The 57,671-nt window shown below is 46.3% G+C and carries 54 protein-coding genes (2 of these 54 cut by a window edge); 40 read left to right on the plus strand and 14 right to left on the minus strand.

What is annotated here, in order from left to right; translation table 11 throughout:
• A protein-coding gene (locus HMPREF9380_RS08940; protein ID WP_002932160.1) for a hypothetical protein crosses the window boundary here: on the plus strand, positions 1-386 show its 3' portion. 127 nt of this gene lie to the left of the window's left edge; only the last 386 of its 513 coding nucleotides appear in the window; its start codon lies off the left edge, out of view; its stop codon occupies positions 384-386.
• 65 nt (positions 387-451) lie between these two features.
• Here the strand turns inward: HMPREF9380_RS08940 and HMPREF9380_RS08935 are convergent, their stop codons facing one another.
• A complete protein-coding gene (locus HMPREF9380_RS08935; protein WP_002932163.1) occupies positions 452-1,273 on the minus strand; it encodes a PrsW family intramembrane metalloprotease in 822 nt (273 codons plus the stop codon).
• A 161-nt stretch (positions 1,274-1,434) separates the two neighbouring features.
• Here HMPREF9380_RS08935 and HMPREF9380_RS08930 point away from each other — a divergent pair, with 161 nt between their 5' ends.
• A complete protein-coding gene (locus HMPREF9380_RS08930) occupies positions 1,435-4,491 on the plus strand; it encodes an AAA family ATPase (RefSeq protein WP_002932167.1) in 3,057 nt (1,018 codons plus the stop codon).
• Positions 4,492-4,552: 61 nt separating this feature from the next.
• Here HMPREF9380_RS08930 and HMPREF9380_RS08925 read toward each other — a convergent pair whose 3' ends face one another.
• Together HMPREF9380_RS08925 and HMPREF9380_RS08920 are read right to left on the minus strand one after the other, a co-directional pair.
• Complete coding sequence (locus HMPREF9380_RS08925; protein ID WP_328270548.1) at positions 4,553-5,542, minus strand: formimidoylglutamase; 990 nt, start codon at positions 5,540-5,542, stop codon at positions 4,553-4,555.
• 107 nt (positions 5,543-5,649) lie between these two features.
• Positions 5,650-6,162: a hypothetical protein gene (locus tag HMPREF9380_RS08920; protein ID WP_002932172.1), complete on the minus strand. Its 513-nt coding sequence runs from the start codon at positions 6,160-6,162 to the stop codon at positions 5,650-5,652.
• A 61-nt stretch (positions 6,163-6,223) separates the two neighbouring features.
• Between HMPREF9380_RS08920 and HMPREF9380_RS11955 the strand changes: the two genes are divergently transcribed.
• Positions 6,224-6,430, plus strand: a complete 207-nt coding sequence (locus HMPREF9380_RS11955; RefSeq protein ID WP_216725479.1) for a hypothetical protein — start codon at positions 6,224-6,226, stop codon at positions 6,428-6,430.
• Positions 6,431-6,588: 158 nt separating this feature from the next.
• Here HMPREF9380_RS11955 and hutH read toward each other — a convergent pair whose 3' ends face one another.
• The 7 genes from hutH to HMPREF9380_RS08885 all read right to left on the minus strand — a co-directional run bounded on the left by hutH (position 6,589) and on the right by HMPREF9380_RS08885 (position 15,606).
• The gene (gene hutH / locus HMPREF9380_RS08915) at positions 6,589-8,130 is read right to left on the minus strand and encodes a histidine ammonia-lyase (RefSeq protein ID WP_032907473.1); all 1,542 of its coding nucleotides are present in this window, start codon (positions 8,128-8,130) and stop codon (positions 6,589-6,591) included.
• Between the two features lie 5 nt (positions 8,131-8,135).
• Positions 8,136-9,488 (minus strand): APC family permease, encoded by a 1,353-nt coding sequence (locus HMPREF9380_RS08910; protein WP_002932180.1) that lies wholly within the window; start codon positions 9,486-9,488, stop codon positions 8,136-8,138.
• A 75-nt stretch (positions 9,489-9,563) separates the two neighbouring features.
• Positions 9,564-10,163 (minus strand): HutD/Ves family protein, encoded by a 600-nt coding sequence (locus HMPREF9380_RS08905; protein ID WP_002932182.1) that lies wholly within the window; start codon positions 10,161-10,163, stop codon positions 9,564-9,566.
• Positions 10,164-10,175: 12 nt separating this feature from the next.
• On the minus strand, positions 10,176-11,849 hold the full coding sequence (locus HMPREF9380_RS08900; protein ID WP_032907179.1) for a formate--tetrahydrofolate ligase: 1,674 nt from the start codon (positions 11,847-11,849) through the stop codon (positions 10,176-10,178).
• Positions 11,850-11,915: 66 nt separating this feature from the next.
• Positions 11,916-12,542 carry a cyclodeaminase/cyclohydrolase family protein gene (locus tag HMPREF9380_RS08895; RefSeq protein ID WP_002910576.1) on the minus strand — a complete coding sequence of 209 codons (627 nt, stop codon included), beginning with the start codon at positions 12,540-12,542 and terminating at the stop codon, positions 11,916-11,918.
• Positions 12,543-12,556: 14 nt separating this feature from the next.
• Positions 12,557-13,456 carry a glutamate formimidoyltransferase gene (ftcD, locus tag HMPREF9380_RS08890; protein WP_002932186.1) on the minus strand — a complete coding sequence of 300 codons (900 nt, stop codon included), beginning with the start codon at positions 13,454-13,456 and terminating at the stop codon, positions 12,557-12,559.
• Between the two features lie 119 nt (positions 13,457-13,575).
• Positions 13,576-15,606: a urocanate hydratase gene (locus tag HMPREF9380_RS08885; RefSeq protein ID WP_002932187.1), complete on the minus strand. Its 2,031-nt coding sequence runs from the start codon at positions 15,604-15,606 to the stop codon at positions 13,576-13,578.
• Positions 15,607-15,805: 199 nt separating this feature from the next.
• Between HMPREF9380_RS08885 and hutI the strand changes: the two genes are divergently transcribed.
• From hutI to rpsR, 4 genes are all read left to right on the plus strand, one after another.
• Complete coding sequence (gene hutI, locus HMPREF9380_RS08880) at positions 15,806-17,071, plus strand: imidazolonepropionase (RefSeq protein ID WP_002932190.1); 1,266 nt, start codon at positions 15,806-15,808, stop codon at positions 17,069-17,071.
• Positions 17,072-17,249: 178 nt separating this feature from the next.
• Entirely contained in the window at positions 17,250-17,540 is a 291-nt protein-coding gene (gene rpsF / locus HMPREF9380_RS08875) for a 30S ribosomal protein S6 (protein WP_002896497.1), read from the plus strand.
• 11 nt (positions 17,541-17,551) lie between these two features.
• On the plus strand, positions 17,552-18,046 hold the full coding sequence (locus HMPREF9380_RS08870) for a single-stranded DNA-binding protein (RefSeq protein WP_002896496.1): 495 nt from the start codon (positions 17,552-17,554) through the stop codon (positions 18,044-18,046).
• A gap of 36 nt (positions 18,047-18,082) precedes the next feature.
• A complete protein-coding gene (gene rpsR, locus HMPREF9380_RS08865) occupies positions 18,083-18,322 on the plus strand; it encodes a 30S ribosomal protein S18 (protein ID WP_000068664.1) in 240 nt (79 codons plus the stop codon).
• A gap of 109 nt (positions 18,323-18,431) precedes the next feature.
• On the opposite strand, the gene HMPREF9380_RS08860 is transcribed toward rpsR, so the two are convergent.
• Together HMPREF9380_RS08860 and HMPREF9380_RS08855 are read right to left on the minus strand one after the other, a co-directional pair.
• A complete protein-coding gene (locus HMPREF9380_RS08860; RefSeq protein ID WP_002929297.1) occupies positions 18,432-19,103 on the minus strand; it encodes a DUF1129 domain-containing protein in 672 nt (223 codons plus the stop codon).
• 18 nt (positions 19,104-19,121) lie between these two features.
• Positions 19,122-20,066 (minus strand): magnesium transporter CorA family protein, encoded by a 945-nt coding sequence (locus tag HMPREF9380_RS08855; protein WP_002896489.1) that lies wholly within the window; start codon positions 20,064-20,066, stop codon positions 19,122-19,124.
• Between the two features lie 128 nt (positions 20,067-20,194).
• On the opposite strand from HMPREF9380_RS08855, the gene uvrA reads away from it, so the two are divergent.
• The 6 genes from uvrA (at position 20,195) to HMPREF9380_RS08825 (ending at position 29,618) form a co-directional block, all read left to right on the plus strand.
• Positions 20,195-23,026, plus strand: a complete 2,832-nt coding sequence (uvrA, locus tag HMPREF9380_RS08850) for an excinuclease ABC subunit UvrA (protein ID WP_002932192.1) — start codon at positions 20,195-20,197, stop codon at positions 23,024-23,026.
• A gap of 152 nt (positions 23,027-23,178) precedes the next feature.
• Positions 23,179-24,240 carry a M24 family metallopeptidase gene (locus HMPREF9380_RS08845; protein ID WP_002932195.1) on the plus strand — a complete coding sequence of 354 codons (1,062 nt, stop codon included), beginning with the start codon at positions 23,179-23,181 and terminating at the stop codon, positions 24,238-24,240.
• A 61-nt stretch (positions 24,241-24,301) separates the two neighbouring features.
• Positions 24,302-24,862, plus strand: coding sequence for an elongation factor P (gene efp, locus HMPREF9380_RS08840; protein WP_002896485.1), 561 nt, complete (start codon positions 24,302-24,304; stop codon positions 24,860-24,862).
• Between the two features lie 19 nt (positions 24,863-24,881).
• On the plus strand, positions 24,882-25,271 hold the full coding sequence (locus tag HMPREF9380_RS08835; RefSeq protein WP_002896484.1) for an Asp23/Gls24 family envelope stress response protein: 390 nt from the start codon (positions 24,882-24,884) through the stop codon (positions 25,269-25,271).
• Complete coding sequence (nusB, locus tag HMPREF9380_RS08830) at positions 25,264-25,695, plus strand: transcription antitermination factor NusB (protein ID WP_002932196.1); 432 nt, start codon at positions 25,264-25,266, stop codon at positions 25,693-25,695. Before HMPREF9380_RS08835 ends, nusB begins: the two co-directional genes overlap by 8 nt.
• A 224-nt stretch (positions 25,696-25,919) precedes the next feature.
• The gene (locus tag HMPREF9380_RS08825; RefSeq protein ID WP_002932198.1) at positions 25,920-29,618 is read left to right on the plus strand and encodes a pullulanase; all 3,699 of its coding nucleotides are present in this window, start codon (positions 25,920-25,922) and stop codon (positions 29,616-29,618) included.
• Positions 29,619-29,709: 91 nt separating this feature from the next.
• On the opposite strand, the gene HMPREF9380_RS08820 is transcribed toward HMPREF9380_RS08825, so the two are convergent.
• Complete coding sequence (locus HMPREF9380_RS08820; protein WP_002932202.1) at positions 29,710-30,675, minus strand: LacI family DNA-binding transcriptional regulator; 966 nt, start codon at positions 30,673-30,675, stop codon at positions 29,710-29,712.
• On the minus strand, positions 30,656-32,110 hold the full coding sequence (locus HMPREF9380_RS08815) for a sucrose-6-phosphate hydrolase (protein WP_002932208.1): 1,455 nt from the start codon (positions 32,108-32,110) through the stop codon (positions 30,656-30,658). Before HMPREF9380_RS08815 ends, HMPREF9380_RS08820 begins: the two co-directional genes overlap by 20 nt.
• Positions 32,111-32,305: 195 nt before the next feature.
• On the opposite strand from HMPREF9380_RS08815, the gene HMPREF9380_RS08810 reads away from it, so the two are divergent.
• The 27 genes from HMPREF9380_RS08810 to HMPREF9380_RS08680 form a co-directional block, all read left to right on the plus strand.
• Entirely contained in the window at positions 32,306-34,318 is a 2,013-nt protein-coding gene (locus tag HMPREF9380_RS08810) for a sucrose-specific PTS transporter subunit IIBC (protein ID WP_002932211.1), read from the plus strand.
• 159 nt (positions 34,319-34,477) lie between these two features.
• Positions 34,478-35,377: a fructokinase ScrK gene (gene scrK, locus HMPREF9380_RS08805; RefSeq protein ID WP_002932212.1), complete on the plus strand. Its 900-nt coding sequence runs from the start codon at positions 34,478-34,480 to the stop codon at positions 35,375-35,377.
• A gap of 46 nt (positions 35,378-35,423) precedes the next feature.
• Positions 35,424-35,834, plus strand: coding sequence for a peptide deformylase (locus tag HMPREF9380_RS08800; RefSeq protein ID WP_002932213.1), 411 nt, complete (start codon positions 35,424-35,426; stop codon positions 35,832-35,834).
• Positions 35,835-35,913: 79 nt separating this feature from the next.
• Complete coding sequence (locus HMPREF9380_RS08795) at positions 35,914-36,249, plus strand: hypothetical protein (protein ID WP_002903845.1); 336 nt, start codon at positions 35,914-35,916, stop codon at positions 36,247-36,249.
• A gap of 175 nt (positions 36,250-36,424) precedes the next feature.
• A complete protein-coding gene (locus HMPREF9380_RS08790) occupies positions 36,425-36,883 on the plus strand; it encodes a MarR family winged helix-turn-helix transcriptional regulator (RefSeq protein WP_002932214.1) in 459 nt (152 codons plus the stop codon).
• Entirely contained in the window at positions 36,876-38,642 is a 1,767-nt protein-coding gene (locus HMPREF9380_RS08785; RefSeq protein WP_002932216.1) for an ABC transporter ATP-binding protein, read from the plus strand. Before HMPREF9380_RS08790 ends, HMPREF9380_RS08785 begins: the two co-directional genes overlap by 8 nt.
• A complete protein-coding gene (locus tag HMPREF9380_RS08780; protein WP_002932218.1) occupies positions 38,632-40,389 on the plus strand; it encodes an ABC transporter ATP-binding protein in 1,758 nt (585 codons plus the stop codon). Before HMPREF9380_RS08785 ends, HMPREF9380_RS08780 begins: the two co-directional genes overlap by 11 nt.
• Positions 40,390-40,687: 298 nt before the next feature.
• On the plus strand, positions 40,688-42,046 hold the full coding sequence (locus HMPREF9380_RS08775; RefSeq protein WP_002932219.1) for a cobyrinate a,c-diamide synthase: 1,359 nt from the start codon (positions 40,688-40,690) through the stop codon (positions 42,044-42,046).
• A 1-nt stretch (position 42,047) separates the two neighbouring features.
• Positions 42,048-42,998, plus strand: coding sequence for an adenosylcobinamide-phosphate synthase CbiB (cbiB, locus tag HMPREF9380_RS08770; RefSeq protein WP_002932221.1), 951 nt, complete (start codon positions 42,048-42,050; stop codon positions 42,996-42,998).
• Positions 42,999-43,007: 9 nt separating this feature from the next.
• Complete coding sequence (locus HMPREF9380_RS08765; protein ID WP_002932224.1) at positions 43,008-43,706, plus strand: cobalt-precorrin-8 methylmutase; 699 nt, start codon at positions 43,008-43,010, stop codon at positions 43,704-43,706.
• Positions 43,707-44,411, plus strand: coding sequence for a cobalt-precorrin-8 methylmutase (locus HMPREF9380_RS08760; RefSeq protein WP_002932225.1), 705 nt, complete (start codon positions 43,707-43,709; stop codon positions 44,409-44,411).
• Entirely contained in the window at positions 44,411-45,538 is a 1,128-nt protein-coding gene (cbiD, locus tag HMPREF9380_RS08755; protein WP_002932226.1) for a cobalt-precorrin-5B (C(1))-methyltransferase CbiD, read from the plus strand. Before HMPREF9380_RS08760 ends, cbiD begins: the two co-directional genes overlap by 1 nt.
• Entirely contained in the window at positions 45,529-46,161 is a 633-nt protein-coding gene (locus tag HMPREF9380_RS08750) for a cobalt-precorrin-7 (C(5))-methyltransferase (protein WP_002932227.1), read from the plus strand. Before cbiD ends, HMPREF9380_RS08750 begins: the two co-directional genes overlap by 10 nt.
• A complete protein-coding gene (locus HMPREF9380_RS08745; protein WP_002932229.1) occupies positions 46,133-46,702 on the plus strand; it encodes a decarboxylating cobalt-precorrin-6B (C(15))-methyltransferase in 570 nt (189 codons plus the stop codon). The genes HMPREF9380_RS08750 and HMPREF9380_RS08745 overlap by 29 nt, the downstream gene beginning before the upstream one ends.
• Positions 46,702-47,475, plus strand: a complete 774-nt coding sequence (locus tag HMPREF9380_RS08740; RefSeq protein ID WP_002896463.1) for a cobalt-precorrin-4 methyltransferase — start codon at positions 46,702-46,704, stop codon at positions 47,473-47,475. The genes HMPREF9380_RS08745 and HMPREF9380_RS08740 overlap by 1 nt, the downstream gene beginning before the upstream one ends.
• On the plus strand, positions 47,465-48,526 hold the full coding sequence (gene cbiG / locus HMPREF9380_RS08735) for a cobalt-precorrin 5A hydrolase (protein WP_032907181.1): 1,062 nt from the start codon (positions 47,465-47,467) through the stop codon (positions 48,524-48,526). Before HMPREF9380_RS08740 ends, cbiG begins: the two co-directional genes overlap by 11 nt.
• 76 nt (positions 48,527-48,602) lie before the next feature.
• On the plus strand, positions 48,603-49,328 hold the full coding sequence (gene cobJ, locus HMPREF9380_RS08730) for a precorrin-3B C(17)-methyltransferase (RefSeq protein WP_002917648.1): 726 nt from the start codon (positions 48,603-48,605) through the stop codon (positions 49,326-49,328).
• Positions 49,325-50,074 carry a precorrin-6A reductase gene (gene cobK, locus HMPREF9380_RS08725; protein WP_002932231.1) on the plus strand — a complete coding sequence of 250 codons (750 nt, stop codon included), beginning with the start codon at positions 49,325-49,327 and terminating at the stop codon, positions 50,072-50,074. The genes cobJ and cobK overlap by 4 nt, the downstream gene beginning before the upstream one ends.
• An 18-nt stretch (positions 50,075-50,092) precedes the next feature.
• A complete protein-coding gene (gene cobA, locus HMPREF9380_RS08720; protein ID WP_002932237.1) occupies positions 50,093-51,532 on the plus strand; it encodes a uroporphyrinogen-III C-methyltransferase in 1,440 nt (479 codons plus the stop codon).
• A 13-nt stretch (positions 51,533-51,545) separates the two neighbouring features.
• Positions 51,546-52,313: a sirohydrochlorin cobaltochelatase gene (locus tag HMPREF9380_RS08715; protein WP_002932240.1), complete on the plus strand. Its 768-nt coding sequence runs from the start codon at positions 51,546-51,548 to the stop codon at positions 52,311-52,313.
• A 9-nt stretch (positions 52,314-52,322) separates the two neighbouring features.
• Positions 52,323-53,024: a cobalt-factor II C(20)-methyltransferase gene (locus HMPREF9380_RS08710; protein ID WP_002932244.1), complete on the plus strand. Its 702-nt coding sequence runs from the start codon at positions 52,323-52,325 to the stop codon at positions 53,022-53,024.
• 68 nt (positions 53,025-53,092) lie between these two features.
• Positions 53,093-53,827, plus strand: a complete 735-nt coding sequence (locus tag HMPREF9380_RS08705; protein ID WP_002898257.1) for an energy-coupling factor ABC transporter permease — start codon at positions 53,093-53,095, stop codon at positions 53,825-53,827.
• On the plus strand, positions 53,824-54,129 hold the full coding sequence (locus HMPREF9380_RS08700; RefSeq protein ID WP_002901129.1) for an energy-coupling factor ABC transporter substrate-binding protein: 306 nt from the start codon (positions 53,824-53,826) through the stop codon (positions 54,127-54,129). Before HMPREF9380_RS08705 ends, HMPREF9380_RS08700 begins: the two co-directional genes overlap by 4 nt.
• Positions 54,130-54,245: 116 nt before the next feature.
• A complete protein-coding gene (locus HMPREF9380_RS08695) occupies positions 54,246-54,920 on the plus strand; it encodes a CbiQ family ECF transporter T component (RefSeq protein WP_002932250.1) in 675 nt (224 codons plus the stop codon).
• Between the two features lie 62 nt (positions 54,921-54,982).
• Entirely contained in the window at positions 54,983-55,798 is an 816-nt protein-coding gene (locus tag HMPREF9380_RS08690) for an energy-coupling factor ABC transporter ATP-binding protein (RefSeq protein WP_002896446.1), read from the plus strand.
• A complete protein-coding gene (locus HMPREF9380_RS08685) occupies positions 55,783-57,282 on the plus strand; it encodes a cobyric acid synthase (protein WP_002932252.1) in 1,500 nt (499 codons plus the stop codon). The genes HMPREF9380_RS08690 and HMPREF9380_RS08685 overlap by 16 nt, the downstream gene beginning before the upstream one ends.
• Positions 57,279-57,671 carry the 5' portion of a cob(I)yrinic acid a,c-diamide adenosyltransferase gene (locus HMPREF9380_RS08680; RefSeq protein WP_002896444.1) on the plus strand. Its footprint extends 183 nt past the window's final position, so 393 of the gene's 576 nt are visible here — the first part of the coding sequence; it begins with the start codon at positions 57,279-57,281; its stop codon lies off the right edge, out of view. Before HMPREF9380_RS08685 ends, HMPREF9380_RS08680 begins: the two co-directional genes overlap by 4 nt.

A 57,671-nucleotide genomic window follows, 5' to 3' on the forward strand; every position in this document is an offset into this window, starting at 1 on the left:
TGTCAATCTCAGATTTGAAATCAGTTAATAGTATTAATCATTCTAATCTGGACTTGCTAGTATCGATGTCATGGTCAATCTCGCTTGTTTTGGTGTTGTCATTTATTCTAAAACGTATTCTACTGCACAAGAATTTAGAATTTTTAGCATTTCTGCAAATGTTTCTTTGTATGATCTATTGCGTCGTGGCTCTCTTCTATTTTAAAAATATTTTTAAAGTATCTTTGCTGTATAACCAGACTGGTTTATTGTACGATGCTCGTCATTGCTGTTTATTAGCCATTTTAATTGTAAATTATCAAAGTTTGAGAAACTTGCATAAACAAGAGAATCAGTATACTAGTTTAATAGATAAGGCTCGTCGCATCCTATTTGCTGAAAAATAGGATTAGATAAAGATGTCTTTATAATAAGCAACCAAAAAAACGACCCTAACGGTCGTTTTTTTGCATCATTCCACTTCCAATTCTTCTTGGTCGATTTTATGGGCTGTTCGGTAGGCTTGGTAAAAGATAAAGACAGCCACAGCAGTCATAGCTGGTACGATGATTGGGATGTCCGTTTCGATAGCAGTCAGCGGTGAGTTCCAGAAGAAGTGGAGAACGAAGGCTGCTAGGAAGTAGAAGAGCCCCACTCGGAAATAGTTTTTCTGAGTCTTGGCATAGCGAAGCATGAGAGCCAGACCGAGAGTGGTCAGGGCGGTGTAGAGCCAGTGAGAGGCGACGCCGCCAGTAATGCGGCCTAGGATACCAGAGATAGTGAAGGAGAAGCCTTCGGGCAGGTCAGAGAGGATATAAGAGAAGTCCTCGCTAATCTGAAAGCCCATGCCAGCTGTAATCCCCAGCATCAAGAAAGATTTGAGCTTTTTGACTGGGACTAGATAGACAGCAAAGGCAACTGCCAACAGCTTGAGCGGTTCTTCAACCAGTGGAGCTGCGATGGCATTTTCTAGGTCACTGAGCAGAGTATTTGGGAAGCTGGTGCTGACCCACTCGTGAATATAGGTGTTGGCCAGGCCAGAGGTCCAGCCAGAAATGAAAAGGCCACCTAGCAAAGCTACCCCAAGGCTAACTGCAGGAGTTTGCCATTTTTTACCCAGTTGGCGAATCAAGAGCAGGGCGGGGATGATATAGAGTAGAGCCAAGAGGGCTGACAGTCCGACAATCCCATAGGAAGTACCTGACATACTGCCAGTGGTATAGGCTTGTGTCTCATATTCTAAGCCAATCGCGCTCAGAAGGAGAAAAATGAAAAGAACAATATTTTTTTTCATAAATAACTTTCTAAAAATTTTATTTTCATCCTAGTATAACAAAAAAATCCTAAATAAAACCAATTTAAAAACTGGAAATTAAGAGCTGGTATAATACTTTACTTGCCAAACTGTCTCTTTTTGTTTATATTAGTTCTATAAGGTTTCTTGGAGGCGTTTGCATGTCGAAAAATCTGTTGAGGTTGAAATTGCTGGGAAGTTCGAGTGTCTTTCTCAATCAAGAGGAAGTCTTTTTTCCTTTTGCTAAAATCAATGCTCTGCTTTATTATCTCCACATCAATGGTGCGGTCAATCGGGAGGAGATTGCAGGAATCCTCTGGGAAAACAAGGACAACCAGACCGCCAAAAAGAATCTGCGCAACACGATTTATCAAGCTAACAAGTTACTAGGTGGGGAATGGATTGTCGCTCCCAACAGGACTGTGCTGTCGCTTAATCCCGAGTGTGTGATTGAAAGTGATGTAGAACTTTTTATGAACCATCCTGCGGACCATCTGTCGCTCTATCAAGGGGATTTTCTGCAGGGCTTCTATCTCAAGGACAGCGAGGCTTTTGATTACTGGGTGTCCAAGATGCGGACGCGATATGAGCAGCTTTATATCAAAGCCTGCTACCAACAGCTGGAAACAGAAAAAGACCAGTTGGATTTGGAAGATGCTGAGCGGAATTTGCGCCGCTTGATCAGCATTGATGAGTTTGATGAGAAGAATTACCATCTACTCATGAAGCTCTATCAGGATCATGATCGGCCTGGCAAGGTGATAGAGACCTATTACAAATTGGTCAATATTTTGGATAAGGAACTGGGTATTAGCCCTACGGAACCTATCCAGCAACTATATCATGAGGTGCTTGCCAAGGACCGCAGCGAGCGCAAGACCAAGCAGTTTCTGCGCAATACGGACCACTTTTTCGGACGGGTCGATGAAATCAAGCGTTTGGAATCTTATTTCTCTAAGGTGATAGAGGCTCAGGAAGCGCGTGCTCTGGTCTTAGTCGGCGGTACTGGTATTGGAAAGCGGACAGTGACTCGTCAAGTACTGGCCAATCAGACCAAGTATTTCCAGATTGTCATGGCTGAGTGCTTCAAGGAAGAGATGAAGGCAGAGCTGCAGCCTTGGCGTGGCTTGCTGGACGGCCTGGGCGACTTGGTCATTCAGCACCAGATTCTTTCTATCAGCCAGTGGCAGGTCATTTTGGAGAGTTATTTTCCCATTTTGACAGGAGGCACTTCTGGTCGTCAGTTAGATGCGGACAAGCTGGCTCAGTTTGTGGTGGATATTCTGCAGAAGATTTCTAAGAAAAAGGCTTTGATTGTCTTAATTGAGGACTGTCACTGGATGGATGAGGCTAGCGTTGCTGTCTTGGAGCAAGTTATGAATCATTTGACTGGCTATCCTGTGGCCTTTGTGCTGACCAAGCATCTGAGCACCCCTTCTTATTTGGAACATTTTTTCAATCACCTGCTGGTACGCAATAAGCTAGGCTTTATTGAGCTGCAGCCGCTGAATTTTAAAGATAGTGTGGCTTACTTGCAAGCCCAGACAGGTCAGTTAGCCATACCTGAAGAACGCCTTGAGGATATTTATCGGGTCAGTCAAGGCATCCCTTTCTTCCTGTCGGAATATGCTGAGCAGCTCCTGCGAGGAGAAAAGTTTTATCCGCTGACTTCGGCCATCAAGGCCAAGCTGTCTCTGAAGTTGGATTACCTGAGCAGCCAAGAGGAAGAGTTGGTGGACTATCTGGCTTGCTTTAGGGCTCCTGCCTCGGTTTCTCTCTTAGCCAGACTGCTAGGTCTGCCGATGGAAGAGGTTGTTGAAATCACTGAGGAGTTTGGACAGAAGCAGCTATTGATGGAAGAGGAGCAGGGAGAGGACTTGGTGGTGCGGTTCAGTCAGGAGCTTTTGAGGATTTACGCTTATGAGCGTTTGTCGCTTGCTAAGAAGCGAATGCTGCATCACCAGATTGCCCAAGTCATGGAAGACCAGCTGGGAGACTCTCTCTATCATGCTCAGTTGCTCAATGAAATCGCCTATCACTACAAGATGTCCAAGCAGCCGATTAAGTCTCTGGAGTACGAGCTGCATTATCTTGAGGCTACCTTGCAGTTTCATCACGAGCTCTTTCCGATTTATTCGCGGGAGTTTGGCTTTATCGAAAAGACGGATGATAGCAATCAGTCAGCGGTTTTAGACCAGTTTGACCGTATTCGTCGGGAAATAGAGGGCTTAGAGAGAAAACACCAGAATCACAAAGATTTTCAGCTCTTGGTTCTCCGTTTCCTCTATCTAGAAGGGCGCTATGCTATCCGGACAGGGGATTACCAGCAGGGGATGGACAATATCCAGCAGGTGATTATTTCGGCTAAGGAGCTGCAGCAGATGGATTTTCTCCTAGAAGGCTATCGGCAGATGATTTACTACTGCATCCAGACGGAAAATATCCCTGAGATGCGCTACTATACGGAGCTGGCTCTGGATGCTTCGGTCCAGGCCAACAATCACGAGGCCATTGCTATCAATCTCCGACTCAAGGGGCTCTATCATCTCATGATTGGGGATGAGGAGCAGTCGCTCCACCACCTCTACCAGTCTATCGACTGTTTCAGCTTGACGGCTTCGTTGCGTTCCAAGTACTCGATTCAGATTGCGGCGGCTCTAGACTATTTGGCAGAGATTGAGCAGATTCGCGGGAATTTCACGACAGCTCTGGCTCATCAGAAGGAGGCCATTAAGTTGACGGAAAATAAAACAGCAGAGCCTTCGATTTTTGCTTTCTATATCGGCTTGGGTATGACTTACTATCAGCTGAAAGATTATGAACAGGCGGAGCGAATTTTCCTCAAGGCGAAAACAGCTCTGAAGTCCCTCAGCTTCCCTTGGAAAGAGACCCAGTTGGAAGTTTATTTGGCCTTGATTGGCTGTGAGAAGAGAGATTACCAGCCTGTGCTTGACCTGCTGCGGAAAAAGGATAGTCTCATCAGTCGCTATGGCAATCCGAGGGACAAGGGGCTGATCTACTATCTGATGGCTGTGATTAAGTATCGCCTGCTGACTGGCAGCTTGCAGCAAGCAGGCTTTGAAGTCTTGCTGGATCAGGACTTTGACACCTACTATGAAACGGCCAAAAGCCAGCTCAATCCTTACCGAGACCGGCACCAACTCAAGGAATTAGAAAACTTACGCCAAGGTCTGTATCAGGCATTAAGCACAAAATAAAAGAGGATGAAAGCAATGTTCATCCTCTTTTGATGTTTGTAATGAAGTTTTTAAATGCCTATCAGTCATGTGCTTGCGCCCAGACTTGGGTCAGGTAAAAGACAAAGCTGGCTGCCAGATTAGCCGTATGGTTGTCTATATCGTGAGGCGGAGAGACTTCGACGATATCAAAGCCGATCAGTTTGCCTGAGGCAGCGATGTGCTGGAAGACCAAAACAGCTAGATTGGGATCCACACCGAGCGACTGAATGGCACTGACACCAGGCGCCGCACCAGCTGCAAAGCAGTCAATGTCAATGGTCAAATAGACCTGCTCTTTGCCGGCCAAAAAGGCATCGACTACCTTGCAGACTTCCTTGTAACCCATTTGGTAAATATCCATTCCAGTCAGAAACTGAATGGCCTTGGATTTTGCCACAAAGTCAAAGAGAAAGAGATTGTTATTGTGCTCCTGAATCCCTAGAATGAGGTAGTTAAAGGCCTGCTTCTGAGCCAGAGTATCATCGAACATCTGGCGAAAACCGGTACCAGAGTTAGGACCAGTCTGATCATAAGGACGCAAATCAAAATGGGCATCCATATTGATAACGGCCAAGTCTTGGTCAGGTCCTAGCGACGACTTGAGACCTAGATAGTGGCCGTAGGCTGTTTCGTGGCCGCCTCCTAGGACAATAGGCCGGAGATTGAGCTCTCGCAGGCGTTTGACTGCCCGAGCCAAGCTTTGCTGCAGCTGCTCCAGAGAGCGGTTAGGCCCGTCAATATCGCCAACATCAAAGACGCAGACGTTTCTGCCAAGATGCCAAGGAAGCTTGGCCAGCTGAGTTCGGATAGCTTGTGGTCCTTCGACAGCCCCCACTCGGCCGTGGTTGATATAGACCCCTTTATCACTCTTGAAGCCAATCAAGGCAAAGTTGACGCCGTCAAAGGGTCTTAAGTTAGGATCGTTTAAGTCCAAAAATTCAATAACCATCCCCCATTTGGCAGCATATAAATCATCATCTAGTCTCTTATGATAGTAGCTGTTATCTAGCTGATAGTAATCTTCTAACATGATTTTGTCCTTTTCCATAACGATACTTGCGACTTTATTATAAGAGTTTCCGCCAAGCCTGTCAATGACTTTTGGCGGGGAAAATACTCTAACGGATAGTGGATGTTTTATAAGAAAGATAGAATAATAGCGAGAATCAGAATAGTCCATGTAGCATAACGTATCTTAGCATTGTACCGGTAGCTTTCAATAATCTTTGGTCTCTTTGAAAAGAAATAGGTAATATAGGCTGCAATTGAAAGGAAATAAGCATACGGGGTCAATTCAGGGTTAAGAATTAAGGTGTCTATAACTGTTGCAACAAGAGCGATTAAAGCTGTAAGCATACACCAAGCAGGTAAAAGAGAGTTTTCTTTGCGATTGCGAATGTGGATAATCAACTGGACTAGAAAACCCACTAAGTAAATGATAAGAATAAAAATACAAAGATAAAACCCAGGAAGAAGGAAATCTGTTGTTTCCTTAATTTCTTTTCCTGTCCAAATGCTTATCAGAATGTTTAGCAAATCAAAGAAGAAGGCTTTTACCATAAGATAAAAGAGGTGGGCCATTATCGGTAGAGTGATGCACGCAATCGGATGCATAATTGCAAAATAGTCCACTTTAAACGCTTTTTTCATTATTGCTTATCTCCTTAATTAAAGTCATTCAAGCTTCTAAGATTTTCTCTTTAGTATTGTCATGTCAATTCGGCTTCCAAACAATCGGTCAGGTCACCCATCTAGCCTCTTCTATGATGTGGAAGCACTTGGTGAGGTCTCTAGTTTGGAATCTAAAATGCCAGATTGGCGAGTACCAAAGATCTTGCTCAGTGCAGGCATCTTTATACTATTAAAAAACATCATCAAATCACATCAGCATCGCCTTTCTGTAGGCCATTGCTGTTAGCAGTTAGTTTGAGCTTGAGTATTAAGTTTTTCTTAATGCGACTTGCGACTTTATTATAAGAGTTTCCATTAAGCCTGTCAATGACTTTTGGCGGGAAAAGAAGCCCAGCTGCATGAGAGTGGGCTTCTTAGGTTAGCTTTTTTACAGAGTCATCAGCTTTAGAACTGAATGCTCAAGTCCACAGCCTTTTCAACGGCTGCTAGGAATTTTTCGTTTTCAATCAGCTCAGAAGCCTTGTTGAGCTCTTCGTAGATTTCGATGTCCTTATCAAACTCGATAAAGCGGACATGCTGACGGAAGAGGTCGTAGGCTGGCTTGGTTCCTTTACCAAGTTCATGGTTTTCTGGTTTCAGATCCAGAGCTTGGCAGGCTGCCATGATTTCTGTTGCTACGATGCGGCGAGAATTCTTGAGAATTTCAGCTGCCTTGCGTGCTGCAGTAGTTCCCATGCTGACAAAGTCTTCTTGGTTTTCACAAGATGGGATAGAGTCTACGCTGGCTGGATGAGACAAGACCTTGTTCTCAGAAGCAAGCGAAGCACAAGCATATTGGGTAATCATAAAGCCAGAGTTGAGACCGGGGTGTTTCACCAAGAAGGATGGGAGCTTACTTAGTTGGCTGTTGACCAGACGTTCTACACGACGCTCGGATACATTACCGATTTCAGAAATAGCGATGCTGAGGAAATCGAATGGCTGTGCCATTGGTTCACCGTGGAAGTTACCGCCTGAGATAACATGGCCTTCCTTGGTGATGATAGGGTTGTCTGTAACAGAGTTGATTTCAATCTCAACCTTGGTCTTGACATAAGCGATAGAGTCCTTGCTGGCACCATGAATCTGCGGAATACAACGCAGGGTATATGGGTCTTGGACCCGTTGTTGAGTGGCTACAGTTGTGTTGCCACTGCCTTCTAGAAGGTTGCGGATATTGCGGGCTGTAGCCAGCTGTCCGCTTTGAGGACGGATGGTATGTAAGTCTTCTTCGAAAGGACTGGTAATACCATTGTGGACCTCCATGGAAAGAGCACCAGCGACATCTGACAGTTTAAGTAGCTGGATGGCATCGTAGGTAGCCAGAGCTCCGATACCTGTCAGGACAGTCGTTCCGTTAATCAGCGCCAGCCCTTCCTTAGCTGCTAGAGCAATTTTCTCGATACCAGCCTTGTCCAAAGCTTCTTGTCCAGAGAGTAATTCACCCTGATAGTAAGCACGGCCCAGTCCTAGCATAGGCAGAACCATGTGAGCCAGCGGGGCCAAGTCACCAGAAGCTCCCAAAGAGCCTTTTTCTGGAATGTAAGGGACAACGCCTTTATTGAGCAATTCCAGGAGCTTTTCGACAGTAGAGAGACGGATACCAGAATAGCCCTTGACCAAGGAATTAATCCGGATTAGCATAATCGCACGGACTGCATCTTCAGGCAGGGGATCGCCGTAGCCTGAAGAGTGCGTACGGATTAGGTTTTCTTGCAGTTGAGTCGTATCTTCTGGTGAGATGCTGACATTGCAGAGAGAGCCGAATCCGGTTGTAACACCGTATACGACCCGCTTTTCGCGGACGATATCATCCACGATTTTGCGGGAAGCTTCTACAGCTTTCTTAGCTTCTTGGTCGATTTCGCAAGTGGCTCCATGACGAGCTACTGCGATGACGTCTTCTAAAGTAAGGTGTTCGCCATCCAAATTGATTACATGTGTCATAAGATTCATTCTCCTTCTTGTTCAAGAACTTTATTTTTACAAATCAGTACTATATAGATAAAGTATACTGCACTGGCGATAAGGACACCGATGAGGCCGTAAACATAGTTCATTGGGTTTTCACCCCAAATCATGACAAGGCTGACTAGAACCGCCAAAATTGGAATTACTTGACCAAATGGAACGCGGAAAACTACTTTCTTGTCTGGATATTTCTTTCTTAATACTAGTACAGCTAGAGCAGTTGGGATGTATTGGAAGAAGCGGAAGACCACGCTGAGAGCTGCTAATTCTTCAAATTTACCAGAGAAGAGCAGGACGATGGCCAGGATTCCGGAAATAATAATGGCAACTATAGGGGCATTTTTAGAGTTGGTTTCTGCAATTTTCTTAGGAAGCAGGCCTTCATTTGCGATAGCTGCACCATAACGTGGAACCATGATAGATTCCCCGATGTTAAGTCCAGCAATAGAAATCAGCGCTCCGATAGAAACAATCCATGCTCCAACAGGGCCAATCATCTCTACAAAGGCGTCTTGTACAGAAGCATCTGTTTGCAGGATACGGCTGCCTAACATGGCGATAGTTCCTGCGATAATCAGCATATAGAGAACAGAGACAATACTGATAGAGCCCAAAATAGCTCGAGGTACATTCTTTTCCGGATTGCGCATTTCACCAGCAACGATAGACATGGTTTCAAATCCGATAAATCCGTAGAAGATATAAATGGCTGTACTAGAGATAGCTTTCATGATATCTACGCCAGGTTCTAGCTGAAGAAACGGAGTGAAGTTTCCTTTGTCAATTCCTCCTTTGATGAAGAAAATCGCACATAGACTGAAAGCGACAATTGGGATGAGCTTGGCTACGGTTGCGGTCAAGGTGAACATTTTGGAAGTCTTAAGACCTGATATATTCATTAGACTGAGCAAAATAATCAGGCTCACACTGAGCAGAAGTTCATAGGGGGCAAAGGATTTAAAAGTAATAACAAAAAGTCTCGCAAATCCTGCTGCCATAGCAGACCAAGCGATGATGGTAACCGCCCAGCCTAGGAAGCCAACATTAAATCCGACAAAGTCTCCAAAGGCTGCTTTGGAATATTGGAAAGCTCCGCCGTTTTTATTAAAATAACCTGCAGTTTCTGCCAAGCAGACGGCTAGGAGAATAACGAGGAGGGCAGTTCCAAGCATGACAGCTAGAGAGGCAGGACCAAGTCCTTTATAAATCTTTTGCGGTAGGAGGAAAATCCCTGATCCGATAACGGCATTGATACCGTAGAGAGTTGCACCGGAAAAGCTGAATTTCGCTTTTTCCTGTTCTTGTTCTTGTGCAGTGAGTTTAGTTGCATCCATAATAATGTTTCTCCTTTAGAGATATGGGATCCTTTCCAAGTAAAGATAGAATGGTGACAAGGCATCATGGTATCTTTACTTAGTAGGGATGTGGGTCAAACCAGCCCATATAGCAAGGGGCGTTCCCTTTGGCTGGTTACTCGAAAACATTATATGCAGCTCAGTTTCCTGAGTCTCTTTTTCCACTATCAGAAGCTGCTCTGCCTCTAGGTTAAGCACTGGCAGGGTTGTTACCGTCACCGTCAGATCCTCTAAGGCATAGATAAATTGAATTTCGTCATCTTGGCTAAGCTCTTGCCCATTCGAGATGGCAATCATCTGTCCCTGATAATGGTCGCTGTAGATTAAGTTAAAGTCGGTACAAGTCCCACGACTTGTGATAGAATCACTCCCTTCAAAGACATAGGGAGTAAAGGGAGCTAGAACCGTTTCCTCCTGCCGGCTGGCATTGTGGAGATGAAGTGCGTGGTCCAGGCTCATGAGAATGCGGTGAAAGCCGCTGAGGTCAGAAAACTGACTTTCAGCCAACTCCACAGTCGCTGTTGAGAGTCGATAGTCAAAGTCACGCTTGCCATAGTGGCCAGTTGGCGGGGAAAGATAAAGCTGTTTTGTTTTTCCCCCCGACCAATCGGAAACTTGAAAATCATTTACTCTTAAAAGGCTTATATTTGTCATTTTTGGTATTTATTAGAACAAACCGCTGATATTGCCGTCTTTATCAACATCAATCTTTTCGCTGGCTGGTACTTTAGGCAGTCCTGGCATGGTCATGATGGCACCAGTCAGCGCAACGATAAAGCCTGCACCAGCAGAAACTTTGAGCTGGCTGATAGTCACGACAAAGTCTTTAGGTGCGCCCAGTTTCTTAGCATCGTCTGAGAAGGAGTATTGAGTCTTAGCCATACAGATAGGATAGTTGGAGAAGCCCAGCTCTTCCAGTTGTTTGAGCTCGCGTTTAGCAGCAGGAGTCAGGCGAACGCCCTTGCCTCCGTAGACCTTAGTAACAATTTTGTTCAGCTTGGTCTTAATGGAGTCCTCTTCATTATATACAAATTGGAAGTGATTGTCTCCTTCGGCCAGTTCCACGACTTTTTCAGCCAACTCTTTACCGCCGGCTCCGCCATTCGCCCAGACGTCGGAAATCACTACGTCAACGCCGCGTTTTTGGCAGGCGTCATAAACTGCTTGCAATTCTGCTTCGGTATCCAGCGGGAATTTATTGATGGCAACGACTGCTGGCAGGCCATAAACATCTTGAATGTTTTCCAGATGTTTTTCCAAGTTTGGCAGTCCATCTACAACGGATTGGACATTTTCTTCAGCCAGGTCGCTCTTAGCCACACCACCGTGCATCTTGAGAGCGCGGATGGTAGCAACTAGAACTACAGCTGCTGGACGAAGTCCAGATGTACGACACTTGATATCAATGAATTTTTCAGCACCGAGGTCAGCACCGAAACCAGCTTCTGTGACTGCATAATCGGCATATTTGAGAGCCAGCTTGGTAGCTAGGACACTGTTACAGCCATGGGCAATGTTGGCAAAAGGTCCACCGTGAATCAAGGCTGGCGTATGTTCCAGAGTTTGCACCAAGTTTGGATGGATAGCGTCTTTGAGCACAGCAGCCATAGCGCCACCAGCTTTCAGATCCTTGGCAGTTATTGGCTTACCTTCAAAGCTGTAACCAATGATTATTTTTTCCAAACGGTTCTTGAGGTCAGTGATATTTTCTGACAGACATAGAATAGCCATAACCTCAGAAGCAACTGTAATGTCAAACCCATCTTCACGTGGAACACCGTTAACCTTGCCCTGCAAGCCATCCACAATGTGGCGCAGTTGCCGGTCATTCATATCCACTGCCCGCTTCCAAGTGATGCGGCGAGAATCGATACCTAAGGCATTTCCATGATGGATGTGGTTATCAATGAGGGCTGCCAGCAGGTTGTTGGCAACACCGATGGCATGAAAGTCACCAGTGAAGTGGAGATTGATATCCTCCATGGGCACAACTTGAGCGTGCCCACCGCCAGCAGCTCCGCCCTTGATACCAAAGACAGGTCCGAGTGAAGGTTCCCGTAGAGCGATAACGGCTTTTTTACCGATAGCAGCCAAAGCATCGACTAATCCGACAGAAGTAGTGGTCTTGCCTTCTCCGGCTGGTGTTGGAGAAATAGCTGACACGAGAATCAGTTTGCCGTCTGGTTTGTCTTTTAAGGCTTCCAGTTGGCCGGCACTGATTTTTGCCTTGTAATTTCCATAAAGAGACAGGGCATCTTCAGCAATTCCTAGCTTTTCTGCTACCTCTTTGATGGGCTTCATTTGAACCGAATTCGCAATTTCAATATCTGATAAAACCATATTGTTACCTCTTGAGAAAAGAAAGTCCATTCATGGGAAAGAGTGGGTTTCTCTTCCGTTTATCTATTAGACAACTTTCAAAATTTCTTGATAAATTTCATCGGCTAGAGCGCAGCCTTTTTGCAGGAGGTCTTCACCCTTGCTGCGGTAGTCTGCGACGAATGCTTCATCCTTGACACCTGACAGATTGATGAGGACATTGAGCCAAGCCCCCTGCAGACCAGCCTTAAGATTGAGAGCTGCTACTCCCAGGTCGCTGGCAGCATTGGTATTGGACTTGCCAACAGCTTTTTGAGTTGTTTGCAGGGCAGCAAAGATGTCTTCCATCATGCCATAAGGCGACTTGGTCGCTTCCTTGAGGGCTTGCTGCATCGCCTCTCGACGGGCAGCCTTGTCTTCGTCTGTTTCTTTAGGCATATCAAAGACGGCGGAGACTAGATTGAAGGCTTCAGTGTCCTTGTCAATAGCTGCGAGCAGGTTTTCTTGCAGGCGGGCACTTTCTGCGTGCACTTGAGCAATTTCTGCTTCAAATTCTGCGTATTTTTTCTTGCCAAGGGTCAATTCACAGACCATCTTAGTCAGGGAAATACCGTTCGCTGCGGAAAGAGCAGCGGCAGAGCCACCGCCAGGTGCAGGAGCATCTGAGCCTAGGACCTGGGCAAATTCTGTCAAGCTTAAATCTACTAATTTCATATGTTTCAGTCCTCCTAGCCCAGCAAATGGTTTTCCAGAACTTGCTTGCCGTAGTCAAAGTTTTCGATTTGCAGATAGTATTCTGCTGCGTCAATCAAAGCCTTGGCTGGAGCTAAACCGATAACTTCTGAGCCGAGGATTCCAACTCCGTAGCGCTTAGCTTCAAAGCGAACAGTTTCAAAGACACGATAGAGTGGGAATTTTTCCAGATTGACCATGTTGATAGAAACCTGAGCAATGTTGCGGTCTTCCAGCATAACACCGATCGCTTTACAGTACTTATAACCACCACTTGATCCACGGATGATTTTGGCAATTTTGTTAGCAATTTCCAGATTGTCTGTATCCAAGTTGATGTTGTAGGCGATGAGTGGCATTCTGGCACCAACAGCAGTAACACCAGCAGTTGGGTGAATCTTTCTTTCACCGTAGTCAGGTGCCCAGTCAGGTTCCAAGAGTTTTTCAGGCATGCCTTCAAACTGTCCTTTACGAACCTTAGCTAAGTTCTTACGCTCTGGACGAGTCGCTGCATCTTCATAGAGGAAGATAGGAATACCGAGCTCACGATTGATCCGCTCAGATACTGTCTTCGCAATTTCTACGCATTCCTCACTTGTAATGTCCTTGATAGGTACAAAAGGCAGGACATCAGTTGCGCCCATACGAGGGTGTTCACCTTGGTGCTTGGTCAAGTCAATATTTTCAGAAGCGTATTTAACCAAACGGAAAGCAACTTCCTGAATATTTTGGTCATCACCGACCAAGGTAAAGACGCTGCGGTTGTGGCTGGCATCAGAAGAGTGGTCCAAAAGTGTTACGCCTGGCACGCTCTTAGCTACTTCAACTAGACCGTCAATAACCGCTTGATTGCGGCCTTCAGAAAAGTTAGGAATACATTCAACAATTTTTGCCATAAGATATTACCTCGTGATATCAATAATTTTAATTTATAATATGAACTTAATAAAGCAGAATCTCCTCCTGAGCTAGGTTGATACCCAGCTCAGGTCGGAAGTTGGGGGACAAGTTTTTCCTATTCGAACAATTTCTTAACAGATTCTTTGACCAAATCTTCGTCAGTTAAGTATGGAATGGTAATGTGGTCTGTTCCTTGGTGGAGGCGGTTGTACTCGATAGCAGTTTCGATGGCATGCTCATTACGTGCCCAGTTACGACGAGCGACTCCTCCGATTGTATCCCAAGCGATAGCAGATTTGATGATTTCATCAATGCGTTCGCTACCGTCCAGTACCAAGCCAAAGCCACCGTTGATTGCTTTACCGATACCAGTTCCGCCACCGTTGTGGAGAGCTACTAGACTCATACCGCGAGCTGCATTACCAGCGTAACATTGCACGGCCATGTCGCAAGTAACGTTAGATCCATCTTTAATATTAGAAGTTTCACGGAATGGAGAGTCAGTACCAGATACGTCGTGGTGGTCACGACCAATCATGACAGGACCAATCTTGCCTTCGCGTACTAATTCATTGAACTTGAGGGCGATATTGACGCGTCCCATACAGTCTTGGTAGAGAATCCGAGCCTGGGTTCCAACAACCAGCTGGTTCTTTTCTGCATCGCGGATCCAGTTGTAGTTGTCGCGGTCTTGGTAGCGGCGGTTAGGATCAATCACTTCCATAGCTGCATGGTCAGTAGCGACTAGGTCTTCGTGCTTACCGCTCAGACATACCCAACGGAAAGGACCATAACCATAGTCAAAGAGCATTGGACCCATGATATCTTCTACATAGGATGGCCAGATGAAGCCGTCTTTGTCGTCAAAGCCGTTCTTAGAAATTTCTTTGATGCCAGAGTCATAGACTGCCTTCATGAAGGCATTACCATAGTCAAAGAAGTAGGTACCATTGCTAGTCAAGGTCTTGATCGCCTTGAAGTGACGTTCCAAGGTTTGGTCAACCAGCTTAGCAAAGCTTTCCTTGTCTTCAGCCAGGAGACGAGTCCGCTCTTCAAAGCTAATGCCAGCCGGGCAGTAGCCGCCGTCGTAAACATTGTGGCAAGAAGTTTGGTCAGACAGTAGGTCTACATGGATATTGTTTTCGTTGACATATTCCAAGAGGTCTACGATGTTACCATGATAGGCAATGGAAGTTGATTCGCCAGCTTCCAGAGCTTTTTGAGCCAAGTCGATAGCTTCCTTCGGACTTTCAGCCAATTGGCTAATCCAGCCTTGTGAATGGCGAGTTTCAATCCGAGATTGGTCTACTTCAGCTACGATCGCCACAGCTTTAGCAATTTCAGCCGCTTTCCCTTGAGCTCCACTCATGCCGCCCAGACCAGAAGAGATGAAGAGTTTGCCAGTCAGGTCGCCATCATCAGCTACACCCAGTTTCAAGCGCCCAGCATTGAGGAGGGTGTTGAAAGTACCATGGACGATACCTTGAGGGCCGATGTACATCCAGCCGCCAGCTGTCATTTGACCATAGTTGGTCACGCCCATTTCTTCCGCAATTTCCCAGTCCTTCATATTGTCATATTCACCGACTAAGAGACCATTGGTGATAATAACACGAGGTGCTTCTGGTTTGGACTTGAAGAGTCCGAGTGGGTGGCCAGATTCTACGACCAAGGTTTGATGGTCGGTCATGATTTCCAAGTATTTCTTGATCAGGTTGTACTGCATCCAGTTAGCGCAGACAGATCCAGTTTCTCCGTAGGTAACCAATTCATAAGGATAAAGGGCGATTTCAAAGCTCAGGTTGTTGTCAATCATAACCTGCATAGCTTTGGCCGCAGTACAGTTCCCTTTATATTCATCAATTGGTTTACCGTAGATGCGTTCTTTTGGACGCCAGCGGTAGCCATAAATCCGTCCGCGAGTCTTCAGTTCTTCTAAGAATTCTGGAATTACTTCCTCATGGAATCTCTTTGGAATATAGCGAAGGGCATTTTTTAAAGCGATTTCGGTTTGAGCTTGAGTCAAACGGAAGCCTCGGTCAGGTGCTCGACGAATGCCTTCTTGGAAAACTGTTTTTTCAGGCAGTACATCGTCTAATTTGACAGTCATTGCTGCTGCAATTTCATTTTCGCTAAAGTATGACATGAAAAATCCTCCTTTTAGTCAAGTGTAAAATATCTTTCTCCTACATTCTATAAGACTCCCGTCCATAAAGAGTCAAGAAAATGACAAAAACAGTAAAAAAAGTGTGACTCCTATCTTTTACAAGCTTTTGACTATAATTTGACGATAGTGTATTATGATGAAAAGCAAATATGTCGGAAAATGAAATGGAGGAACAAGCATGACTGCTGATTTACTATTAACTCACTTTAATCAAGTCTTCTGTCCCAAGGATCTCGGTCATCCACTTTTTGGTGAGGAGATGAAAGAAGCTCAGGTCTTGGAGGACGGCTACATTGCAGTCAAAGACGGCAAAATCCTAGCAGTCGGCAGCGGAGAGCCGGATGCCAGTCTGGTTGGACCAGATACTAAGATTCAGTCTTATGAAGGCAAGATTGCCACACCTGGCTTGATTGACTGCCACACTCACTTAGTCTACGGTGGCAGCCGGGAGCATGAATTTGCTAAGAAATTAGCTGGTGTCCCTTATCTGGAAATTCTTGCCCAAGGCGGCGGTATTCTCAGTACAGTCCGGGCGACGCGAGAAGCTTCTTTTGACACTCTCTACGATAAGTCTAAGAGACTGCTGGACTATATGCTGCTGCATGGGGTGACAACGGTTGAGGCCAAGAGTGGCTATGGTTTGGACTGGGAAACAGAGAAGCGCCAGCTAGATGTCGTTGGGGCTCTGGACCGTGACCACGATATTGATTTGGTTTCGACCTTTATGGCTGCCCACGCCGTTCCACCAGAATACAAGGGACGCTCTCAGGAATATCTGGAGCTCATCGTCGAGGAAATGCTGCCTCGGGTAAAAGCAGAAAATCTAGCTGAATTCTGTGATATTTTCTGTGAAAAAGGCGTCTTTACAGCTGACGAGTCGCGCTACCTGCTTTCTAAAGCTAAGGAGATGGGCTTCAAGCTTCGTATCCATGCTGATGAAATCGAGTCTATCGGCGGGGTGGATGTAGCGGCTGAGCTAGGAGCAACTAGTGCAGAGCACTTGATGATGGCGACCGATGAGGGCATTCGCAAGATGGCAGAAGCTAAGGTTATCGGCAATCTCCTACCAGCAACTACCTTCAGTCTGATGGAAGATACCTATGCACCAGCTCGCAAGATGTTGAAAGCTGGCATGGCCATTACTCTGACCACAGACAGCAATCCAGGCTCTTGTCCGACAGCTAATCTGCAGTTCGTCATGCAGCTGGGCTGCTTTATGATGCGTCTGACGCCAGTGGAAGTCCTTAACGCTGTAACCATCAATGCGGCCTATTCAGTTAACCGTCAAGATAAGATTGGCAGCTTTGATACTGGCAAGCAGGCGGACATTACTATCCTAGACGCTAAGAACATTGACTATCCACTCTACTTCTTTGCGACTAACCTGACCCATCAGGTCTATAAGGCTGGAAAACTGGTCGTCGATCAAGGAAGAATTGTCTAGCCTCTCTAAAAAAGAATCGTATTTTTCGGACTCTCTCTGATGACAGGGAGAGTTTTCTTTATATAAAAACTTTCCCTTGCCATTCTGCCGCAAGTCTGCTATAATAGTTATTTGTGAGCAAACCTCACTTACCCCTTGCAAAGTCTTGGGGTCATTAGACCAAAAGGAGGAAAAATCAATGGCTAAATACGAAATTCTTTATATTATTCGTCCAAACATTGAAGAAGAAGCTAAAAACGCTTTGGTAGCACGCTTTGACTCTATCTTGACTGACAATGGTGCAACTGTTGTTGAATCAAAAGACTGGGAAAAACGTCGTCTTGCATACGAAATCCAAGATTTCCGTGAAGGACTTTACCACATCGTTAACGTTGAAGCAAACGACGATGCAGCTCTTAAAGAGTTTGACCGTCTTTCAAAAATCAACGCTGACATTCTTCGTCACATGATTGTCAAACTTGACGCTTAAGAAGGTAGACTATGATTAATAACGTTGTACTGGTGGGTCGCATGACCCGTGATGCCGAGCTTCGCTATACTCCGCAGAACCAAGCGGTCGCAACATTTACTCTGGCTGTCAATCGCAACTTCAAAAATCAAAGTGGTGAGCGAGAAGCGGACTTTATCAATGTTGTCATCTGGCGTCAGCAGGCAGAGAATCTTGCAAACTGGGCTAAAAAAGGAGCCCTGATCGGAATTACAGGTCGTATTCAAACGCGTAACTACGAGAATCAGCAAGGCCAGCGTGTCTATGTCACAGAAGTTGTTGCGGACAATTTCCAACTCTTGGAAAGCCGCTCTAATCGTGAAGGTCAGTCATCTGGCGGTTACGGTGGAAACAGCTTTGGCGGCAGTTCTGCTCCAAGTTATGGCAGTGCAGACTCGTCTAACCAAGTACCGAACTTTTCTCGTGATGAGAGCCCATTTGGCAATTCTAACCCGATGGATATCTCAGACGACGATCTACCTTTCTAAGGACCGAATCTAACTATAATATAAAGGAGAAAACACATGGCTCAACAACGTCGTGGCGGATTCAAACGCCGTAAAAAAGTTGATTACATCGCAGCGAACAAAATTGAATATGTTGATTACAAAGATACTGAGCTTCTTAGCCGTTTCGTTTCAGAACGTGGAAAAATCCTTCCTCGTCGTGTAACAGGAACTTCAGCTAAAAACCAACGTAAAGTAACAACAGCTATCAAACGCGCTCGCGTAATGGCTTTGATGCCTTTCGTAAATGAAGACTAATTAGATTCCCTGCCTCGGCAGGGATTTTTTAGATAATAGAAGAATTGTATAATAAAAAGACAGTTTGATTTGAACTGTCTTTTTAAGTATTATTTGATTTAAAGATTTCTTATCTCGTCGGTCCCATAGTCGCGCTCTTGATGTTGAAGCGTTTCTTGAGATAAAAACGCAGGGCTAGGGTAATAGCGCCGACAATAGCAACTACGACATTGGACAGGCGGGGATTGAGGAATTCAGGCAGGAGACTGGTCAATACGATGGACATGCTCCAGAGGAGAATAGCCGCTGCCATGGTAAGGATAGACTTGAGCAGTTTAGGGCGCTGGCTACGGTCCTTATCTGGTCCGTAGAAACGGTAGATAAAGTGGTAGAGAGCATAGAAAGAAAGGCCACCGACGATGCTTCCGAGTACGAGAGTCGTCAGTCCATAGACAGATGGCTGAGAGGAAGCCAGATTGACGATAGAGGTCAGGAGGGTAAAGAAACCAAAGATAAAGAGGACAGAGTCCAGCATCATCCATTTAGGATCGTCATTTTCCTTTGGATGCTCGGCATCATAGCGCTCTTTTGCGGTCAAAGAAGCTGCCCAAGTAGTCGGGGCTCCGTAGAGGCCACGGGCAGTGATTCCCTTGGTTTGATTTTCCAGGATTTCCGGTAGAATGCCTTCTAAGATGGTCTGGATTTCCTGGTCGGATTTGCCGTCTTGTAAAAGCTGGTTAGTCGCGATATGGATAAATTCTTTGTTTTTTTTGCTGAGTTTGTCGAGGGATACTTGTGACATAGGCGTTCTTTCTAATGGTTAAAATAGTTTTTTGTGCATGAGATAAGCCATAACCGAAGCACTCATGGCAAAGGCGATGAACATAATAATCCAGAAGGCATGTGGTTCACCGTTGAGAGGCAGTTCGTTATTTTTGAAGTTCATCCCATAGGCTGAGAAAATCATGGTCGGGATAGACATGACAATGGTCACCAGAGCCAAGGCTTTCATGATATTGTTCTGGTTATTAGAAATGATAGAGGCAAAGGTCTCCGTCATACTGTGGAGGATGTTGCCGTAGATATCAGCCATTTCAATAGCCTGCTGGGTCTCAATCAAGGTGTCTTCCAGCAAGTCCTCGTCTTCCAGATATTTCTTGATATTGCTAGTGGAGCTGGTCAGCTTCTTAATCACGCGCTCATTTGTCTTAAGGGAGGCCTTGAAATAGACGATGGTCTTTTCCAACTCCATGAGCTCAATCAGTTCTTCGTTTCGCGTGGACTTGTGCAGTTGGCTCTCAATTTGCTCACTCTTACGGTCAATGGAGCGCAGGGCTGTCAGATATAGCTCGGCATTGTGGTAGAGAATCTGAAAGATAAAACGTGACTTCATAAAAGTATAGAAGTTGCGCAGGCGCCGGTGAATGAAGATGTCCAGCAGAGGTAATTTTTCCAAACAGGTGGTAATAATCGCCTCTTCCGTGATGATAATACCAAGGGGAATCGTGACATAATAAGTCTGGTTATTCCGCTCCTCTGTGATGGGCACGTCAACGATGATCAGCGTGTACTCATCCTCTATAGTAACCCGAGACATTTCTTCCGCATCGAGTGGCGCTCGCAGGTCAGTGATGTCAATGCCAAAGGCGTTGGCAATTTCGATTGATTCGCTCTGGGAAGGATTGACAAGATTGATCCAGGTGCCTGATTCGAGCGCATCAATCTCTTTGAATTCTGTCGTAGTAGATAAAAAGACTTGCTTCATGCTCTTTTTCCTTTCCAGAGTGTTTTTTGCATACCGTACTATTATACTACAAATTCGGGCTTTTGGGGCAAAAGTTTGCAGAAAAATTTGTTATAATGGAGAAGGTTTATAAGTGAAACGAGGTCAAGATGCAAGATAAAATTGTGATTCATGGAGCGCGAGCTCATAATTTAAAAAATATTGATGTAGAAATTCCGCGGGACAAGCTGGTCGTGGTGACGGGGCTGTCCGGTTCGGGCAAGTCCAGTCTGGCTTTTGATACCCTTTATGCCGAGGGGCAGCGCCGCTATGTGGAGAGTTTGTCGGCCTATGCTCGGCAGTTTTTGGGCAATATGGAAAAGCCGGATGTGGACTCGATCGATGGTCTCAGCCCGGCTATTTCCATCGACCAGAAGACGACCAGTAAAAATCCCCGCTCAACAGTGGGAACAGCTACCGAAATCAATGACTACCTGCGCCTGCTCTATGCTCGTGTTGGGACGCCATACTGTATCAACGGTCATGGAGCCATTACGGCTTCATCTGTTGAACAGATTGTTGACAAGGTCTTGGAATTGCCAGATCGTCAGCGGTTGCAGATTTTAGCGCCGGTCATCCGTAAGAAAAAGGGGCAGCATAAGACCGTTTTTGATAAGATTCAGAAGGACGGTTATGTCCGTGTGCGCGTGGATGGCGATATTTACGATGTGACGGAAGTGCCAGAGCTTTCTAAGAGCAAGCAGCATGATATTGAGGTTGTGGTAGACAGAATTGTTATCAAGGAAGGGGTGCGCAGCCGCCTCTTTGACTCAGTCGAAGCTGCTCTGCGGATTGCTGAGGGGTATGTGGTGATTGATACCATGGACGGTCAAGAGCTGCTTTTTTCAGAACACTATGCCTGCCCTGTTTGTGGCTTTACAGTGCCAGAGCTAGAGCCACGTCTCTTCTCTTTCAATGCGCCTTTTGGCTCCTGTCCGGACTGTGATGGTCTGGGGGTTAAGCTGGAGGTGGATCTAGATGTGGTTGTGCCAGAAGCTGGCAAGACCTTGCGCGAAGGGGCGCTAGCGCCTTGGAATCCCATCTCCTCCAACTACTATCCACAGATGCTGGAGCAGGCGATGATTGCCTTTGGCATTGATATGGACAAGCCATTTGAGGAGCTGACGGAGGAAGAAAAGCAGCTGATTTTCTTTGGCTCAGATGGACAAGAGTTCCATTTTCATTATGAAAATGAATTTGGCGGTGTGCGCGATATTGACATTCCTTTTGAGGGGGTTGTCACCAATATCAACCGCCGCTACCATGAAACCAATAGTGATTTTACTCGGACGCAGATGCGGGCTTATATGAATGAGCTGACTTGTGCGGCTTGTCACGGTTATCGACTCAGCCCTCAGGCCTTGTCTGTCAAGGTTGGCGGCGAAGCTGGCTTGCATATCGGTGAGATTTCAGATTTGTCGATTGCTGATCATTTGCTTCAGTTGGATAAGCTTAGCTTGACTGACAATGAAGCTACGATTGCGCAGCCTATTCTTAAAGAAATTCATGATAGACTGACCTTCCTTAATAACGTTGGCCTTAATTACCTGACTTTGTCTCGCTCGGCTGGGACTCTATCAGGAGGTGAGAGTCAGCGGATTCGCTTGGCGACTCAGATCGGTTCTAACTTGAGTGGTGTCCTCTATATCTTGGACGAGCCCTCTATTGGCTTGCACCAGCGTGACAATGACCGCTTGATTGCCAGCCTCAAGAAGATGCGCGACCTGGGCAATACCCTCATTGTGGTTGAGCATGATGAGGACACCATGCGGGAGGCTGACTGGCTGATTGATGTGGGACCAGGAGCCGGTGTTTTCGGTGGTGAAATCGTCGCAGCCGGCACCCCTGCACAAGTAGCTAAGAGTAAGAAATCTATCACAGGCCAATACTTGTCAGGTAAGCGCGAGATCCCAGTACCATTGGAACGCCGTGTAGGCAATGGCCGCTTTATCGAAGTGACTGGTGCTCAGGAAAATAACTTGCAGAATATCACGGCTAGATTCCCCTTGGGCAAATTCATCGCTGTGACGGGAGTTTCTGGATCCGGTAAGTCAACGCTGGTCAACTCTATCCTTAAAAAGGCTATTGCTCAAAAACTCAACCGCAACTCTGCTAAGCCAGGTAAGTTTAAGAAAATCAGCGGTATTGAGCATGTGGACAGACTGATTGATATTGATCAAAGTCCGATTGGCCGGACACCGCGCTCTAATCCGGCTACCTATACTGGAGTTTTTGACGATATTCGCGATCTGTTTGCCAAGACCAATGAAGCCAAGATTCGCGGCTACAAGAAGGGCCGTTTCAGCTTTAATGTCAAGGGCGGCCGCTGTGAGGCTTGCTCGGGTGATGGGATTATCAAGATTGAGATGCACTTCCTACCTGACGTCTATGTGGCCTGTGAGGTCTGCCACGGTACCCGTTATAATAGCGAGACTCTAGAGGTTCACTACAAGGAGAAGAATATCGCTCAGGTTCTGGACATGACGGTCAATGATGCGGTAGAGTTCTTCCAGCATATTCCCAAGATTGCCCGCAAACTTCAGACTATCAAGGATGTGGGACTAGGCTATGTGACTCTAGGGCAGCCAGCCACAACCTTGTCAGGTGGTGAAGCTCAGCGGATGAAGCTGGCCAGCGAACTTCACAAGCGCTCGACTGGTAAGTCCTTCTATATCTTGGATGAGCCGACCACGGGTCTGCATTCTGAAGATATTGCCAAGCTCCTTCAAGTGCTATCACGCTTTGTGGACGATGGCAATACAGTACTTGTTATCGAGCACAATTTGGATGTTATCAAGACAGCTGACCATATCATTGATTTGGGACCGGAAGGCGGTGTCGGTGGCGGTACGATTATTGCGACGGGGACACCGGAAGAAGTCGCAGCTAATCCAGCCAGCTATACCGGTCAATATTTGAAAGGCAAGCTGCACGTAAAATAATTCATCAAATCCCTGTTTGATATTAAAAACAGGGATTTTTTGTGTCAGAGAATGCTCGTTGGATTCTAATTCCTGGATAAGGTTTGTCAAAAAATGTCCTATTTGACTGGTTTTTTGATATAATAAGCTTAGTTATTTCACGGAGGTGCCTCATGTTATCAAGAGTTGAAAAGTTTGAAGCAGCATTGGCTCAGACAGACTGCGATGCTGTTTTAGTAACCAATCTGAAAAATATTTACTATCTGACTGGTTTCAGCGGGACAGAAGCGACGGTTTTCATCAGCAAGAATCGTCGGATTTTTCTGACGGATGCACGCTATACGCTGATTGCCAAGGGAGTAGTCCAAGGTTTTGATATTGTCGAAACGCGCGACGCGATTGGAGAGATTGTCAAGATTATTGCAGACGACAAGCTGCAAAAAATCGGTTTTGACGACGAGATTTCCTATGCCTACTTCAAAATGATGGAAAGTGTCTTCTCTGCCTACGAGTTGGTTCCCATGACGGGCTTTATTGAAAATCTGCGCATGATTAAAGATGAGCAAGAAATCGCGACTATTCGCAAGGCCTGTCAGATTTCGGATCAAGCTTTCCTAGATGTGCTGGATTTTATCAAGCCTGGTGAGACGACAGAACTGGCTGTTATGAACTTTTTAGATGCTCGTATGCGTCAGCTAGGTGCTTCAGGTGCTTCTTTTGACTTCATCATCGCTTCGGGCTACCGCTCTGCTATGCCGCATGGTGTGGCTAGTGACAAGGTCATTCAAAAGGGTGAAACCCTGACCATGGACTTTGGCTGCTACTACAATCACTATGTCAGCGATATGACGCGGACTGTTCATGTGGGGCATGTGACGGATGAGGAGCGGGAGATTTATGATATTGTCCTGCGCAGCAATCAAGCTCTGATAGAAGCAGCTAAGGCTGGTCTTAGTCGGGTTGATTTTGACCGGATTCCGCGCCAGATTATTAACGATGCTGGCTACGGTCCATACTTTAGCCATGGGATTGGTCACGGTATCGGACTGGATATCCATGAAATTCCTTACTTTGGTAAGTCAGAAGAGCCGATTGAGGCCGGTATGGTCCTGACCGATGAGCCGGGTATTTATCTGGATGGCAAATACGGCGTCCGCATCGAAGACGATCTCCTCATCACAGAAACAGGCTGCGAAGTCCTAACTCTTGCGCCGAAAGAGTTGATTGTTATTTGAGAATTATCAGGCTTTATGATAGAATAAGTAGAAATATAATTTTAAAAAGAGGTAATATAGAATGATTGAAGCAAGTAAGCTGAAAGCTGGAATGACCTTCGAAACAGCTGATGGAAAACTCATCCGCGTTTTGGAAGCGAGCCACCACAAACCAGGTAAGGGAAATACGATTATGCGTATGAAATTGCGTGACGTTCGTACTGGTTCTACATTTGACACAAGCTACCGTCCAGAAGAAAAATTTGAACAAGCCATTATTGAAACTGTTCCAGCTCAATACTTGTACCAAATGGATGACACTGCATATTTCATGAATACTGAGACTTACGATCAATATGAAATTCCAGTAGTCAATGTAGAAGAAGAATTGAAATTCATCCTTGAAAACTCTGATGTGAAAATCCAGTTCTACGGAACAGAAGTGATTGGTGTGACAGTACCAACAACAGTTGAATTGGTCGTAACAGATACTCAGCCATCTATCAAGGGAGCTACTGTTACTGGATCTGGTAAGCCAGCAACACTTGAGACAGGTCTTGTTGTCAACGTACCAGACTTCATCGAAGTTGGACAAAAATTAATCATCAACACTGCAGAAGGAACTTACGTTTCTCGCGCATAATATAGAAGAGGTAATAACTATGGCAGCTGAACAATTAGGTGAAATCGTCATTGCGCCACGTGTTTTGGAAAAAATCATTGCCATTGCAACAGCAAAGGTAGAAGGTGTTTATTCCTTCGCAAATAAGAGTATGTCAGACAGTCTTTCTATGCGCTCACTCGGTCGCGGAGTGTCACTTCATACCGATGAGACAGGTGATGTGACTGTAGACATCTACCTGTATTTGGAATACGGTGTCAGCGTTCCAACTGTTGCAGTAGCAATCCAGAAGGCTGTAAAAAGCGCAGTTTTTGATATGGCTGAGGTAGAGCTGTCTGCTGTCAATATCCATGTGGCAGGCATTGTTCCAGAAAAGGCACCGAAGCCAGACTTGAAAGATCTATTTGATGAGGACTTCCTCAATGACTGATATACTGTTGGAATCCAGAAGAGGTCTGCGCCAGCGGGCTTTTCAGGCCCTGATGAGCCTAGAGTATGAAGGGGATCTTGTAGAAGCTTGCCGTTTTGCTTATTCGTATGATAAGGACGAAGATGCTGACAAAGTGGCGGAAGCTGATATTCCAGCCTTCTTGCTCAATCTGGTCTCCGGTGTGGTCCAGTCCAAGGACGACTTGGACAAGAAAATTGCCCAGCACCTCAAAAAGGGCTGGACAGTAGATCGTCTGACGTTGGTCGAAAAAAATATCCTGCGTCTGGGGATCTTTGAGATTACGGAGTTTGATACCCCACAGCTGGTAGCAGTCAACGAAGCCATTGAGCTTTCCAAGCAATTCTCTGACGAAAAGTCCAGTAAGTTCATCAATGGGATTTTGAGTCAATTTATCGTTGAATAATAATGAAGGTCGAGACAAATGTCTTGACCTTTTTGCTTGTCAATTGTTGTTTAAATCACAAATAGCTTATCGAATTATTAAAATCCGTACAGAGAGCATTAAATATCTGAGTGAAAAAACTCTTATTGAAAGCCTTTACAATTTTAAAAAGAATCGGTATAATAAACGAAGAAAACGTTTGCATAGATGTTCTCTATAAGAAAAAATAAAGGAGTTTTCTGTTTATGAAAAATAACTATCGCCTACAGTCTCAGATGGGCGAAAAGCGTCATTATTTTGGCATCCGTCGTTTAAAAGTAGGAGTAGCCTCTGTTGTCATTGCCTCAGGTTTCCTCCTGGGAAATGCTCAGCTAGTCCAAGCGGATGAGGCGAGCACAGCCACTAGCCCTGCAATAGAAGCAGTCTTTGATGCAGATGCGGCAGCCCTCCCTAAGTCAGCAGATGAAGAAAAAACTGGAGAGGCAGATAGTTCAGGAGCGGGAACTTCAGAGCAGGCTGCTCCAACTGGTGTGCTAGCAGATCAAGCTCCAGCTAGTGCAGGTTCAGAAGCAGCTGGTCAAGAAGCTGCAAATCCAAGTGAAAAAGACAAGCAAGAACCAGTTAGTCAGCCGCAGGCTTCGGCGAAAGATGCTATCGAAGAAGGCAATATTCGCTTTCATTTCAAAACCTTGCCTTCACAAAATCTAGACAGCCTGGGCCTGTGGACTTGGGACGATGTTGAGACGCCTTCTAGCCAAAAGGGAGCTTGGCCAACCGGAGCGACTAGCTTTGCGACTGCTAAAGAAGATGACTACGGCTATTATCTTGATGTTAAAATGGCTGAGAAAAGAAGCAAAATCAGCCTTCTAATCAATAATACAGCAGGTCAGAATATTACGGGTGACAAGACGGTCGAGCTACTCAGCCCTCAGATGAATGAGATTTGGTTTGACACAGACTATCAACCTCATACTTACGAGCCTTTGAAAAAAGGGATGGTACGGATCAACTACTATCGTACAGATGGCCAGTATGATAAGAAGTCGCTCTGGCTCTGGGGAGATGTCCAAAACCCGAGCAAGAATTGGCCTGACGGAGTGGACTTTGAGAAGACTGGGAAATATGGTCGTTATGTAGATGTTCCCTTGAAAGATGCTGCTAAGATGATTGGCTTTTTGCTTCTAGACGAAAGCAAATCAGGAGATGATGTGAAGATTCAAAATCAGGATTATAATTTCACGAATTTGGAAAAAAACAGCCAAATTTTCTTGCGTGATGCGGATCCGACAGTTTATACCAACCCTTACTTTGTCAACGATATTCGTATGACGGGAGCCCAGCATGTAGGATTAACCAAGATTGAAGCTAGCTTTTCTACTTTAGAAAGTGCTAAAAAAGAGGAAATTTTAAAGAACTTAAAGATTACAGACAAAGATGGCCATGAAGTCTCTGTTAAAGATGTAGTTCTGGATCCTAAGACCAAAAGCGCCAAATTCATCGGTGATTTTAACCAAGCTCAGTCACCTTATCTTATCAAATATGGCAATGACCAATTCAAAACCAGCATGAACTGGCAACTGAAGGACAGCCTTTACAAGTATGATGGTGATTTGGGAACACGTGTTTCTCAAGCGGGCAAACAAGTGGACCTAACCTTCTGGTCACCGAGTGCAGAGCAAGTTGATTTGGTGGTCTATGACAAAGAAGATCAGAACAAGGTCATTGGACGCCTGGCTATGCAGAAAGGGGAGTCTGGAACATGGACCAGTAGCTTGACACCTGAGAGTGGTCTAGGAATTTCTGACTATCGTGGGTATTTCTATCATTATGAAATTACTCGCGGTGGCAAAAAGGTTCTTGTGCTGGATCCTTATGCCAAGTCTTTAGCTGCTTGGAACAGTGAAGATGCGGACAAGGGGGATGCCTACAAGATTGCCAAGGCAGCCTTTGTAGATCCAAGTGAATATGGACCGAAAGACCTGACCTATGCTACTATTCCGAACTTCAAGAAGCGGGAAGATGCCTTGATTTATGAGGCCCATGTTCGTGATTTTACCTCTGATCCAGCTATTTCAAAGGATTTGAAATCTCAATTTGGAACCTTCTCAGCTTTCATTGAGAAATTAGATTATTTGAAAGACTTGGGAGTGACCCACGTTCAGCTCTTGCCAGTTTTGAGTTATTATTTTGTAAATGAGCTGAAAAATGCTGAGCGCATGGACAAGTACGCTTCCAGCAACAGTAACTACAACTGGGGCTATGACCCGCAAAACTATTTTTCGCTGACAGGTATGTACTCCAGCGCGCCGACAGATCCAGCCAAGCGCATTGAGGAATTCAAAAACCTTGTCAACGAGATTCATAAGCGTGGTATGGGCGTTATCCTGGATGTGGTCTATAATCATACGGCTAAGACCTCTATCTTTGAAGATTTGGAGCCCAATTACTACCACTTTATGGATGCGGATGGTACACCGAGAACCAGCTTTGGTGGTGGCCGCTTGGGGACCACCCACTATATGAGCAGACGGGTCTTGGTGGATTCGATCAAGTACCTGACAGAGCAGTACAAAGTAGATGGCTTCCGTTTTGATATGATGGGGGACCATGATGCTGAGTCCATCCAAAAAGCCTTTGAAGAAGCCAAGAAGCTCAACCCAAATCTCATTATGCTGGGTGAGGGCTGGAAGACTTATGCAGGTGATGAAAATAAAGCTGTCCAGCCTGCTGACCAATCTTGGATGAAGTCAACAGACACGGTAGCGGTCTTCTCAGATGATGTTCGCAATACCTTGAAATCAGGTTATCCAAATGAGGGAACACCAGCCTTTATCACTGGTGGCAAGCGCAGTGTAGAAAATGTCTTCAAAAACATCAAGGCGCAGCCAACCAATTTTGAGGCGGATAGCCCAGGGGATGTGATCCAATACATCGCAGCCCATGATAATCTGACGCTCTTTGATATCATTGCCCAGTCGATCAAGAAAGATCCGGCAGTGGCTGCCAATAATCAAGAGATTCATCGCCGCCTGCGTCTGGGAAATCTGATGATTCTGACTTCGCAAGGGACACCATTTATCCACTCTGGTCAAGAGTACGGCCGGACCAAGCAATTCCGTGATCCTGCCTATAAATATCCTGTCTCAGAAGACAAGGTTCCAAACAAAGCGCATTTGTTGACCAATGAGGACGGCACGCCGTTTGACTATCCGTACTTCATTCATGATTCTTATGATTCGAGTGACGCGGTCAACCACTTTGACTGGACCAAGGCGACTGATTCAGAGAAGTTCCCTGAAAATGCCAAGAGTCGTGCCTATATGAAAGGCTTGATTGCCTTGCGGAAATCAACGGATGCCTTTACCCGCAGCTCCAAAGATGAAGTGGAGCAAAATGTGACCCTCATCACCCAGCCTGGCAAGGATGGTGTTGAGAAAGAAGACCTTGTTCTCGGTTACCAAGTGGTTGCGTCGAATGGCGATATTTATGCTGTTTTTGTCAATGCGGACACCAAGGAACGACAATTCAACTTTGGTGAAGTCTACAAGCATCTAGCAGGTGCAGAGGTTGTGGCAGACGGCAATACGGCAGGAGTGAGAGCCATTTCTGACCCGGTAGGTGTCACCAGAAACGGCAATGGTTTAGCCCTAGCTCCGCTGACAGCGACTATTTTGCGACTTCGAAAAGCGAACCTAGCTCAGGAAGAAAAATCTCAAGCTCCAGTAGCTCAAGAAGAGCAGCTGTCTGCCGCTTCTGTAGCCAACGCTCAGCCTCAAGCTTTATCCTTGGATGGGCAAAAAATTCAGGCTTCAGAAGTAAAAGAAGCGGCTAACCAAACAGAAAAAGCCTTGCCAAAAACGGGAACAAATACTTCCCTGCTGGCACTTTTAGGTGGCTTCCTTGCTTTCCTGGCCGGTCTGTTAAGCTTTAGAAAGAAAGAGTAATAATTGATTATTGCCCTGTGAGAATTTTTAGACTATGGCTAAATAAAGACGACTTCCAATAATGGAGGTCGTCTTTACTTTTTTATCTATATCAAACACTCTTACCAGGCAAGAGGCTGACTGGCAGGAAGTAGCCAGTCGTTTGGACTTCTTGGCCGGCTATTTTTTTGAGGAGCAGATCCACAGAGAGACGGGCAATATCTTTCAGCGGCTGCTTGATCGTTGCCAGCTGTGGGTAGTAGTTCTCTACAAAGTAGGTACCATCGTAGCCAATGATTTTTAAATCTTCGGGAATCTGGATGTCCAGCTCCTGAGCGACCTTCATAATTAAAATGGCTGTCAGATCGTCTGATGTAAAAATGCCATCAGGTTTGGTCTGAGTCAGAATTTGCTTGATTTCCATTTCCTTTCGGACGGGAGAAAAATCACTAGATACATTGATAATCGGTGCGTCCGGCAGGACGGAAGCGAAGCCAGCGTGGCGCAGGCCGGTTGGCGAGTTGGAATTGTCATTGCCGGTTATCATGATGATGTTTTGTGCCCCAGCCTTGACCAAGGTCTGAGCCGCCAGCACTCCGCCACCATAGTTGTCTGAGGAGACGACAGGGATATCCGGAGAAAGATTGCGGTCAAAGGCAATGATTGGAGCAGTCACGCGATTGTAGTCCTCAATGCCTAGATTGTGGCTGCCAGAAATGATGCCGTCCACCTGATTGGCTTCCAGCATCTCAAGGTATTCACGCTCCTTATCAGAGTCATGCTCACTATTGCAGATGATGGTTTTATAGCCTTGTTTAAAGAGTTCATGCTCCAGCTTACCAATCAATTCTGCATAAAAGACATTGCTGATATTAGGGAAAATGAGTCCAATTAGCTTGGCTGATTTACCTTGGAGGCTACGCGCCAGATTGTTAGGCTTGTAAGCCAACTCTCGCATGGCTGCCTCGACCTTGGAAATCGTTTTGTCAGATAAGTAGCCTTTTCTGTTGATGACGCGGGAAACAGTTGTGGGGCTGACTCCTGCAAGTTTTGCTACATCAGTTAGCTTTGCGACCATAATCTAATTCATAGTAAGTACCGGTTGGATTGCCCTTGGTAATAGCAATACCTGTCTGGTCTTCTCTTGGGAAGACACGGCCGGAAAATACTTTCTCTCCTTTATTGATGAAAATTTCAAAAATCGATTTATCGATGAAGATAGTAGCGCTCGTTGCTTCTTTGTCAATATTACAGCTTCGGCTGGTTCCAAAGTCCAGAGCAAATGACTCACCAGCCTGACTGCGGTCAACGGTCACTTGACCTGCCTTGAGGTCGAAGTTGATGCGTAACCCCTTGCCATCCTTGTCTGCAAAGAGGACGATTTCGTGTTCAGTGTCCGCAGCGAGATTCAACTCTAGTTCGTAGCTATTCTTGCTTTCTACCAAAGCAGCGAAAGGTTGTTCCTCTGCTCGCAAATTCTTGATAGCAGGCACGGGGTATTGATAGAGCTTGCCGTCTTTCAGGGTTAATTCCTTGACGAGAGAGAAGGCCCCTTGATGGTCGAAGCGGTCAGATGGGTATTCCACATCCGGCAAGCCTAGCCAGCTGACAGCTAGTGCACGGCCGTCAGGCGCGTTAAAAGCTTGGGTCGCGTAGCAGTCGAAACCGTAGTCCAGATTTTGGATAGGGCTAGGATTAATCAAAGCAGCGTTACTTATGTCAAACGATTGACCCATTTTATACATGTTTGGATAAATGTTGCCATAATCCAGCACGTCCTTAGACAAACCTTGAGGGCAATAGAGCAGGACTGGTTGGTCGTTGATAAAGACTAGATTAGGACACTCCATCATATAGGCTGTCTTGTCATTGGCGAAGTCTAAATCGCCGACGACTTCCCACTTGGTATAGTCATTATCAACAGCCTTGTAAAGCTTAACATAGCCTTGCTTGTCTAGATTTTGTCCTCCAACGATAGCATAGAATTGTCCTTTGTAGTTGAAAATCTGGGGATCGCGGAAGTGGTCAGTCGCTTCAGCAGGCTGCTCAATCAAGACCTTGTCAATTTTTTCCAGCTTGCCTGATTTATCTAACAAGGCGCCGATTTGATAGGGGTGACGCACCCAATTCTCATCACGAACATTGCCGGTATAGAAGAGAAAGAGCTTGTCGTCAAACTGCATGGCAGAGCCTGAGTAGGCACCGTGGCTGTCCAGAGCAGTATCTGGCAGCACTCGAAGACCAGTTTCCTTGAAGTGGACTAGGTCATCGCTTTCCATCTGGACCCAGCACTTGAGGCCGTGAGCTGCTCCGAAAGGAAAGTTTTGGTAGAAAACCACCCACTTGCCGTCAAAATAAGAAAAGCCATTGGGGTCATTGAGCAGACCTGTTTGAGGCTCAACATGGTAATTAGCCCGCCAAGGAGATTTAGCGATGTTTTCTTTGATGTGCTGTAGCTCTTCCTGAGTCCAGTCTTCATAGCGTTTGTAGCGTTTTTCAGTCGTCCAAGCCAAACTTTTGTCCTCCGAATCATATTATTTCTTATTACTATAGTAAACGTTTTCTGTCGAAAAATCAACATTTAACAGTAAAAAAATATTTTTTCTGCAAAACGCTTGACATATTTTTGAATCATGGTAAAATAATATTCGTAAAGGCGATAAAATCGCTTTCAAAAGTTAAAAATATTTATAAGGAGATTTTTGCAAATGAATAATACTGACATTGCAAAAAAAGTCATCGAAGCCCTTGGCGGACGTGAGAATGTTAACAGTGTGGCTCACTGTGCGACTCGCTTACGCGTGATGGTTAAAGATGAAGGTAAAATCGACAAAAATACTGTCGAGAATCTGGAAAAAGTTCAGGGTGCCTTCTTTAACTCAGGCCAATACCAGATTATCTTTGGTACTGGTACGGTTAATAAAATCTATGACGAAGTTGTAGCCTTAGGATTGCCAACTTCATCAAAAGATGACATGAAAGCAGAAGCTGCTAAGCAAGGGAATTGGTTCCAACGCGCCATCCGTACATTTGGTGATGTATTTGTACCAATTCTTCCAGCTATTGTTGCGACAGGACTTTTCATGGGAGTTCGTGGAGCAATTGCTCAGGATCAAGTTTTAGCTTTGTTTGGTACTACTGCGGATGCTTTCAAAGCAACTGACTTCTATACTTATACAGTAGTCTTAACTGATACTGCCTTTGCTTTCTTCCCTGCTTTGATTTGCTGGTCGGCTTTTAGAGTTTTTGGCGGAAACCCAATCATTGGTTTGGTTCTTGGTCTAATGATGGTTAACTCAGCACTTCCAAATGCTTGGGAGGTAGCTGGTCAGGCTACTAAATTTGCTGTTGATCCTTCTAAGGACATTTTAGACAAAATTGCTAATATGGATGTTCTAGGAAGTTTGAAATTTACCAGCGAAGTTACAGCAACAAAAGTTCACCCAATTTACTTCTTTGGTTTTATTCCAGTAGTTGGCTACCAAAACTCTGTGCTTCCAGCCTTCTTTGTAGGTTTGTTTGGTGCAAAATTTGAAAAATGGCTGCACAAGAAAATTCCAGATGTTTTGGATCTTCTTCTTGTTCCATTCCTTACTTTCCTTGTCATGTCTATTCTGGGACTCTTTGTGATTGGTCCAGTCTTCCACATTGTAGAGTCATATGTTTTAAATGGAACAGAGTTCCTTCTTAGCCTTCCGTTTGGTCTTGCTGGATTGATTATCGGTGCTGTGCATCAGCTGATTGTCGTAACTGGTGTTCATCACATCTTCAACTTACTAGAATCTCAGTTGGTATCTCAAACTGGGAAAGATCCATTTAATGCGATTATCACTGCTGCTATGACAGCTCAAGCTGGTGCGACTTTGGCTGTAGCTGTGAAGACAAAATCTAAAAAACTCAAGGCTCTTGCCTTCCCAGCAGCACTTTCTGCAGGATTGGGTATTACTGAGCCAGCTATCTTCGGGGTTAACTTGCGCTTTGTTAAACCTTTTGTAATTGGACTGGGTGCTGGTGCCGTTGGTGGTTGGTTAGCTTCTATTATGGGGCTTGCAGGTACAAGTTTCGGTATCACAATTATTCCAGGTACTCTCCTTTACCTGAATGGTCAATTGTTGCAATATATCTTTATGGTTGTTTTGACAACTGGTTTGAGTTTTGTTCTGACTTATTTGTTTGGTTACAAAGACGAAGAAACTGCTGAAGAAAAAGCTGTAACTGAAAAACTGGTCGAAGAAGAAACAACTGGTAATGTGCCAGCTGCCCTCCAAGACGAAACAATTATTTCTCCAATTGTTGGTCAGGCAGTAGCTTTGAGCGATGTTAATGATCCTGTTTTCTCTAGCGGAGCGATGGGACGAGGAATTGCTATCAAACCTAGCCAAGGTGTGGTTTATGCTCCGGCTGATGCAGAAGTTACGATTGCATTTGCGACTGGCCATGCTTATGGTTTGAAGACAGCTAATGGTGCTGAAATTCTGATTCACGTCGGAATTGATACAGTATCTATGGGCGGCGAAGGCTTTGACCAAAAGGTTGCTCAAGGTGACAAGGTTAAAGCTGGTGATGTGCTGGGAACATTTGAAGCTGAGAAAATTGCAGCTGCTGGTCTGGATGATACGACTATGGTCATCGTTACCAACACAGCTGACTATGCTTCTGTGACTCCAGTAGCAGAAGGAGCTCTTGCTAAAGGCGACGCAATTATCGAAGTGAAAGCCTAATGGAATTTAGAAAACGAACAAATCAGTTTTTGTTCGTTTTTTATGTCATAAGTGCAGTCTTGTTGAAAAAGCTTTTAAAAGACTATTTTTAGCAAGAAGTCTGCAAGAGATATGCTATAATGAATAGAGTAGAAATCAAATTTTAAAAGAGGATTTATAATGACAAAATTGTATGGAAGTTTGGAAGCGGGCGGCACTAAGTTTGTCTGTGCTGTAGGCGATGAACGGTTTGAAGTTGTTGAAAAGACACAGTTTCCAACGACCACGCCTATTGAAACGCTAGACAAGACGATTGAGTTCTTTTCTCGTTTTGACAATCTAGCTGGTCTGGCTGTAGGCTCTTTTGGGCCGATTGATATTGACCCTAACTCAAAGACTTACGGCTTTATCACGACTACACCTAAGCCGCACTGGGCTAATGTGGATATTGTTGGCGCTCTGCGCCGGGCCCTCAATGTGCCCATTTACTTCACGACGGATGTCAATAGTTCAGCTTATGGTGAAGTAGTAGCCCGCAATAATGCTGGTGGCCGTATTGAAAATCTGGTCTATTATACGATTGGGACAGGAATCGGTGCTGGTGCTATTCAGCGAGGCGAATTTGTAGGGGGGACAGGACACCCAGAGATGGGGCATTATTATGTAGCTAAGCACCCTATGGATGTGGAGAAAGAGTTCAATGGCGTTTGTCCTTTCCACAATGGTTGCTTGGAAGGATTGGCGGCTGGGCCAAGCTTAGAGGCGCGGACCGGAATTCGTGGGGAAAATATTAAACTCAATAGTTCCGTCTGGGATATTCAAGCTTACTATATCGCTCAGGCGGCTATTCAGGCGACAGTGACTTTCCGTCCAGATGTCATCGTCTTTGGTGGCGGCGTTATGGCTCAGCAGCACATGCTGGATCGGGTGCGTGAGAAATTCACAGTTCTTCTGAATGGTTATTTGCCAGTTCCTGATGTCCGTGACTATATCGTGACACCGGCTGTGGCTGGAAATGGCTCCGCAACGCTGGGCAACTTTGTACTGGCTAAAGAAGTTGGTGAGCGTTACGCAAAATAAGCTTATAGGGTCTGATTTATCAGGCCCTTCTCTATGAGGGAAAGCAATGGAAAAAGCAATTGTCAAAGATATTTTCTTCCTACAGCAACCATCAGAGCAGGCTAGTAGAGAAGACCTTTATCTGGCTCAAGACTTGCAGGATACTCTGCAGGCCAATCGAGAAAACTGTATAGGGCTCGCAGCAAATATGATTGGTGTCCGTAAGCGGGTCATTATCTTTCTATATGGCTTGGTGCCGGTAGTCATGTTTAATCCGGTGCTGCTCTCTAAGTCAGGCCCTTATAAGACAGAAGAGGGCTGCCTGTCCTTGGTTGGAAGCCGTCCCACTCAACGTTATCAGGAAATCACAGTCGATTATCTGGATAAACATTGGCAGCAGCAGACCATGACCTTGAAAGGCCTGCCTGCCCAAATCTGCCAGCATGAATTGGATCATTTGGAAGGGATTATCATTTAGAAAAATTTGACAAAATTGCAAAAAAATGTCTAAAATTAGAGATAATTAGCAGAATAATATTGAAGGAGGCAAGATGTAAATGAAAACAAAAACTTTAGCACTGATAAGCGGTCTGGTTGGTTTGATTGGAGGGACTATTTTGCTGCTCTCGAATATCTTTTTTGTTCCTTTTTCAGCCCTACTAGGTGATTCTGGCCTGAATTTACTGGGAGCGGTGATTAAATTGGCAGCTCTGGGCTTGGGAATTACTTCCTTGGCTTATTACAAAGGTCAAATGCGTTTCAGTGTCGCAGCGGGCGTCCTCCTTATCGTCGGAAGCAGCAACATCGCGCCCATTCCATTTATAGGCTGGATTGCAGGCATTCTCCTTATCATTGGAGGGGCTCTATTCCTCGCTTCTTCTTCAAAATTTTAATGCGGGACCAATCAATTTTTAGGCTGTTTGTCAGTTTGAAAGGAAGGGTGAAGAAATTTTCTTCGCTTTTTTTCTTGTTGAAAAAAATAGTTCTCATGGACACTTTTTTCTTGACTTTCTTTTTTCTTGTGTTAAAATAGTTCTCACGAAAACTATTTTTACAAAGGATACAGGTATGGATAAGCCTTTACTGGAATTGAAGCGTTTTGGACGAAAGATTCATCTCATAGCGGAAAAGCTTGCCAAGGAGCAAGGGATTGAGTCCATGGCTGGGCCTCAGGGGCAGGTCTTGCATATTGTCGCCTGTCGTATGGAAGAGGGTAAGGATACTCTTATCAAGGATATTGAGCAGAAGTTGGATATTTCTAAATCGGTGGCCTCTAACTTAATGAAAAGGATGGAGAAGAATGGCTTTATTCAGTTGGAAACGAGCAAGACAGACAAGCGGGCCAAGTATATTCGCCTTACTCCGCAGTCGCAGGAAAGAATGAAGAAAATCCGTGACTTTTTTGATGAAATGGACCGTGCTATTTTGAATGGTGTTTCTGAGCAAGAATTGCTGATTTTTTCACAAGTCATGGCCAAGTTTTATCAGAATATCGAAAGTTTAGAACATGGAGGGAAAGATGTTTAAGTTATTTAAACGCCTGACGGTAAGGGAAGTGAGCATGATTGTTCTCAGTGTGCTCTTCACCTTCCTGACGGTATATTTGGAATTAGAAGTTCCGACCTATATTTCGACGATTACAGAGCTATTGCAAACGCCGGGGACTGGTTTGGCGGATTTGTGGGAGCCAGGCCTGAAAATGATTGGTCTGTCTTTTGCTAGCTTGCTGTCAGCTATCATGGTTGGCTTTTTTGCCGCTCGTACAGCAGCTAGCTTTACCCAGAGTTTGCGAAGCGATATTTTCAACCGTGTGCTAGACTATTCGCAGACAGAGATTAAGAAATTTTCGATTCCTAGTTTGCTAACTCGGACAACGAATGACATTACTCAGGTGCAAACTTTAATTACCATGGGACTGCAGGTGGTGACCAGGGGACCGATTATGGCGATTTGGGCTATGACCAAGATTATCGGTAAGTCCGAGAACTGGCTGACAGCAGTGCTTATTGCTGTTATAGTGAATATCCTGCTGACAGTAGTTTTGGTTACATTGGCCTTTCCTAAGCAATCAGTGGCGCAGCGTTTGGTCGATAAGCTAAATAGCGTCACTAGAGAGAGTCTGACTGGGATTCGCGTGGTCCGGGCTTACAATGCTGAGGATTATCAGGATGAGAAGTTTGCGGCGGCCAATGATGAAGTAACCCGACTCAATCTTTTCATCGGTCGTCTGATGGCCATGATGAATCCAGTTATGATGGGGATTTCCAGCGGCTTGACACTGGCGATTTACTGGATTGGTGCTTATTTGATCCAGGAGGCTGGACTGCAGGAGCGTCTCCCGCTCTTCAGTGATATGGTCGTCTTTATGTCCTATGCTATGCAGATTGTGATTGGGTTCTTGCTCATGGGTGCCCTCTTCATCGTCCTGCCTCGGACCATTGTATCGGCTGGCCGGATTAATGAAGTACTGGACCTGCATTCTTCTATCACCAGTCCAGAACAGCCTAAGGCAGCAGCGGATAGCAAGGGAGAGGTGGTCTTTCGAGACGTGTCCTTCCGCTATTCCAAGAATTCAGAAGCGGTCATTGAGCATGTTAGCTTTACAGCGCAGGCTGGTGATACCGTGGCCTTTATCGGTTCAACTGGTTCAGGGAAATCCACGCTAGTCAATCTCATCCCTCGTTTCTACGATGTGACTGAAGGAGAGATTCTGGTAGATGGTGTCAATGTTCAGGATTACCAGCTGGAAGACCTGCATAATAAGGTCGGCTACATCCCGCAAAAGGCGGTGCTTTTCTCTGGCGATATCGAGAGCAATCTGAACTTCGGTCAAAGCAAAGAAAGCCCGCTGGATGAGCAGAAAATGTGGGAGGCTCTTGACCTTGCACAGGCTAAGCCCTTTGTCCAAGAGAAGGAAAAGGGGCTGAAAGCTGAAGTGGCTCAAAGCGGAACCAACTTCTCTGGTGGCCAGCGTCAGCGCTTGGCCATTGCCAGAGCCTTGGCTCGTAAGCCAGAAATCCTCATCTTTGACGACTCCTTCTCAGCGCTAGACTATAAGACAGACCGCATTTTGCGCAAGGAACTGGCTGAGCGGACGCAGGATATGACCAAGCTAATCGTGGCGCAGCGGATTTCTACTATCATGGATGCGGATCAAATCTTGGTCTTGGATGCTGGTAAGGTAGTCGGTCAAGGTACTCACCGAGAACTTTTGGCCAGCAACGAAGTCTATCAAGAAATTGCTTACTCACAACTATCCAAGGAGGAATTAGAAAATGGAAAATAAGAAGCCTTCATTATTTAGCCAGATACGGCCTTATCTCAAAGGCTTCCAGCTTCCTCTTGCTTTGGCATTTGTGGGAGCTGTCTTGTCAAACATTATCACGGTCTATGGGCCAAATAAATTAAAAGAAATTACCAACCTCATCTCTGAAGGTTTGGCTACCAGTATTGATTTGAAAGCTGTGTCTCAGATTGCCCTTTTGCTGACCGTGCTCTATGCAGTCGGAGCCCTGCTCAACTATGGTCAGTCCTTTATCATCAGTACGGTTATCCAGTATTTCTCCAAGCGGCTGCGGACGGCCATTGCAGAGAAGATAAACAAGCTGCCGTTGGGCTATTTTGACGGTCATTCTCAGGGGGATACTCTGTCGCGCGTGACCAATGACGTAGATACGGTCGGCCAATCCCTCAACCAGAGTCTGGGGAATGTTATCTCTGCCAGCTTGCTCTTGGTGGCTGTGGTCTTGACCATGTTCTTCATGAACTGGATCTTGGCCTTGGTAACCATCTTGGCTACTGTATTAGGCTTTGTCTTTGTCGGTCTCATCATGGGCAAGTCTCAGGGCTATTTCACCGCCCAGCAAAACGATCTGGCGGCTGTCAACGGTTATGTAGAGGAAATGTACTCCGGTCATAATGTCGTTACCAGCTATAATGCTATTGAGCAGTCTAAGGAGCGCTTTGCAGTTCTCAATCACAATCTCTATAACAGTATTTGGAAGTCTCAATTTATCTCTGGCATGATGATGCCGCTCATGTTCTTTACGGGGAATTTTGCCTATGTGCTGGTTATTTTGGTCGGTGCTACTCTGGCAATTAATGGCTCTATTAGCATCGGAATTATTGTCGCCTTTATGGTTTATGTGCGGACCTTCTCTCAGCCATTGTCACAGATTGCTCAAGGTATCACTGTCTTGCAGCAGGCTGGTGCAGCACTGGTTCGTGTCCTTGAATTTCTGGCTGAGCCTGAGATGGAAGACGACCAGTATAAAGAGCGGCAGCTTGCTGCTGTCAAGGGAGATGTTGCCTTTGAAGAGGTCTTCTTTGGCTATAAGCCAGACCAGACGATTATTCATGATTTCTCAGCCCAGGCCAAAGCAGGACAGAAGATAGCCATTGTCGGCCCGACTGGTGCTGGTAAGACAACCATCGTGAATCTGCTCATGAAGTTCTATGAAATTGACAAGGGTCGTATCAGCATTGATGGTATAGATATTAAGGATATGAAACGCTCCGAGGTTCACGATGCCTTTTCAATGGTCTTGCAGGATACCTGGCTCTTTGAGGGGACGATTCGGGAGAACTTGATTTACAATCAGGAGCATGTGACTGATGAAGCAGTTGTTGCTGCAGCGAAGGCGGTCGGTGTTCATCACTTTATTATGACTCTGCCACAGGGCTATGATACGGTGCTGGATGACACGGTCAACTTATCGGTCGGTCAGAAGCAGCTGCTGACAATTGCTCGTGCTCTGTTGAAAGATGCGCCGCTCTTGATATTGGATGAGGCAACTTCGTCAGTCGATACGCGGACGGAGGAGCTCATTCAAAAGGCTATGGACAAACTCATGGAAGGCCGGACTTCTTTTGTCATTGCCCACCGTCTGTCTACTATCCGTAATGCGGATCTTATCTTGGTCATGCGCGATGGAAATATCATCGAGCAGGGCAACCATGATGAACTCATGAATCAGAATGGCTTCTATGCGGATCTCTATAATAGTCAGTTTGTAGAGGAAGATGCAGGTTGATGCTCAAATAAAACATCAGGAATGTTCGTTTTCCTGATGTTTTTTTAAATTTAACAGAATTGTAAAAAATGCTCAATTTTCAGTGGAGACGCTCTAGAATCTTGACTTTTTTCGCAGATGCTCTATTAAAAACTTGACAGCTTTTGTCGTTTATATTAAAATAAATTTAATATAAGAACTGAAAGCGAACACAACGGGGTGTTTGTTCTACATATAAGTGAGCAACGGTGCTACAAAAAAATAAAAATTCCTTATTTTTTTGTAGTACTTTTTTTATCAGCGAATCTGGAGTAAAGCGATGAAGCAATTTATGCTAGCTGGTGTTTCCAGCGGTGTCGGAAAGACCACAGTTACCCTAGGGATTTTGAAAGCTCTGGCAGACAGAGGTTATCAGGTCCAGCCTTATAAGGTAGGACCTGATTATATTGATACAGCTTATCATAGTCGGATTACCAAGCGGCCTTCACGGAATGTGGACAGCTTTATGATACCGGACGATCAGAGTCTGGCTTGGTCCTACTATAAATGGCATGGAGATGCTGATGTGGCAGTGGTCGAAGGAGTCATGGGGCTCTTTGATGGTCTGGGAACGGACAAGGACTGTGCGTCTTCTGCTTCTGTTGCTAAGAAGTTGGGAATTCCTGTTGTCTTGATTATTGATGGGAAGGCAACATCCACCTCAGCGGCTGCTATGGTCCATGGTTTTGCGACTTTTGATCCCGATTTGGATATTGCTGGGGTCATTATCAATCGGGTGGCTTCACAGACTCACTTTGAACTTATCAAGGGCGCCATTGAGCGTTACACGGATGTGGAAGTGCTGGGCTATCTGCCTAAGAATGCAACAGCAGAGCTGCCATCGCGCCATCTGGGTCTAATCCCAGACATAGAAATGGATGATTTGGACCGTCGATTTGAGGAGTTGGGAGCGGCAGCGGCTAAGCATATAAATCTAGACAGGCTGCTGGAAAAGGCAGAACTTCCCGATAAGCGGATGACAAATCCTTTTCGTATCCGCAATGACCAGCCCTTAACTTTGGCTTATGCTTTGGATGATGCTTTTCACTTTTACTACGAAGACAATCTGGACTTTCTAAGAGAGCTCAATGTCCAGCTGGTACCTTTCAGCCCCCTGAAAGATAAGGAACTGCCAGCAGCAGATGCATATTATTTTGGCGGCGGTTTTCCAGAAGTCTACGCTCAGGAGCTGATGGCAAATGCTGACTTCCGGGCTTCGGTCAAGAAAGCTCACGAGCAGGGCCGGCCAATCTATGCAGAATGCGGCGGCCTCATGTATCTGGGAGAGCTGCTGGAAGTAGATGGTCATATCTATGAAATGGTCGGTATTTTCGAGGGCAAGAGCCTGATGACCCCCGGCCTGAAAAGCTTTGGCTACTGCCAAGCAGAAACGCAGGTAGACAGTCTTTTTGGCCCTAAAGGTACAGCGGTCAGGGGACATGAGTTTCACCATTCAGTCTTTGAGACGGAGGAAGTTACGGTCCTCAAGCTAGAGAAGGTCAGAGACGGTCAGGTCGTAGCTGCCTGGACAGGCGGTTATCAAAAGGGCCGGACCTTTGCCAGCTACTTGCATGTTCATTTTTATCAGGACGAGCAGCTGCTGGCCAACTGGCTGAATTATATCAAAGAGGCGAACTGATATGGCACTCATTGCAATTTTTTTGGCCGTCTTACTGGACTGGCTGATTGGCGACCCCTATAGCTGGCCTCATCCAGTCAAGTGGATGGGTTCCTATATTTATTTATGTATGCATTTGCAAGAGAAAAGGCAGTTTTCGCCCTATCTATTTGGCTTTTTCCTCTGGTTGACAACAGTTGGACTGGCGCTGGGAGTGAGCTACGGGTTGCTCTGGTTGGCTGGTCTGGTCCATCCCGTCCTCTACTGGCTCGTCTGGATCTATCTGGCCTATGCTAGTCTAGCGGCTAAGAGTCTAGCTTTTGAGGCCCAAAAGGTTTACCATACGCTCAAGTTTGGCACTTTGGAAGAAGCTAGAAAGCAAGTTGGTATGATTGTCGGCCGTGAAACTTCCCAGCTGACACCAGAGGAAATCAGCAAGGCGACAATTGAGACGGTGGCTGAAAATACCAGTGACGGGGTTATCGGCCCTCTGCTCTGCCTCTTTCTGGGCGGACCCATTCTAGCTATGACATATAAGGCCATCAATACCTTGGACTCCATGGTAGGCTATAAGACGGAAAAATACCGCAAAATCGGCTTGATATCTGCCAAGATGGATGATCTGGCCAATCTGATTCCTGCGCGTTTGACTTGGTTTTTCTTGATTCTCAGCAGTCAGATTTTACTGCTAGATTTCAAGGGGGCGTTGCGAATTGGCTGGCGGGATCGCTACCAGCATGCCAGTCCCAACAGTGCTTTTTCAGAGGCAGTTGTAGCTGGTGCTCTGGGCATTCAGCTGGGCGGACCGCATGTCTATCACGGAGAGCTGATTGAGAAGCCGACCATTGGAGAGGCTTCCAGATTGGTTGAGGCGGATGATATTCAGACGGCGATCTCTCTGCTTTATACAAGCACCATGACAGGTTTAATCTTGTTCACTCTTTTTTATTTAGTAAAGCAAGCATATTTCTAGGAGTATACTATGACATATATCCAAAATCCTTCCTCTATCGAGGAAAAGAGCTTTCAAATCATTCAGTCTATGATTACTGAAAAAGACCCTGATTATGTCTTCCATTCGGAAATGGAAGAATCCATCATCAAGAGGGCAATCCATACGACGGGAGATTTTGATTATCTCTATACCATGCGCTTTGAGCACGAAGTCCTTAAAAAAATTGAAGAGGTAATCAGAGCTAAGGGTACCATCCTACTGGACTCCAATATCTCTCTCAATGGCATTAACAAGCGCGTGCTTGACCAGCTGGGTGTGAGCTACCGCTGTTTGATTAGCGATGAAGAAGTAGTTGCGCTGGCCAAGGAAAAGCAGATTACCAGAGCTATGGCGGCTGTTGAGATAGCAGCCAAGATTGAAGGACCTAAAGTGTTTGCCTTCGGTGGTGCTCCTACGGCTCTGTCTTATCTGATTGAGCTGGCGGAGCAGGGACTGGTAGAAGCGGATGCAGTGATTGGGGTTCCAGTCGGCTTTATCAATGTCGAAGAATCCAAAGAAGAACTGCTTCAGTCAGGTCTTCCTGCCCTTGTAAATCTCGGCAGAAAAGGCGGCAGCACGATTGTAGTAGCCATTATCAATGCCATTATCTATCAGCTGAGAGAAGTGGTGACGGACGACTATGTCCGCTACTCTACACCATCCAGTAAAGAAGGAGGAAAGAACTAGATGTCCTATCTAAAAGCAGCACATAAGATTGAAGAAGCTAGTTTCAGCAAGATTCAGGAAATTATTGACCAAGAGCATCCGGATATTCATTTTTCAGATCCTTTTGAAGAGGCAGTGCTCAAACGGGTTGTCTTTACCAGTGCAGACTTTGACTACCTCTACAATATCAAGTTTTCCAATCAGGTTATTGAGAAAATCCTCTACGTCCTCCGAAACAAGGGCACGATTTTTACGGATACAACCATGGTCTTGGGTGGTTTTAATAAGAAATTGCTGGATGATCTAGGTGTTTCTTATCGCTGTCTGGTCAATGAGCCAGCAGTCTTTCAGGAAGCTAAGGAAAAGGGAATTACTCGCTCCATGGCCGCTGTAGAATATGCAGCTAAAGTGGATGGTCCAAAACTTTTTGTCTTCGGGAATGCTCCAACGTCCATCTTTAAGGTTTTGGATATGGTTGAAGAGGGAAGCTTGCAGCCGGATGCAGTTGTCGGAGTTCCAGTCGGCTTTGTCGGAGCGGCAGAATCCAAGCTCAAACTGCATGAAAGTTCTGTGCCTTCTATTGCGGCACTGGGTCAAAAGGGCGGCAGTACCATCGCAGCAGCGGTCATCAATGCTATCCTCTACCAGCTCAAGCTCGACACTATGGACTATGAGCGTTACAGTGTTTCAGATAAAAAGCAGGCTCCGGAGAAAGGAGAGGGCTGATGATGGATGAATACGCTTATGTCAATGGAAAGAAATTAAGAAAAGGTTTTACAACTGGTACTTGTGCGACGGCAGCGACTGTTGCAGCCTTGAGTATGATTCTAAATCAGGAAAGGGAAGAAAAGGTCACTGTGCATACGGCTTCAGGTGTGGAAGTGACCATGGATGTCCATAATCCTTCCTTTGGACCAGAAGAAGCGACAGCGGCCATTGAAAAAGATGGCGGTGATGATGCGGATGCGACGCATGGCCTCTTGATTTATTCGACCGTGACTCTCCTGCCAGATCAGAAGGAAATCGAGATTGACGGTGGTCAGGGCGTTGGGCTTGTGACTGAGAAGGGGTTGGCCTGCGATGTTGGCATGGCAGCCATCAATCCAACTCCTAGACGGATGATTGAGCAGCATGTCCGTGAGATTATCGGTTCCAACTGTGGGGCGCGGGTCATCATTTCCGTTCCCGGAGGAGAAGAAACGGCCAAGCTGACCTACAATTCCAGACTAGGTATTGTCGGTGGCATTTCAATTTTGGGAACGACAGGGATTGTCAATCCAATGTCCGAGGATAGCTGGAAAGCGTCCATCACGATTGAGCTGACCATGCTCTACAATCAAGGACATCGCTCAGTCGTCTTGGTGCCGGGGAATTACGGTGAAGACTTTGCTACTAATACTGTGGGGATTCCAGCTGGGCGCATCGTCAATATGAGTAACTTTGTAGGCCATGTCCTCAAAGAAGTCCAGCGAATCGGCTTTACCAAGGTTTTGATGATCGGTCACATGGGCAAGTTTGTCAAAGTGGCGGCTGGGATTTTCTCTACCCACAGTAAGGACTCGGATGCCCGTATGGAAACGCTGGTGGCTAATCTAGCCCTGATGGGGGCGCCTATGGAGCTGCTGGAAAAGGTTGACAAGTGCTTGACGACCGAGGCAGCTGGAACAGCCATTAAAGAATTTTCTTATGAGGGTGTCTATCAGGTCTTGGCGGATAAGATCAAGGCTAGAAGTGAGCGTCTGCTCCGCTATCGTAAGCCAGAAGTCAGTATTGAAGTGGTCGTCTTTGGGACTGAGGAAGGCTATTTGGCCTCAACCCAGCCTTTGGAGCAGATAAAGGAGGAATGGACATGATTTATGTTATCGGAATTGGTCCGGGAGATCCTAGCTATGGTCTTCTGAGACAGGAAGCCTACTTTGAAAAGGCTGACCGCATTTTGGGCAGTGAACGCCATCTGGAAATTTTACCACCTGCTTATCGGGATAAGGGTTTGGTCCCTCCCAAAAAATTAGCTGCGCTGGCAGAATTGCTGGAGAGCTTTGGTGAGGATGAAGAAATTTTATATCTGGCCTCAGGCGATCCCCTGATTTACGGCTTGGGCAAATGGCTGTCAGAGAAGTTCAAGGGGCGCGTGGTTATCTCGCCAGGTATCAGCGCTATGCAGTATCTGGCCAGTAGAATTGCCTTGCCTATGAATGACGCTTATCTGACGAGCAGTCATGCTAAGGTGCCTAACTTTGACTTGATTATGAGTTTGTCAAAAGTCTTTATGGTGACCGATCAGAAAGTTGGCCCCTACGAGATTGCTCAAGAGGCTGTTAAAAGAGGCTTAGATAAGGTGCTGGTCATCGGTGAGCAGCTGAGTTATGAAGACGAGCGTATTACCATTCTGCCTGCGAGTGAGGTAGAAGATAGAGAATATGAAATGAATGTGGTGGTGGTGTTAGATGAGGGATTCGGAATTTATCAGGGCTAAAGTCCCTATGACTAAGGAAGAAGTCAGAGCCATCAGTTTGGATAAGTTGGAGCTGCATCGAGCCAAGCGCATGCTGGATGTCGGCTCTGGAACTGGCAGTGTCACGATTCAGGCAGCCCGAACCTATCCAGAACTGGAAGTGGTGGCAGTGGAGCGCAATGAAGATGCGGTGGCCTTGACGCAGGAGAATATCCAGCACTTTGGCTGCCACAATGTCCGCCTCCATCAAGGACTGGCTCCGATTGAGCTGGATGGCAGCTTTGATGCCATTTTTGTCGGAGGGACCGGGGGCAATATTCAGGAGATTTTCGACTGGTGTGCCCAGCTCATGGAGCCGGGCGGTCGGCTGGTCTTGAACTTTATCCTGCTGGAGAATGCTCTGGAAGCAGCTCAAATAGCGGAGCAGATGGACTGGGAGGATTTAGAGATTGTCTCGGTTCAGGCTAGTCGCTGGACAGCTATAGGCAAGGGGCACTACTTCAAACCTCAGAATCCGACCATTATCGTTTCCTGTAAGAAAAAAGAAAGAGAGGCTAATTGATGTCCAAAGTACATTTTGTTGGAGCAGGCCCAGGTGATGTCGAGCTGATTACGCTCAAAGGTTACAAGCAGCTGTCTGAGGCTGATGTGGTCATTTACGCAGGCTCCTTGGTCAATCCAGACCTGCTGAACTACTGTAAGGAAGGAGCTGAGATTCACGACAGCGCCAGTATGCACTTGATGGAAATCATCGATGTCATGGAAGCTGGAGTCAAGGCTGGTAAAGATGTGGTTCGCCTGCAGACGGGAGATTTCTCTATTTATGGCTCCATTCGAGAGCAGATCGAAGAGATGAAGAAGCGCGACATAGAGTTTGACTGTACGCCGGGCGTCAGCTCTTTTCTGGGAGCTGCTTCCAGTATCGGGGCAGAGTATACCGTACCGGAGGTTTCTCAAAGCCTCATCATCACTCGGATGGCTGGCCGGACGCCTGTGCCAGATCGGGAATCCCTAAAAAGCTATGCACAGCACCGGACCTCTATGGCCATTTTCTTGTCAGTTCAAGGGATTGAGAAGGTGGTCAGCGAGCTGATTGAGGGTGGCTATCCTCCAGAAACGCCTGTGGCTGTTATTTACAAGGCGACTTGGCCGGATGAGAAGAAGGTCTTTGGCGATTTGACAAACATTGCTGAGAAGGTCAAGGAAGCTAAGATTAGAAAGACAGCTTTGATTTTGGTCGGTGACTTTTTAGGTCAGGAATTCTACTATTCCAAGCTCTACCATGCAGATTTTCAGCATGAGTTCAGACGGGGGAAGAGTAGCCATGCCAAGTGATTCTCAAGCCCGCTACGCAATCGCAACAGTGACAGCGGTCGGAAAGGACTTGGCTCTGACTCTGCGAGAAAAGCTAGACAAGGAAATCCCTATCTATACGACACCTCGATTGGCAGATGACAGGGTCATCGCCATCGAAGGACGAGTCGTTGAAGCACTTGGTCAGCTCTTTCAGGAAGTGGATGTTCTCATTTGTATCATGGCTATCGGGGCGGTTGTGCGAGCTATTGCACCAGTCTTGAAAGACAAGGCGACTGACCCCGCTGTGGTTGTCATGGATGAGAAAGCGACGAATGTCATCAGCCTGCTGAGCGGACATCTAGGCGGAGCCAATCAAGTGACGCGAGACATCGCAGAATTGCTCGGTTCCAATCCTGTTATCACGACAGCAACAGATGTGCAAAATGTAACAGCTCTAGACAATCTGGCCCAATCAGTCAATGGCTGGCGGCCGGAATTGAGAGAGTTCATCAAACCTTTCAACAGCTATCTAGGCAGCGGCCGAACCGTCTATTTCTATCAGGAAAAGGACTGGGTTACGGACCTTCGCGGTCTGACTCTGGTGGATGAGGAAGAGTTGGCGGCTGTTCTCAAGGGAACGGAACCGCTGATTATGCTGACTGCAGAAAAAAAGGACATTCAAAGAGAAAATCTAGCTCTCATCTATCCTCAACCCTATATCTTAGGAGTTGGTGCTAGAAAGGATGTTGCTCCTACTGTCTTCCGAGAAGGCTTTGAGGAATTTTGTCAGCAGCAGGGGATTTCTGCCAGCGAGATTTCCAAAATCGTCAGCATTGATGTCAAGAAGGACGAAGCAGCCATTCTGGCCTTGGCTGAGGAATTAGGTTGTCCCTTTGAGACCTTTAGCAAGGAGGAGCTGTCTGTCGTAGCAGATCGCTACCCTCAGTCAGAATTTGTCAAAAAGACAGTCGGAGTCGGCAGTGTCGCCTTGGCCAGCGCAGATCTGGCCAGTCAGGGTCAAGTCCTGACAGAGCGCTTTGCCAAGAACGGCTGTACCTATGCGCTTGCAAAAGCAATAACCAAAAAGTAAATCAAAAAGAGCAGACGGTCTTACTGCCCAACTGCCATTATAAAATTTTATTATACCAATAAAGGAGAAAAAATATATGTTATACGTTATCGGATTAGGCCCAGGTAAAGAAGAATTGATGTCACAAGAAGCATTGGCTGCTATAGCAGATTGTGAAATTATCGTCGGCTACTCAACTTATATGAGATTGATTCTTGATTTGGTCAAGGACAAGGAACTCGTAGCGAATGGTATGCGCCAGGAAATCGACCGTTGTCAAAAGGCCATTGATTTGGCTAGAGAGACTGGCAAAAATGTCGGAGTTGTTTCCAGTGGAGATGCCGGAGTCTATGGAATGGCTGGCTTGATTTTAGAATTGCTGGGAGATGCCAGTGATGTAGAAGTTAAGGTGGTTCCAGGTATTACAGCTAGTCTGGGTGCTGCTGCAGTTATGGGTGCTCCCCTCATGAACGACTTCTGTCACATCAGTCTGAGTGATTTGATGACGCCTTGGGAAATGATTGAGAAGCGTCTGCATGCCGCAGCTCAAGGTGACTTTGTAGTCTGCCTTTACAACCCTCGGAGTAAGGGACGTCCAGACCATCTAGCAAAAGCACTTTCTATCATGTCTGAGTATAAGTCAGAGGATACTATTGTCGGTATCGGTAAGGACATTGGCCGTAAGGATGAGGAAATCATCTTGACGACTATCAAAGACTTGGATGAAACTTTGGTAGATATGACGACAATTGTTATCGTTGGTAACAAAGAAACTTATGTTAAAAACGGACGCATGATCACACCTCGAGGATATACTTTATGATGAAATTACTGCTGGGAGGGACATCCGACAGCACCGCTATTTTAGAAGTGCTTGACCGCTTGAAAATCGATGTGACCAGCTCTGTTGTCACAGACTACGGCCGGCACTTGGCTTCCAAATACGGCCAGCCGGTCATTCAGGGCCGTCTGACAGCCGAGGACATGGTTGCCTTTATCAAAGAGAATGATGTGGATGAAATCATTGATGCGACCCATCCTTTTGCGGACATCGTTTCCAAGGAAGCCATTCGGGCGGCAGAGATGGCCGGTGTATCTTACCTGCGCTTTGAGCGTCAGGCGACCTTGGATTTGAGCGGGGCCATCGTGGTGCATTCGACCCAAGAAGCGATTGAAGAGATTGCCAAGCGCGGCTACAAGACAGTCTATCTGGGAACAGGCAGCAAGACCTTGCCGCTCTTTGTCAAGGGGCTGCCAGAGCAGCGGATTGTCGTTCGCGTTCTGCCGACTTCGGAAGTGCTTCTGGCTTGTGAGCAGCTAGGACTGGTAGCGGATCAGATCGATGCGATTAAGGCTCCATTTTCCAAAGAGTGTAATAAAGAGCTCTTGCTGCGCTCTGGAGCAGATGTCTTTGTTTCCAAGGAGAGCGGTACCGTCGGTGGTATTCGTGAAAAGATTGATGGTTGCCAAGAGCTGGGGATGGACTGCATTATCATCTCTCGGCCAATTGTGGCCTATCCGCAGATGGTTTCTAACTTAGAAGAGTTAGAGGCCTATCTGACAAAATAGCTAATAAAAGGAGAAAAAATGTCCGGTTTAGTAACATTACTGGGAGCAGGTCCAGGCGATGCAGAGTTGTTGACCCTCAAAGGAAAGAGACGGCTTCAAGAAGCAGATGTCTTGGTCTTTGACCGCTTGGTCAATCAAGAACTCTTTCAGCATCTAAAGTCTGACTGCGAAAAGATAGATGTCGGCAAAAAGCCAGGCCAGCCCTGCATCCGACAGGAAGAGATTGAAAAGATTCTCATCGAAAAAGCCCGTCAGGGTAAGCGGGTAGTCCGCCTCAAGAGCGGTGATCCCTATATCTTTGGCCGAGGCGGAGAAGAAGGAGTCAAGCTGGTGGAAGCTGGCGTGGACTTTGAAGTGGTGCCAGGTATCACCTCTGCTGTGGCTGGTCTGACCTATGCAGGGATTCCTATGACTTATCGGGATGTAGCGACTAGCTTCCATGTCTTTACAGCCCATCTTAAGGATGAGACAGAAATGCTCAATTGGCAAGCAATTTCTGAGCTCAAAGGAACCTTGGTCTTCCTCATGGGTATGAAAAATCTGCCTTCCATCGTCCAAGAGCTGACGGCTAGAGGCTATGGCAAGGACAAGCCAGCCGCCATCGTTGAATGGGGAACCCATCCTCAGCAGCGCTCGGTGGACGGAACCTTGGGCAATATAGTCGAACTAGCAGAAGCAGAGGACTTTAAGGCACCGAGTGTCATCGTGGTAGGTGATGTCGTGGCCTATAGACAGCAGCTGAATTTCCATGAGAATCTGCCACTTTTCGGTCGTAAAATCCTTATCCAACAGTCAGAGACTGGCAGACTTCCTCGCTTGCTCAAGGATGCTGGAGCTGCACTGACCACTTTCCCTGCTCGAGATTTGGTTGAAGAGTTAGAATTGCCGCTGCCGGACTTGGAGCAGGTAGACGGTCTCCTCTTTTCAGATATGCAGAGCTGGCCGCTCTTCTTGAAAGCTCTCCGCAAGGCAGGCAAAGACTTGCGCAGTCTGCCGCACATCCGCTTTGCAGCTATCGGTCATCATACGGCTAAGTCTATCGAAGCGAGCGGTATTGTGCTGGATCGGATGACGCCTCAGCAGTCGGATGCGGATTTCGCGGCTGCTCTTGAAAAAGAAGGCGGCAACTGGTATATTCTGACTGCTGAACATAAGAAAGCCAGTCTGGCAGAACTCTATTCGCTGCCGATTATTGCTAGCCACAGACTGGCCTTTGACAGTCAGATTAGCAGTGACAATTGGTCAGAGATTGAAGTAGTCTGTCTTCCGAACTCTGCTGCGGCCATGAATTTTGTGGCAGCTAGTCAGGAAGCTGGATTTGACTGGAAGGATGCCCCAATCGTTGTCATGGGTGCCAGCACGCGGGCTGTTTTAGAAGAAGCAGGCTTTAGCAAGATTGTTGAGACAGATGAAGCGACTATTGCTTCCATCATTGACAAATGTCGGGAAATTCTCTGAAAGGATACAGGTCATGAGTAAAGCTATAGTAGTAGTCAGTTTCGGAACGACCTATCCCGAGACCAGACGCAAAACAATCGAGGCTTGCGAGCAGGCCATTCAGGAACATTTTCCAGACTATCCGGTCCACCGAGCTTTTACCTCCAATGTCGTTAGACGGCGGATTAAGAAGCAGGAAGGGCTGGATATCCCTACGGTCAAAGAAGTTTTAGAGCAGCTCCTGGAAGCGGGCACTGAAGAGGTCTATATCCAGCCTCTCCATGTCATTTTGGGCAGCGAGTATGAGAAGATTCTCACTCAAGCCAAAGAGTTTGAATCAGCTTTTAAAAAGCTAGTCGTTGCCAAGCCTCTGCTCAATAGTCAGGAAGACTATGAGGCTGTCAAGGATATTCTGCTGGAACAGTATGGCCATGAGGGTCAGGATGCAGCAACAGTTCTGATGGGCCATGGCAGTCAGCATTATGCTTTTACAGCTTATGCGGCCTTGGATCATATGCTGAAGGGAAGCTCAGTCTATGTCGGCTGTGTAGAGAGCTATCCTCCAGTTGAGCTTATTGAGCAGGAACTGAAGAAAGAGGGCGTCCGAGAAGTGCATCTGGCACCTTTCATGCTGGTAGCGGGCGACCATGCGACCAATGATATGAGCTCAGATGAGGAAGGTTCTTGGTATCACTTCTTCAAGGAGCAGGGGTATGAGGTCAAGGCCCATCTGGTCGGCCTGGGCGAATACCCTGAGGTTCAGAAGCTCTACATCCAGCATTTAGAAGAAATCATCGAATAGGAGGAAGGAATGGCAAAATTTTACGGAATTGGTGTGGGCCCAGGTGATAGCGAGCTAGTAACTATCAAGGCCAGTCGGATTTTGGAAGACTTAGATATTCTCTATACACCAGAGGCTAAGAAGGGGAGCAAGAGCTTTGCATTAGGCATTGCGGAGCCCTACCTGAAAGAGCATCTGGAAATCAAGCAGCGGCATTTCCCTATGGTCCGTTCCAATTCGACCAAAGAAGTCCAGTGGCAGGCTATCTCTGCTGAAATCGCAGAGGATGTCAAGTCAGGCAAGAATGTCGGTTTTATCACACTGGGTGACCCCATGGTCTACAGCACTTATAGCTATCTGCTGGCCCTGCTGGAAAAGGAAATCGACTGTCAGACCATCCCTGGTATCACCTCTTTCTGCAGCATGGCTTCTGAGCTAGGTCAGCCCCTGACCATGGATGAGGAGTCGCTGGCGGTCATGCCGGCTACGGCTTCTGCTGAGAAGATCGAGGCGGCGCTTGAGTTGCATGACTCGATTGTGATCATGAAGGTGGCCAATCACCTAGATACCGTCCTGCCCCTGCTCGAAAAGCTCGGTCTCTTGCAGCAGACTTTCATGGTTAGCAATTCTTCGACGGATAAGCAGCAGACTCTGCTGGGTCTCGAAGGAATCACACAAGAGACCAAGTTGCCTTATTTTACTACCTTCCTCGTGAAAAAGAAGATTTTTTAAAATCAGAGTCTATGTTCAAGGATGAAGATTCATTCTTGTGAGCTCAGGCTCTTAGAAAAGGAAAAAACATGAAACTATTAAAAAATAAAAAAGTAACTTTTGTTGCCTTGCTGGCTATTTTGGCGGTACTGAGTACCCAGTCTGTGTCAGCTATGCATATCATGGAAGGCTATCTCCCACTCTTTTGGTGTATCTTCTGGTTCGCTGTATTCCTGCCTTTCTTTGTAGTAGGCTTGATGCGCATCAAGAAAATCGTTGCAGAGGATCCAAATTCCAAGACTATGTTGGCCTTGTCCGGTGCCTTTATCTTTATCCTGTCTTCTTTGAAGATTCCATCTGTTACAGGATCTAGTTCGCATCCGACTGGGGTTGGTCTGGGGACAGCTATGTTTGGCCCATCCGTTATCAGCGTTTTGGGAACCATTTGCTTGCTCTTCCAAGCCCTTCTCTTAGCTCACGGCGGCTTGACTACTCTAGGTGCTAATGCATTCTCAATGGCAGTGGTTGGTCCATTTGTTGGTTATTTCGTCTACAAGTTTGCTAAATCCATCAAGCTTTCTACGCCGGTATCTATCTTTATCTGTGCTGTGATTGCGGACTTGGCGACTTATGCGACAACTTCTATCCAGCTCGGTTTGGTCTTCCCAGATGCTAACAGTGGCTTTGTTGGTTCTGCACTGAAGTTCATGGGTGTCTTCTTGACCACTCAAATCCCGATTGCTATAGTAGAAGGATTGCTGACAGTTGTCCTTTATAACTTGATCTCAGAAAATATCAAAGAAAGAGCAGGTCTGTTCAAATGAAAAAATATAAGAATCTCATCTTGATCTTGGCTGCAGTAGCAGTCACTCTAGCTGCCTTTATCTTTGCACCTAAGGGTGTGGAATACAGTGGAACAGATGACGCTGCTGAAAAAACCATTAGCTCTATCCAAAAGGACTATGAGCCTTGGTTTTCACCAATTTTTGAGCCAGCAGGTCCGGAAGTAGAAAGTCTGCTCTTCACCCTGCAAGGCAGTATCGGAGCGGGTATCATCTTCTATGTCATTGGCTACCACAAAGGGAAAAAGCAAGGCCAACAAAAGGAAAACTCTGAACATAAATAAAAGCCTTCAACAGTATGAGAGAGCTCTGGTTCTTGATAGCGATTCAGCTTGTTTGGGACCGGAGCTGCTCTGTACTGGGGGCATGGTAAAAACAAAGCTAGAAAGGAGACCTCCACTTGTTTGCGATTGATAAATACGCCTATCAAAATCGGCTGAAAAATCTGCCGGTTGCTTATAAATTTGTCATCTATCTGCTCTTGTTAGCTGCCAGCTTTTCTGGTGTCAGGAGTCTGCAGCTAGGACTTATCGTCTTGGTGGCGCCTCTGACTTGCTATGTGGCTCGGCTTCCGTGGCTGCGCTATCTGAAGTGGTATCTGCATGCCAGTATCTTTATCCTGATTAGTCTCTTGACCTTTGTCTTGACCTATCAGAACAGTCAGGAGCAGCTCTTGCTGGCCTTGCCTTTAGGTCAGGGCTATCTGGGCATCAGCCAATCCTCTGTCCAGCAGACCATTTTTATCCTCTTGCGCATCTATTCATCTTTGGTTTCGACTTATTTCTTTGTCCTGACGGTGCCTTTTGCTCAGATGCTGCGGCTTTTTAAAGCCATGCATGTGCCACGGGTACTGCTAGACTTGATTGTCCTCATGTATCGCTTTATTTTCCTGGTCTTCTATGAGTTTGTGACCATTCGGGATACCTTGGACTTGAAATTCTCCTTTTACAATAAAAGGAAGCAACACCAAGCTTGGGGCAGATTAGCCAATACTCTTTTTGTTAAATTGCTAGATGATAATCAGCATTTAAATGAAGTACTGACGCTAAGATTTGATGCAGAGCACAGTGAATAATGAAAGCGCATTTACAATAAGACTGCTTTTATACTATAATGGAAAGTAGATAGGAAACATAGATGTTACAAGTAAAGAATATTTCTTTTTCGTATGACGAAAATCCAACGCTGCACGACATTTCTATGGACTTCGAAGAGGGCCGGATTACTGGCATTCTGGGAGTCAACGGTTCAGGTAAGTCTACCATCATGAAAATCATCACCCGACTGCTCCAACCGCAGAAGGGCAGTGTTTTATATGATGGTCAGCCTGTAGGCGACTCTAAGAAGGCCTTGTTCCAGTATCGGCAGCATGTCAATATGGTCTTTCAGAATCCAGAGCAGCAGCTCTTTTATACCATTGTGAAGGACGATATTGGCATGGCCTTGGAAAACTTAGGCTATGAAGAAGACGAGATAACCAGCAGAGTGGCGACGGCTTTAGAGATGATGGACATTTCTCATCTGCAGGACAGACCGCTGCAGTATCTGAGCTATGGCCAGAAAAAGCGGGTGGCTATTGCTGGCATGCTGGCCCTGCAGCCCAAGTATCTGCTGCTTGATGAGCCTACGGCAGGATTGGATCCCAAAGGGCGGGACCAGATGGCAGCGACCATGAAAAAGCTGGTCCAGGCTGGGACCAACATCATCGTATCCAGCCATGACATGGATCTGATGTATGACTGCTGTGACTATGCCTACCTGCTGCAGAAGGGGCATTTGATTGCGGAGGGCAGCAAGTTTGATTTCTTCCAGCAGGGAAATCTGCTAGTAGAGGCAGGCTTGGCTGTGCCTTGGATTGTCAAGCTTCATCAGACTATCCAGACGCCACTGGCAGAAAATGAAGCTGCTTTCTTTGAGCAGCTAGGAGGAAATGTAAAATGGTCAAATCATTGATGGTACAGGGAACTGCCTCAGATGCTGGGAAGAGCATTATTGCGGCAGGGCTCTGCCGGATTTTTAAGCAGGATGGCCTAGAAGTGGTGCCTTTTAAGTCGCAGAATATGGCGCTTAATTCCTTTATCACCAAAAAAGGGGATGAAATGGGCCGGGCTCAGGTCGTTCAGGCTGAGGCAGCTGGCAAAGAGCCGGATGTCCGCATGAATCCAGTCCTGCTCAAACCGACCTCTGACCGCAAGTCCCAGGTCGTCTTTTTAGGTCGGGTACTGCGGGATATGGATGCTGTCGAATACCATGAATACAAGCAGCAGCTCCTGCCTAAGATTAAGGAGGTCTATGAGGAGCTGGGCGCTGAGAATGATATGATCATTATTGAGGGAGCAGGCAGTCCAGCTGAAATCAATCTCAATGACCGAGACATTGTCAATATGGGCATGGCCAAGCTGGTTGATGCGCCAGTGATTTTAGTGGCGGATATTGATAAGGGAGGCGTCTTTGCCTCTATCTACGGAACGATTGAGCTCATGCCGCCTGAGGACCGCAAGCGAATCAAGGGTGTTATTATCAATAAATTCCGAGGCGATGTGGCCTTGCTACAGTCTGGCATTGATATGATTGAAGAGCTGACTCAGGTGCCGGTTATCGGAGTCGTGCCTTATGCCCAACTGGATATTGACAGTGAAGACAGTGTGGCCCTGGTACAGAAAAGCCGGCGCTTTGATAGCAGAAAGAGTCTGGATATCGCAGTTGTCAGCCTCAGGCGCCTGTCTAACTTTACGGATTTTCATAGTCTAGAAATCCAGCCGGATGTTTCTGTCCGCTATGTCCAGCCTGGTGATGCAATCGGTCGGCCGGATCTCTTGATTCTGCCGGGCAGCAAAAATACCATCGAAGACATGAACTACCTACGCGAGTCTGGTCTTGAAGCCGAGATTCTCGAGTGTCTGGAGCAGGGCGTGCGAATCTTTGGCATCTGCGGCGGCTATCAGCTGCTGGGACAGAAGATTAGCGACCCGCTGCACCTAGAGTCTGACTTAGAAGAGATTAGCGGGCTGGGTATTTTAGAGACCGAGACGGTGCTTCAGCCGGTCAAGAGGACGACTCAGGTCAGAGCTCTGCATGAGGGGCAAGACTTAGAAGGCTACGAGATTCACATGGGCGAAACCCAGCTAGCGGATAGTCTGGAGCCATTTTCCATCATCAAGGAGCAAAATGGTGAGGCGACCGAGCGTCTGGATGGAGCAGTGGCTTATGGCGGTCAGGTGCAAGGAACCTACCTTCATGGGGTCTTTGACAATCTAGAATGGACTCGTCAGTACCTGAATGAACTTCGGCTGGCTAAGGGCTTAGAGCCGCTAGAGGACCAGCTTATCAGTATCAAAGACTTTAAAGACAGAGAGTATGATAAGTTAGCAGACGTCCTGCGCCAGTCTTTGGACATGGAGCAGATCTATCAAATCATCAACAGAGAAGAAAAATGAGAATTTATACGAAATACGGTGACAAGGGCTTTACACGGCTCTACGGTGGGGACCGAGTATCCAAGACCCATATTCGGGTCGAAGCTTATGGAACGATGGATGAGCTATGCTCTCATCTAGGCTATGTCGTATCTGAGATGCGTGACTATCCCATCTTGGATGACCTACGTCTAGAATGCGAGGAAATCCAGCAGCATCTCTTTGACTGCGGCAGCGACTTGGCTACACCGAGGGAATTGCGTCCCTACAAGCAAGAGCCAGCCAATGTCAGCTGGCTGGAGGAGCGGATGGACGAGTATATGCATATTCCTCCGAAAATCGACCGCTTTATCATTCCGGGCGGCCATCGGATTGCGAGTCTTTTGCATGTGGCCCGCACCATGACCAGA

The sequence above is a fragment of the Streptococcus sanguinis SK49 genome (assembly GCF_000212815.1).
GTDB lineage: Bacteria > Bacillota > Bacilli > Lactobacillales > Streptococcaceae > Streptococcus > Streptococcus sanguinis_C.

Coding starts and splice junctions, on each gene's coding strand:
- cbiD (WP_002932226.1), top strand. CDS start 44,411: ATGATGGATGAATACGCTTATGTCAATGGAAAGAAATTAAGAAAAGGT.
- HMPREF9380_RS08780 (WP_002932218.1), top strand. CDS start 38,632: ATGGAAAATAAGAAGCCTTCATTATTTAGCCAGATACGGCCTTATCTC.
- HMPREF9380_RS08745 (WP_002932229.1), top strand. CDS start 46,133: ATGAGGGATTCGGAATTTATCAGGGCTAAAGTCCCTATGACTAAGGAA.
- HMPREF9380_RS08775 (WP_002932219.1), top strand. CDS start 40,688: ATGAAGCAATTTATGCTAGCTGGTGTTTCCAGCGGTGTCGGAAAGACC.
- HMPREF9380_RS08790 (WP_002932214.1), top strand. CDS start 36,425: ATGGATAAGCCTTTACTGGAATTGAAGCGTTTTGGACGAAAGATTCAT.
- HMPREF9380_RS08885 (WP_002932187.1), bottom strand. CDS start 15,606: ATGTCATACTTTAGCGAAAATGAAATTGCAGCAGCAATGACTGTCAAA.
- HMPREF9380_RS08750 (WP_002932227.1), top strand. CDS start 45,529: ATGGACATGATTTATGTTATCGGAATTGGTCCGGGAGATCCTAGCTAT.
- HMPREF9380_RS08835 (WP_002896484.1), top strand. CDS start 24,882: ATGGCAGCTGAACAATTAGGTGAAATCGTCATTGCGCCACGTGTTTTG.
- HMPREF9380_RS08925 (WP_328270548.1), bottom strand. CDS start 5,542: ATGTTAGAAGATTACTATCAGCTAGATAACAGCTACTATCATAAGAGA.
- rpsF (WP_002896497.1), top strand. CDS start 17,250: ATGGCTAAATACGAAATTCTTTATATTATTCGTCCAAACATTGAAGAA.
- cbiB (WP_002932221.1), top strand. CDS start 42,048: ATGGCACTCATTGCAATTTTTTTGGCCGTCTTACTGGACTGGCTGATT.
- HMPREF9380_RS08715 (WP_002932240.1), top strand. CDS start 51,546: ATGAGTAAAGCTATAGTAGTAGTCAGTTTCGGAACGACCTATCCCGAG.
- HMPREF9380_RS08820 (WP_002932202.1), bottom strand. CDS start 30,675: ATGGTCGCAAAGCTAACTGATGTAGCAAAACTTGCAGGAGTCAGCCCC.
- cobK (WP_002932231.1), top strand. CDS start 49,325: ATGATGAAATTACTGCTGGGAGGGACATCCGACAGCACCGCTATTTTA.
- HMPREF9380_RS08705 (WP_002898257.1), top strand. CDS start 53,093: ATGAAACTATTAAAAAATAAAAAAGTAACTTTTGTTGCCTTGCTGGCT.
- HMPREF9380_RS08920 (WP_002932172.1), bottom strand. CDS start 6,162: ATGAAAAAAGCGTTTAAAGTGGACTATTTTGCAATTATGCATCCGATT.
- HMPREF9380_RS08860 (WP_002929297.1), bottom strand. CDS start 19,103: ATGTCACAAGTATCCCTCGACAAACTCAGCAAAAAAAACAAAGAATTT.
- HMPREF9380_RS08685 (WP_002932252.1), top strand. CDS start 55,783: ATGGTCAAATCATTGATGGTACAGGGAACTGCCTCAGATGCTGGGAAG.
- HMPREF9380_RS08870 (WP_002896496.1), top strand. CDS start 17,552: ATGATTAATAACGTTGTACTGGTGGGTCGCATGACCCGTGATGCCGAG.
- HMPREF9380_RS08825 (WP_002932198.1), top strand. CDS start 25,920: ATGAAAAATAACTATCGCCTACAGTCTCAGATGGGCGAAAAGCGTCAT.
- hutI (WP_002932190.1), top strand. CDS start 15,806: ATGACTGCTGATTTACTATTAACTCACTTTAATCAAGTCTTCTGTCCC.
- HMPREF9380_RS08930 (WP_002932167.1), top strand. CDS start 1,435: ATGTCGAAAAATCTGTTGAGGTTGAAATTGCTGGGAAGTTCGAGTGTC.
- rpsR (WP_000068664.1), top strand. CDS start 18,083: ATGGCTCAACAACGTCGTGGCGGATTCAAACGCCGTAAAAAAGTTGAT.
- HMPREF9380_RS08810 (WP_002932211.1), top strand. CDS start 32,306: ATGAATAATACTGACATTGCAAAAAAAGTCATCGAAGCCCTTGGCGGA.
- HMPREF9380_RS08845 (WP_002932195.1), top strand. CDS start 23,179: ATGTTATCAAGAGTTGAAAAGTTTGAAGCAGCATTGGCTCAGACAGAC.
- HMPREF9380_RS08740 (WP_002896463.1), top strand. CDS start 46,702: ATGTCCAAAGTACATTTTGTTGGAGCAGGCCCAGGTGATGTCGAGCTG.
- nusB (WP_002932196.1), top strand. CDS start 25,264: ATGACTGATATACTGTTGGAATCCAGAAGAGGTCTGCGCCAGCGGGCT.
- HMPREF9380_RS08760 (WP_002932225.1), top strand. CDS start 43,707: ATGTCCTATCTAAAAGCAGCACATAAGATTGAAGAAGCTAGTTTCAGC.
- HMPREF9380_RS08905 (WP_002932182.1), bottom strand. CDS start 10,163: ATGACAAATATAAGCCTTTTAAGAGTAAATGATTTTCAAGTTTCCGAT.
- hutH (WP_032907473.1), bottom strand. CDS start 8,130: ATGACACATGTAATCAATTTGGATGGCGAACACCTTACTTTAGAAGAC.
- HMPREF9380_RS11955 (WP_216725479.1), top strand. CDS start 6,224: ATGTCAATTCGGCTTCCAAACAATCGGTCAGGTCACCCATCTAGCCTC.
- ftcD (WP_002932186.1), bottom strand. CDS start 13,456: ATGGCAAAAATTGTTGAATGTATTCCTAACTTTTCTGAAGGCCGCAAT.
- HMPREF9380_RS08895 (WP_002910576.1), bottom strand. CDS start 12,542: ATGAAATTAGTAGATTTAAGCTTGACAGAATTTGCCCAGGTCCTAGGC.
- HMPREF9380_RS08700 (WP_002901129.1), top strand. CDS start 53,824: ATGAAAAAATATAAGAATCTCATCTTGATCTTGGCTGCAGTAGCAGTC.
- cobA (WP_002932237.1), top strand. CDS start 50,093: ATGTCCGGTTTAGTAACATTACTGGGAGCAGGTCCAGGCGATGCAGAG.
- HMPREF9380_RS08785 (WP_002932216.1), top strand. CDS start 36,876: ATGTTTAAGTTATTTAAACGCCTGACGGTAAGGGAAGTGAGCATGATT.
- HMPREF9380_RS08795 (WP_002903845.1), top strand. CDS start 35,914: ATGAAAACAAAAACTTTAGCACTGATAAGCGGTCTGGTTGGTTTGATT.
- HMPREF9380_RS08710 (WP_002932244.1), top strand. CDS start 52,323: ATGGCAAAATTTTACGGAATTGGTGTGGGCCCAGGTGATAGCGAGCTA.
- HMPREF9380_RS08935 (WP_002932163.1), bottom strand. CDS start 1,273: ATGAAAAAAAATATTGTTCTTTTCATTTTTCTCCTTCTGAGCGCGATT.
- HMPREF9380_RS08900 (WP_032907179.1), bottom strand. CDS start 11,849: ATGGTTTTATCAGATATTGAAATTGCGAATTCGGTTCAAATGAAGCCC.
- HMPREF9380_RS08800 (WP_002932213.1), top strand. CDS start 35,424: ATGGAAAAAGCAATTGTCAAAGATATTTTCTTCCTACAGCAACCATCA.
- uvrA (WP_002932192.1), top strand. CDS start 20,195: ATGCAAGATAAAATTGTGATTCATGGAGCGCGAGCTCATAATTTAAAA.
- cbiG (WP_032907181.1), top strand. CDS start 47,465: ATGCCAAGTGATTCTCAAGCCCGCTACGCAATCGCAACAGTGACAGCG.
- scrK (WP_002932212.1), top strand. CDS start 34,478: ATGACAAAATTGTATGGAAGTTTGGAAGCGGGCGGCACTAAGTTTGTC.
- HMPREF9380_RS08765 (WP_002932224.1), top strand. CDS start 43,008: ATGACATATATCCAAAATCCTTCCTCTATCGAGGAAAAGAGCTTTCAA.
- HMPREF9380_RS08855 (WP_002896489.1), bottom strand. CDS start 20,066: ATGAAGCAAGTCTTTTTATCTACTACGACAGAATTCAAAGAGATTGAT.
- cobJ (WP_002917648.1), top strand. CDS start 48,603: ATGTTATACGTTATCGGATTAGGCCCAGGTAAAGAAGAATTGATGTCA.
- HMPREF9380_RS08690 (WP_002896446.1), top strand. CDS start 54,983: ATGTTACAAGTAAAGAATATTTCTTTTTCGTATGACGAAAATCCAACG.
- HMPREF9380_RS08910 (WP_002932180.1), bottom strand. CDS start 9,488: ATGGATGCAACTAAACTCACTGCACAAGAACAAGAACAGGAAAAAGCG.
- efp (WP_002896485.1), top strand. CDS start 24,302: ATGATTGAAGCAAGTAAGCTGAAAGCTGGAATGACCTTCGAAACAGCT.